Source organism: Xanthomonas sp. MUS 060, from assembly GCF_000963215.1.
In the GTDB taxonomy this organism is placed as follows: Bacteria; Pseudomonadota; Gammaproteobacteria; order Xanthomonadales; family Xanthomonadaceae; genus Xanthomonas_A.
On the sequence record NZ_JZIM01000002.1, the window covers coordinates 227,908 to 285,578 of the forward strand.

At 64.7% G+C, this 57,671-nt stretch carries 33 protein-coding genes and 4 pseudogenes (2 of these 37 only partly in view); 21 read left to right on the forward strand and 16 right to left on the reverse strand.

What is annotated here, in order from left to right:
- A protein-coding gene (recQ, locus tag XANALMUS060_RS04120) for a DNA helicase RecQ (protein WP_045737261.1) crosses the window boundary here: on the reverse strand, positions 1–552 show its beginning. The gene continues 1,257 nt to the left of window position 1, outside the view; 552 of the gene's 1,809 nt are visible here — the first part of the coding sequence; the start codon lies at positions 550–552; its stop codon lies beyond the left edge, outside the window.
- A gap of 224 nt (positions 553–776) precedes the next feature.
- On the reverse strand, positions 777–1,340 hold the full coding sequence (locus XANALMUS060_RS04125; RefSeq protein ID WP_045737262.1) for a Dps family protein: 564 nt from the start codon (positions 1,338–1,340) through the stop codon (positions 777–779).
- Between the two features lie 93 nt (positions 1,341–1,433).
- Here XANALMUS060_RS04125 and hrpA point away from each other — a divergent pair, with 93 nt between their 5' ends.
- On the forward strand, positions 1,434–5,561 hold the full coding sequence (hrpA, locus tag XANALMUS060_RS04130; RefSeq protein ID WP_045737373.1) for an ATP-dependent RNA helicase HrpA: 4,128 nt from the start codon (positions 1,434–1,436) through the stop codon (positions 5,559–5,561).
- A gap of 169 nt (positions 5,562–5,730) precedes the next feature.
- Here the strand turns inward: hrpA and XANALMUS060_RS04135 are convergent, their stop codons facing one another.
- The 6 genes from XANALMUS060_RS04135 to pqqB all read right to left on the reverse strand — a co-directional run bounded on the left by XANALMUS060_RS04135 (position 5,731) and on the right by pqqB (position 11,205).
- A complete protein-coding gene (locus XANALMUS060_RS04135; protein WP_045737263.1) occupies positions 5,731–7,509 on the reverse strand; it encodes a chloride channel protein in 1,779 nt (592 codons plus the stop codon).
- 11 nt (positions 7,510–7,520) lie between these two features.
- The gene (locus XANALMUS060_RS04140; RefSeq protein ID WP_045737264.1) at positions 7,521–8,033 is read right to left on the reverse strand and encodes a hypothetical protein; all 513 of its coding nucleotides are present in this window, start codon (positions 8,031–8,033) and stop codon (positions 7,521–7,523) included.
- Positions 8,034–8,132: 99 nt separating this feature from the next.
- Positions 8,133–9,257: a pyrroloquinoline quinone biosynthesis protein PqqE gene (gene pqqE / locus XANALMUS060_RS04145; RefSeq protein ID WP_045737265.1), complete on the reverse strand. Its 1,125-nt coding sequence runs from the start codon at positions 9,255–9,257 to the stop codon at positions 8,133–8,135.
- Positions 9,254–9,532 (reverse strand): pyrroloquinoline quinone biosynthesis peptide chaperone PqqD, encoded by a 279-nt coding sequence (pqqD, locus tag XANALMUS060_RS04150; RefSeq protein ID WP_045737266.1) that lies wholly within the window; start codon positions 9,530–9,532, stop codon positions 9,254–9,256. The genes pqqE and pqqD overlap by 4 nt, the downstream gene beginning before the upstream one ends.
- Positions 9,529–10,278 (reverse strand): pyrroloquinoline-quinone synthase PqqC, encoded by a 750-nt coding sequence (gene pqqC, locus XANALMUS060_RS04155; protein WP_045737267.1) that lies wholly within the window; start codon positions 10,276–10,278, stop codon positions 9,529–9,531. Before pqqC ends, pqqD begins: the two co-directional genes overlap by 4 nt.
- A gap of 27 nt (positions 10,279–10,305) precedes the next feature.
- The gene (pqqB, locus tag XANALMUS060_RS04160) at positions 10,306–11,205 is read right to left on the reverse strand and encodes a pyrroloquinoline quinone biosynthesis protein PqqB (RefSeq protein ID WP_045737268.1); all 900 of its coding nucleotides are present in this window, start codon (positions 11,203–11,205) and stop codon (positions 10,306–10,308) included.
- A 433-nt stretch (positions 11,206–11,638) separates the two neighbouring features.
- On the opposite strand from pqqB, the gene XANALMUS060_RS04170 reads away from it, so the two are divergent.
- Positions 11,639–13,795, forward strand: a complete 2,157-nt coding sequence (locus XANALMUS060_RS04170) for a bifunctional (p)ppGpp synthetase/guanosine-3',5'-bis(diphosphate) 3'-pyrophosphohydrolase (protein WP_045737269.1) — start codon at positions 11,639–11,641, stop codon at positions 13,793–13,795.
- Positions 13,796–13,967: 172 nt separating this feature from the next.
- Positions 13,968–15,434: a hypothetical protein gene (locus XANALMUS060_RS04175; protein ID WP_343122967.1), complete on the forward strand. Its 1,467-nt coding sequence runs from the start codon at positions 13,968–13,970 to the stop codon at positions 15,432–15,434.
- 19 nt (positions 15,435–15,453) lie between these two features.
- Here XANALMUS060_RS04175 and XANALMUS060_RS04180 read toward each other — a convergent pair whose 3' ends face one another.
- Complete coding sequence (locus XANALMUS060_RS04180; protein WP_045737271.1) at positions 15,454–17,550, reverse strand: glycosyltransferase; 2,097 nt, start codon at positions 17,548–17,550, stop codon at positions 15,454–15,456.
- Positions 17,551–17,643: 93 nt separating this feature from the next.
- Here XANALMUS060_RS04180 and mrcB point away from each other — a divergent pair, with 93 nt between their 5' ends.
- The 4 genes from mrcB to tsaB all read left to right on the forward strand — a co-directional run bounded on the left by mrcB (position 17,644) and on the right by tsaB (position 23,869).
- Entirely contained in the window at positions 17,644–20,100 is a 2,457-nt protein-coding gene (gene mrcB, locus XANALMUS060_RS04185; RefSeq protein ID WP_045737272.1) for a penicillin-binding protein 1B, read from the forward strand.
- 7 nt (positions 20,101–20,107) lie between these two features.
- Positions 20,108–20,635, forward strand: coding sequence for a hypothetical protein (locus XANALMUS060_RS04190; RefSeq protein WP_045728078.1), 528 nt, complete (start codon positions 20,108–20,110; stop codon positions 20,633–20,635).
- A gap of 289 nt (positions 20,636–20,924) precedes the next feature.
- Positions 20,925–22,940 (forward strand): ATP-dependent DNA helicase, encoded by a 2,016-nt coding sequence (locus XANALMUS060_RS04195; protein ID WP_045737273.1) that lies wholly within the window; start codon positions 20,925–20,927, stop codon positions 22,938–22,940.
- Positions 22,941–23,164: 224 nt separating this feature from the next.
- On the forward strand, positions 23,165–23,869 hold the full coding sequence (gene tsaB, locus XANALMUS060_RS04200; RefSeq protein ID WP_045737274.1) for a tRNA (adenosine(37)-N6)-threonylcarbamoyltransferase complex dimerization subunit type 1 TsaB: 705 nt from the start codon (positions 23,165–23,167) through the stop codon (positions 23,867–23,869).
- A 52-nt stretch (positions 23,870–23,921) separates the two neighbouring features.
- On the opposite strand, the gene XANALMUS060_RS04205 is transcribed toward tsaB, so the two are convergent.
- The 3 genes from XANALMUS060_RS04205 to gshB all read right to left on the reverse strand — a co-directional run bounded on the left by XANALMUS060_RS04205 (position 23,922) and on the right by gshB (position 29,051).
- Positions 23,922–26,912: a TonB-dependent receptor gene (locus XANALMUS060_RS04205; RefSeq protein ID WP_045737275.1), complete on the reverse strand. Its 2,991-nt coding sequence runs from the start codon at positions 26,910–26,912 to the stop codon at positions 23,922–23,924.
- A gap of 310 nt (positions 26,913–27,222) precedes the next feature.
- The gene (locus XANALMUS060_RS04210) at positions 27,223–28,104 is read right to left on the reverse strand and encodes an energy transducer TonB (RefSeq protein ID WP_045737276.1); all 882 of its coding nucleotides are present in this window, start codon (positions 28,102–28,104) and stop codon (positions 27,223–27,225) included.
- Positions 28,101–29,051 carry a glutathione synthase gene (gene gshB, locus XANALMUS060_RS04215; protein WP_045737277.1) on the reverse strand — a complete coding sequence of 317 codons (951 nt, stop codon included), beginning with the start codon at positions 29,049–29,051 and terminating at the stop codon, positions 28,101–28,103. The genes XANALMUS060_RS04210 and gshB overlap by 4 nt, the downstream gene beginning before the upstream one ends.
- A 242-nt stretch (positions 29,052–29,293) precedes the next feature.
- Here gshB and pilG point away from each other — a divergent pair, with 242 nt between their 5' ends.
- The 13 genes and pseudogenes from pilG to XANALMUS060_RS04270 all read left to right on the forward strand — a co-directional run bounded on the left by pilG (position 29,294) and on the right by XANALMUS060_RS04270 (position 50,609).
- Entirely contained in the window at positions 29,294–29,695 is a 402-nt protein-coding gene (gene pilG / locus XANALMUS060_RS04220) for a twitching motility response regulator PilG (protein WP_045737278.1), read from the forward strand.
- A 16-nt stretch (positions 29,696–29,711) separates the two neighbouring features.
- Entirely contained in the window at positions 29,712–30,074 is a 363-nt protein-coding gene (locus XANALMUS060_RS04225) for a response regulator (RefSeq protein WP_045737279.1), read from the forward strand.
- Position 30,075: 1 nt separating this feature from the next.
- On the forward strand, positions 30,076–30,606 hold the full coding sequence (locus tag XANALMUS060_RS04230; RefSeq protein WP_045737280.1) for a chemotaxis protein CheW: 531 nt from the start codon (positions 30,076–30,078) through the stop codon (positions 30,604–30,606).
- Between the two features lie 40 nt (positions 30,607–30,646).
- Positions 30,647–32,683 carry a methyl-accepting chemotaxis protein gene (locus tag XANALMUS060_RS04235; protein WP_045737281.1) on the forward strand — a complete coding sequence of 679 codons (2,037 nt, stop codon included), beginning with the start codon at positions 30,647–30,649 and terminating at the stop codon, positions 32,681–32,683.
- Positions 32,684–32,794: 111 nt separating this feature from the next.
- Entirely contained in the window at positions 32,795–39,493 is a 6,699-nt protein-coding gene (locus XANALMUS060_RS04240; protein ID WP_045737282.1) for an Hpt domain-containing protein, read from the forward strand.
- 46 nt (positions 39,494–39,539) lie between these two features.
- Positions 39,540–39,857: pseudogene (locus tag XANALMUS060_RS04245) on the forward strand (chemotaxis protein); the annotation flags it as partial.
- Between the two features lie 184 nt (positions 39,858–40,041).
- A pseudogene (locus tag XANALMUS060_RS04250) lies at positions 40,042–42,582 on the forward strand (response regulator); the annotation flags it as partial.
- Positions 42,583–42,628: 46 nt separating this feature from the next.
- A complete protein-coding gene (locus XANALMUS060_RS04255; protein WP_045737376.1) occupies positions 42,629–44,053 on the forward strand; it encodes a chemotaxis protein CheB in 1,425 nt (474 codons plus the stop codon).
- Positions 44,054–44,096: 43 nt separating this feature from the next.
- Positions 44,097–44,573 (forward strand): chemotaxis protein CheW, encoded by a 477-nt coding sequence (locus XANALMUS060_RS04260; protein ID WP_045737283.1) that lies wholly within the window; start codon positions 44,097–44,099, stop codon positions 44,571–44,573.
- Positions 44,574–45,407: 834 nt separating this feature from the next.
- On the forward strand, positions 45,408–49,286 hold the full coding sequence (locus tag XANALMUS060_RS18260) for an RHS repeat-associated core domain-containing protein (RefSeq protein ID WP_082064898.1): 3,879 nt from the start codon (positions 45,408–45,410) through the stop codon (positions 49,284–49,286).
- Positions 49,287–49,556: 270 nt separating this feature from the next.
- Positions 49,557–49,928, forward strand: coding sequence for a DUF6869 domain-containing protein (locus tag XANALMUS060_RS18265; protein ID WP_082064901.1), 372 nt, complete (start codon positions 49,557–49,559; stop codon positions 49,926–49,928).
- Positions 49,928–50,038 (forward strand): annotated as a pseudogene (locus XANALMUS060_RS19595) (IS3 family transposase); the annotation flags it as partial. The gene XANALMUS060_RS18265 and the pseudogene XANALMUS060_RS19595, both read left to right, overlap by 1 nt.
- 121 nt (positions 50,039–50,159) lie before the next feature.
- Entirely contained in the window at positions 50,160–50,609 is a 450-nt protein-coding gene (locus XANALMUS060_RS04270) for a nuclear transport factor 2 family protein (RefSeq protein ID WP_052688094.1), read from the forward strand.
- Between the two features lie 14 nt (positions 50,610–50,623).
- On the opposite strand, the gene XANALMUS060_RS04275 is transcribed toward XANALMUS060_RS04270, so the two are convergent.
- From XANALMUS060_RS04275 to XANALMUS060_RS04290, 4 genes are all read right to left on the reverse strand, one after another.
- Entirely contained in the window at positions 50,624–52,093 is a 1,470-nt protein-coding gene (locus XANALMUS060_RS04275; RefSeq protein ID WP_235430346.1) for a PepSY domain-containing protein, read from the reverse strand.
- The gene (locus XANALMUS060_RS04280; RefSeq protein WP_235430347.1) at positions 52,080–54,293 is read right to left on the reverse strand and encodes a TonB-dependent receptor; all 2,214 of its coding nucleotides are present in this window, start codon (positions 54,291–54,293) and stop codon (positions 52,080–52,082) included. Before XANALMUS060_RS04280 ends, XANALMUS060_RS04275 begins: the two co-directional genes overlap by 14 nt.
- A gap of 97 nt (positions 54,294–54,390) precedes the next feature.
- Positions 54,391–55,428: a hypothetical protein gene (locus tag XANALMUS060_RS04285; RefSeq protein ID WP_052688095.1), complete on the reverse strand. Its 1,038-nt coding sequence runs from the start codon at positions 55,426–55,428 to the stop codon at positions 54,391–54,393.
- Positions 55,425–56,390: a GTP-binding protein gene (locus tag XANALMUS060_RS04290; protein WP_045737284.1), complete on the reverse strand. Its 966-nt coding sequence runs from the start codon at positions 56,388–56,390 to the stop codon at positions 55,425–55,427. The genes XANALMUS060_RS04285 and XANALMUS060_RS04290 overlap by 4 nt, the downstream gene beginning before the upstream one ends.
- 1,152 nt (positions 56,391–57,542) lie before the next feature.
- Here XANALMUS060_RS04290 and XANALMUS060_RS04295 point away from each other — a divergent pair.
- Positions 57,543–57,671, forward strand: a pseudogene (locus tag XANALMUS060_RS04295) (polysaccharide deacetylase family protein) (its annotated part continues 492 nt past the right edge of the window); the annotation flags it as partial.

Here is a 57,671-nt window from a genome sequence, read left to right on the forward strand (position 1 = left end):
GATTTCGCGCTGGGTCGGCGGATCGGCGGTGGCGGTCAGGGCGATGCGTGGGGTGTGCGGCCAGCGCTCGTGCAGCACGGTGAGCTGGCGGTACTCCGGGCGAAAATCGTGGCCCCACTGCGACACGCAGTGCGCCTCGTCGATAGCGAACAGTGCGATGCGGCTGCGTTCGATCAACGATAAAAAGCGCGGTGTCAGCAGTCGTTCCGGTGCGACGTAGAGCAGGTCCAGTTCGCCGGCCAGCAAGGCGCGCTCGACGCGTTGCGCGGTCTCTGCGTCCAGGGTGGAGTTGAGGTATTCGGCGCGCACGCCGACCTGATGCAGCGCTTCGACCTGATCCTGCATCAACGCGATCAGCGGCGAGACCACGATGCCGGTACCCTCGCGCAGCAGCGAGGGGATCTGATAGCACAGCGACTTGCCACCGCCAGTGGGCATCAGCACCAGTGCATCGTGTCCGGCGGCGACGTGTTCGACGATGTCCTGTTGCAGGCCGCGAAACTGGTCGTAGCCGAAAACGCGGCTGAGCAAAGCGTGGGCGGGGGAAGGCATCTGTCTAGGATACCGCGTGGGTCAAGCGTGGCTGTTGGATGCAGGCGCTGCGTCGCGTCGTCGGGTCGCAGTGATCGGCCGTGGGTCAGTCATTGCGGGGTCAGCGCCGTCGCGATCAGCAGCGGCAACACCCCACGGTCGCCGGCAACCTCGGCGTCAAGCGAACGCAGCGTGGTGAATTCCTGCGCGGCCACGCCTGTCTGGCAGACGTGGCCGTGTGCGGTTTATTGCAGCAGCGAGCGCAGCATCCAGGCGTATTTTTCGTGGGTTTGCAGGCGTTGCGTCAGCATATCCACCGACGGGTCGTCGCCAGCGTTGTCGGCGGTCTTGAGCGCCTTGCGCGCGGTGCGGCATACCGCTTCGTTGCCGACCACCAGTTGGCGCACCATCTCGCGCCAGTCGGCGCTGTCGCTGAGTCCTGCTTCTTCCGGGATCGAGGTCAGCGCGGCGTACTCCTTGTACGAGCCCGGGGCGTTGAAGCCCAGCGCACGGATGCGTTCGGCGACGTTGTCCAGCGCCGCCCACTGCTCGGTGTACTGGGTCTCGAACATCAAGTGCAGCGAATTGAACATCGGCCCGGTCACATTCCAGTGGAAGTTGTGGGTCTTCAGGTACAGCGTGAAGGCATCGGCCATGAAATGCGACAGGCCCTCGGCGATCTTCTTGCGATCGCCGCCGCCGATCCCGATATCGATGTTGGGCGCCGATGGCGCCAGGGTTGCCAGCGGTTGGCCTGTCGTGGTCTTGGTCGAGTGCTTGATCTTGTCGGGGGTCTTGGGCTTGGCCATGGTGGGATCCTTATGAGGGTTACGGACGAGATGGCGTCACAATAGACAGACTAAAGCATGTGCGCTGATTCAACGTTCAATGGCATCGGATTGATGAACGCTATCGAAAAACATCCTCTGGCCGCACACCTGCGCGAGCGCCGTGCGGCGATCGACGGTGCGCTGACCCGCGACCGTGGCCGCCTGCTCGGCCTATGGTCGCGCTGGCAGGCCGCGCCTGGCAATGCCGCGCTGGAAACCGCGTTCGAACAGGCGCTGGATGTGTCGCGCACGCGCTGCGCTGCGCGGGCATCCGCGCAGCCGGCCATCGTGCTGGATCCGCAATTGCCAATCGCGCGCGAGGCAGAGCGGATCGTCGCGTTGATCCGCGCGCATCAGGTGGTGGTGATCGCTGGCGAGACTGGCTCGGGCAAAACCACGCAGTTGCCGAAGTTGTGTCTTCTGGCCGGTCGCGGTGCCGCCGGCATGATCGGCTGCACCCAGCCACGGCGCATCGCCGCGCGCGCGGTGGCCGCCCGGGTGGCCGAGGAATTGCACACCCCGGTGGGTGACATGGTTGGTTTCCAGGTGCGCTTCAATGATCGGATCGGCGAGCAGACCCGGATCAAGTTCATGACCGATGGCATCCTGCTGGCCGAGATCGCCAGCGACCGCTGGCTGTCCAACTACGACACGATCATCGTCGACGAGGCGCACGAGCGCAGCCTCAATATCGATTTCCTGCTCGGTTATCTGAAGCAATTGCTGCGCAAACGCCCGGAACTGAAAGTCATCGTCACCTCCGCCACGATCGACACCGCGCGTTTCGCCACGCACTTCGACGATGCGCCGGTGATCAGCGTGGAGGGCCGCACCTATCCGGTGGAGGTGCGCTATCGGCCGCTGCAAGGTGAAAGCGGCCAGGACGATAGCAGTGGCGATAACGCCGGCGAGCGCACGGTCAACGAGGCGATCGTGGCGGCGTTGGACGAAATCACTCGGTTGGACCCGCGCGGCGATGTGCTGGTATTTCTGCCCGGCGAACGCGAGATTCGCGATGCGCACCAGGTGCTGGAACGGCGCAAATATCGCGAAACCGAGGTATTGCCGTTGTACGCGCGGCTGTCGGCCAGCGATCAAGACCGAGTGTTCAATCCCGGCTCACGACGTCGCCTGGTGTTGACCACCAACGTGGCCGAGACTTCGCTGACCGTGCCGCGGATCCGCTACGTGGTCGATCCTGGCGATGCGCGGGTCAAGCGCTATAGTCCACGACAGAAGCTGGATCGGCTGCACATCGAACCAATCTCGCAAGCCAGCGCCAACCAGCGCAAGGGCCGTTGCGGACGCATCGCCCAGGGTATCTGCTACCGCCTGTACGCCGAGACCGATTTCCAGGCCCGGCCTGCGTTCACCGATCCGGAGATTCGCCGTTCCAGCCTGGCCGGGGTGATCCTGCGCATGCTGCAATTGGGGCTGGGGCGCATGGAAGATTTCCCGTTCCTGGAGCCGCCGGACGAACGCGCCGTCGCCGACGGCTGGCAGCAACTGGTGGAACTGGGTGCGGTCGGCGAACCCGACCGCCACGGCGCGCGCAAGCTCACCGAGATTGGCCGCAAGATGGCGCGGTTGCCGGTGGACGTGAAACTGGCGCGGATGCTGGTGGCCGCGCAGCAGCATGGTTGTCTGCGGCCGATGCTGGTGATCGCCGCGTTCCTGGGCATCCAGGACCCGCGCGAGCGACCGCCGGAAGCGCGCGAAGCGGCGGACAACGCGCATGCCAAATTCGCCGATGCGCGTTCGGAGTTCGTCGGCATCCTGCGTCTGTGGGAGGCTTACCGCCAAGCGCACGAGGAACTCACCCAGTCCAAACTGCGCGACTGGTGCGCACGGCATTTCCTCGGGTTCCTGCGCATGCGCGAGTGGCGCGAGTTGCATCGTCAGTTGCACCTGCTGTGCGCCGAGCTGGGCTGGAGCGAGGAAGCGGCGTCTGCGTCGCTGCAACCGTTGTTGGCCGCGGCTGCCGCGCCGTCACCGGCGCGCGATGCGGAAACCGCCGCGCGCATGAGCCGTGGACAACTGCACCGTGCCGCGCGGCTGGCGCGCGAGGGACGCGGCGCGGCGCAGGCGCTCGCATCCACGCTGAGCGACGCCCGCCTGGCCGCACCGATTGCAGATGCCGAGACGCCGCGCGCCAGCGAGCGCGTGCGCGCCGCAGCCTACCAGTCGCTGCATCGCGCATTGCTCGCCGGACTGCCGACCCAGGTCGGTCACCGCACCGAGAAAGGCGATTTTCTAGCGCCCCGGCAGCGGCGTTTCCTGCTGTTTCCCGGCTCGACGTTGGCGCGCAAACCGCCGCCTTGGGTGCTGCCGGCGACTCTGCTCGACACGCAGAAGATTTGGGGCCTGACCAATGCGGCGATCGAACCGGACTGGGTCATCGCCGAGGTGCCGCACCTGCTGGCGCGCAAGCATTTCGATCCGCACTGGTCGCGTGCGCAAGGTCAGGTGCTGGCCTCCGAGCAGATCAGCCTGTTCGGGCTGGTGCTGGCACCGAAGAAGCCGGTGCACTACGGCCGCATCGATCCGTCGGCTGCGCACGAGTTGTTCGTGCGTCAGGCACTGGTGCCGGGCGAGATCAATACCCGTGCAAGTTTCGTCGTGGATAATCAAAAGGTGTTGGCGCAGGCGCACGAAGAGGAAGCCAAGCTGCGGCGTGCCGGCATCGTGGCCGACGAGGATTGGCAGGCGCGTTGGTATCTGGACCGGATTCCGGTCGAAATTCATTCCGCCACGGGACTGGATACCTGGTGGAGCGCGTTGTCGCCCGAACAGCGGCGCGCGCTGCACTGGTCCTTGGTCGATTTGTTGCCGGGTGAGGGCAGCGAAGCCGACCGCTATCCCAAGTATTTCGCCCTGGGCGATGCGCGGTTGGCGCTGCATTACCGTTTCGAGCCGGGCGCTGCCGACGATGGCGTGACGTTGGAGGTGCCGGTGCATCTGCTCAACGCGCTGGACCCGGCACGGCTATCCTGGCTGGCGCCGGGCTTCGTCGCCGACAAAGCCGCTGCGCTGATTCGCAGCTTGCCCAAGGCGCTGCGACGCAATTATGTTCCCGCACCGGATTTTGCGCGGGCCTTCCACGAGGCGTTCGCGCAGCCCAGTGCCGATGACCTGCGCGGTGAACTGGCGCGGTTTCTGCAGCGCGCGACAGGCGTGCCGCTGAGCCCCCTGGACTTTGACGAAAGCGCGCTGGAACCGCATCTGCGCATGAATCTGCGCTTGCGCGACGAGGCCGGCAAGGTGTTGGCTGAATCGCGCGATCTGGATGCGTTGCGGCTGCGCTTCGGCGACCTTGCCGGTCGCGCCTTCGCGGCGCGTGCCGGTCGCGAAATGGCAGCGACTGGGCTGCGCGAGTTTCCGCTTGCGCCGATCCCGCCGCAGGTGCCGGGCGAAGCTGGCGTGCCGGCCTATCCGGCCCTGGTGGACGAGGGCGATAGCGTGGCCTTGCGTATTTTCGCCGACCGCGCCCAGGCCGAGGCGATGCACCCGCGCGGCGTGCGGCGGTTGCTGGAAATCGCCCTGAACGACAAGCTCAAACAGGCGCGCAAGCAATTGCCGGTGTCGCCCAAGACCGGCTTGCTGTACGCGGCCATCGAATCGCAGGAACGGCTGCGTGGGGATCTGGTGGATGCGGCGTTGAACGCACTGTTGGAGCAGGGGCTGGACACGATTCGCGATGCCGACAGGTTCGCCCAGCGTCGCGACGCCGTCGCCAAGCAGCTATTTGGCGAAGCGATGGAACGGCTGAAGCTGGCCGAGGCGATCATGAGCGCGGCAGCGGAATTGAAACCGCAGTTGGAGTCGCCGCTGATGGGCTGGGCCAGCGGCAACCTGGACGACATGCGGGGGCAACTGGCGGCACTGATGCCACCGGGGTTCCTGCGCGAGACGCCCGCTCACGCGCTGGCGCAATTTCCACGCTATCTGCGTGCGATGCTGCTGCGCGCCGAACGTGCCAAGCGCGATCCGGCGCGCGACCAGGCGCGGATGCTGGAACTCAAGCCCTTCGTCGATGCCCTGGCGGAAGCGGTTGCAGTGGGGCAGCGTGACGATCCGCAGTGGCAGGCGCTGCGCTGGGATCTGGAAGAATTGCGGGTCTCCGTGTTTGCGCAGGAGCTGGGCGCCAAGTCCGGTATTTCGGCCAAGAAGCTGGCGCAGCGCGTGGCGGCCTTGCGCTGAGGCGGGTGATTGCCGCGCCATGCTTTTGTTGGCTGTGCTTAGAGTGGCTCACAAAACCTCGCCAGCCGCTGCCGGACGGGGGCGGGCAGCCTGCAGGAACCGCGGCGAGGGGCGCCGAGTACTGTCCACCTCCGTCCGGCGGCGAGGCAGTCGCCTTTGTCAGTGACGCTTACTCGTCGTCCACCCGCTCGCCCATCAGTTCGCGCTGGCGCTTGTCCAGTTCTTCGGCGTAGCGTTTGCGCACGAAGCTTTCGCTCAGCACGCCCAGCACTTTGCCTTGTTCGTCGACCACCGCCAGTTCGTCGCTCTGGGTCAGGTCGAACTGACGCATCGCGGTGACCACGTCGGTGTCGAGGCGCAGGGCGACGTCGCGGTTGCCGGCATAGTCGACGATCGCCGCCTCGGCGTTCGCGCCGTCGGCATAGACGGCGGCCAGGGTCACCAGTCCGGCGTAGTGGCCGTCCTCGTTCTCCAGTATGACCCGGGTTACCGATCCTAGCGGGAAGCGGCGGCGGAACTGCGCCACTGTGGTGGTGGCGGCGAACGGGTGCACGTCCTTGCGCATCATGCGTCCGGCGTTCAAATGCTTCACCCAGCCCACGTCGCGCGCGCTCTTGATCGTCTCCCCGCGCAGGTGCAGGCGCCAGGTGGAGAACGAGTAACCGAAGATTTGCCGCACGATGGTATTGGCGACCAAAACCGCGACCATCACCGCGCTGGCCAGGACGAAATCATGCGTCCCTTCCAGGACCAGCATGGCCATCGTCATCGGCGCGCCGACCACCGCAGCGGCCATGGCGGCCATGCCCGCCAGCGAGGCGGCGGTACCGTCGACCAGCGCCATGCCGCTGCCCAGGTTCAACACCCCAGCGTACAAACCGCCGATCAGCGATCCAATGAACAGCGAGGCGAAGAACAGGCCGCCACGGAAACCGAAACCGAGCGAGATGCCCGATCCCAGACATTTGAGCAGCAACAGCACGCCCAACCAGCGTAGCGAGGTCGGGCTGGTCAGATCCAAATGCAGGGCCCCATGGCCGGACGACAACACCTGTGGGGTGATCATCGCCAATGGGATCAGCAGCGTGCCACCGACCATCGGCCGCGCCCAGCGCGGCAGCCGGCTACGGTTGATCGTTTGCTCGATCGCGGCGATCAGGCGCATCACCGCCACCGCCAGCAGCGCGCACAGCACGCCCAACAGTGCATAGAGCGCATAGTCGCTGGCCTCCAGCGCCGCTGCCGCCGAGGCTGGCAACAGGTACGGCTGTGTTCCGCTGGCCTGGGCCACGAATACCGCGCCAAGCGAGGCCACCGCCACCGGCGCCAGCGCCGATGGGGAGTACGCGCCGATCACGATCTCGAACGCATAGAACGCGCCTGCCAGCGGTGCGCCGAATGCTGCGGCGATGGCCGCACCGGCCCCGGCACCGACCAGGGTACGGATGTCGGCGCGGCGCAGGCGCAGGATGCGGCCAAGGTGCGAGCCGGAGCCGGCGCCCATCTGCGTGTATGCCGCTTCCAGGCCGACCGATGCGCCACAGCCGTTGGACAGCAGTGTTTGCGCGGAGACGATCAGGTTGTCGCGCATCGACATGCGTCCGCCGTACAGTGCGTTGGCCTCCACGGCGTCGATCAACTGACGTTTGCGCGCGCGCGCGGCCATCCCCAACAGGCCGACGACCAGCCCGCCCAGCGGCAGCACCAGCAACTGGCTCGTGCTCAGTTCCGGCACCGCACTGAGCCGCGCATCGGCATCCAGGCCGTACAGCCATGCCTGCGCGCTGTGGGCCAGGCTGCTCTGTAGCAGGGTCAGCAGGCCAGCGATCAGCCCGACCAGCAGCGCGAGTGCGATGAACCACACGTCGCTGGCGCGTATCCGCCGACGCAGTGCATCGGTCAGGCTGTGCGAGGCGTGAGCCAAGCCTGGCACGGAGGGCAGGTGCACGGTACGCGTTCCTATTTTATCCGGCGGACTTTGGCGCGGGTGTTGTAACTATCGATTTGCAGATACCACACGCCCATGATGCCCGGGAGGATTTTCACCTTTGGCGCGCTGCGGCGCACGCCGGGCAGGCTGGCCGGTTCGGTCTGCTCCCACTCCTGCCCGTTGGCCAGTAGGTAATGACGCCCTTTGGCGAAGCCAGTGAATTCGCCGACCAGGGTGCTTTCGATGGGGTCTTTGCTGCCGAAATCGAAAAAACCGCGATTGTTGGAAATCACGTCGCGGCGGCCTTCTTCCTTGGCGTTTTCTAGCGCAACGGCGGTTTCCTGGGCGACCTTGCCTTGCAACCAAGCGTTCAGTGCGGCCAATTCCTGTGGCGAAAGTTTGTCCAGGCCGGCGGCCTTGAACGCCTGCGGCGACATCTGCGTTTGCAGGTCGTCGGAGACGTGTTGCTGAGCACACGCTGGGGCGGCGGACACGGCGAGCGCCGCGCACAGGATCAGAGGAGTGAGGCGCGCGAGGGACATGGCGGAAATCCAGCGGTGGAATGCGCCGTAGTGTATTCGCAAGTCATGATGCGGGCGCTAGCGCGGCCGATAGCGGCCTGGTTGAGATTGGGTCTGCGCTCAGTCGCCGATGGGCGTAGCGGTGGCGGATGTGCTGCGCGGCGGGCGCCGGTAGACGAAAGCCGGCGCTGGCGCGCTTGCTTCGCGTTGCGTCAATGCTTGCAGGTGCGCATGTTCTGGCGCGCGCTCGCAGACCGGGTCCAAGGTGGCGGCGTTGCCGCTCAGCGCCAGCGCCTGGCAACGGCAGCCGCCCCAGTCGATCTCGCGCTTCGGACAGTCCTGGCACACCCGCGGCATCCAGGCGCTGCCGCGGAAGCGCACGAACGCCTCGCCGTCTTCCCAGATCGCCGCCAGCGGCCGCGTGCGCAGGTTCTCGAACACCATGTCCGGCAGGGTCTCGGCGGCGTGACAGGGCAGCACGTCGCCGCGCGGGGAAATGTTGACGAAGCGTTGGCCCCAGCCGCCCATGCACGCCTTGGGTCGGTGGGCGTAATAGTCGGGACTGACGAAATCGATGTGCAGGCGATCTTGCAACTGTTCGCGCGCGGCATTCACCACGGCCACGGTGGTCTCGATCTGCGCGCGGCTTGGCAGCAGCGCCGCGCGGTTGCGCAGGCCCCAGCCGTAGTATTGGGTGTGCGCCACTTCCAGGCGTTCGGCATCCAGTTCCAGCGCCAGGGCGATCATCGCCGGCACTCGCTCGGCATTGTGGCGGTGGATCACCGCATTGATCGTCAGCGGCAGGCCGAGTGTGCGGACCGCGCCGGCGAACGCGCGCTTCTTCGCCAGGCTGTCGCGATAGCCCGCGATGCGATCGGCACCAGCGGCATCGGCGTCCTGGATACTCAGTTGCACGTGTTCCAGCCCGGCCTCGGCCAACTGCGTCAGTATCGGCGCGCCGCCGGCCACGCCGGAGGTGATCAGGTTACTGTACAGGCCCAGTGCGCGCGCATGCGCGACCAATTCGGGCAGGTCCTTGCGCAACATCGGTTCGCCGCCGGAGAAGTGTGCTTGCAGCACGCCCATCGCGGCGGCCTGCTCCAGCGCCGAGCGCCAGCCGGTGGTCTCCATTTCCTCACGCAGGCTCGCCAGTGCGATTGGATTGGAGCAATACGGGCAGGCCAGTGGGCAGCGATGGGTCAGCTCCAGCAGGATCGACAGCGGCGGCGGCACTCGGGCATTCATAGGCGCAGCAGACGCTTGTCGTGCAACTGTTGGATCAGTTCGCACACATCGCGCTCGACTTCGTCCGCGTCGGCGTCGAACGCGTCGGCCAGTTCGGCGGCGATTGCCGCCAGCGGGCGTTCGCCATCGCAGCGCGACACGATCGCATGGGCGAGCTCATCCAACTCGATCACCCGCTCCGGTGCCAGTAGCACCCATTGCGTACGGATCTTGTCGTGCTGCAGGCGCACTCCGGGGGCGAGCCGTGGCTGGCTGTTCGGCATTGCCGTGTTCATGCCACCGCCTGTGTCCGCACTGCCGGGGCGAAGGCGTCCGGCCAGGCGATGCCGGGCTGCACGTAGGCCAAGTGCAGGGCATCCAGTTGCGACCACAGCACGCCGCACTTGAAGCGCAGCGCCTCCTTGACCATGTGTTGTTTCTCTGGCGTATCGGCGTTGCGCTTGACGTAGTCCAGGGCGAAGTCGGAATCGCGCGGCGCTTCGTGCAGCCGATGCTCGAAGTACGCCAGCGCCTCGCGCGAGACGAAATCGTAGTGTTGCAGCATGCCGGCGACGCGCCGACCGATGATGCCCGGCGCGAACAGTTCGGTCAGCGAGGAGGCGATGGCCTCCAGCAGGCTCTTTTCGCGCACGAAATGCAGATACGCTTGCACGGCGAAGCGGGTGCCGGGCAGCAGCGCGCGTCCGGATTGGACCAGATCGCGGTCCAGGCCAAGTGCATCGGTCAGGTACAACCAGCGGGCGATGCCGCCTTCGCCCTCGGTACTGCCGTCGTGGTCGACGATGCGCTGACGCCAGATCCGCCGCAACGCCGGGTCGTCCATCCGCGCCAGAATCGCTGCGTCCTTGAGTGGAATGCAGCGCTGGTATTCGTAGCGGTTGAGTGCCCAGGCCTGGACCTGGCCGCGATCCAGTCGCCCGCTGTGCAGCAGTGCGTGGAACGGGTGTTGGTCGTGGTACAGGCGCGCGCCGATTGCACGTAGCTCCGCCTCGAGTTGGTCGGGACTCAGCAATGTGCTCATGGATTTACGTTTCCAGACAGTGCATGGTCATAGGGCGATCTCCATGCCATCGTGGGCCACTTCCCAACCGTGCGCGGCCACCGTGGCACGCTCGGCCGAGCCGGCATCGAGGATCGGGTTGGTGGTGTTGATGTGGATGAAGATCTTGCGCGTCACGTCCAGGTCGGCGAACGCACGCAAGGTGCCAGCCTCGCCGTCGATGCTCAGATGGCCCATGCGCTGGCCGGTCTTGGCGCTGACGCCGAGTTGCACAAGTTCGTCGTCGCGCCAAAGGGTGCCGTCGAAGAACACCAGTTCCGCGCCGCGCAGATGTGCGCGCAGCGCGTCGGTCATCCTCGCGCAACCGGGAATGTAATGCAGGCGGTGGCGGCCATCGTCGATGGTCAGGCCCAGGGTTTCCTCTGCCGAACCGGCTAGATCGCCGTTGTGGCGGCATTCCATGAACAGTGGAACCTTGCCCGGCACCGCGAACGGCGTCACCTGCAGGCCCAGTAATGACAGTGGCGTGTTCAACGCGAAGGCGTGGCGTTGCACGTAGGCCGGATGCAGTGCGTCGAACACAGGATTCTGCGCGAGCAGATCCAGCACGCGTCCGCTGGCGTAGAGGTCGAAACGCTGGCTTTCGCGCATCGACAACAAGCCCGCGATGTGGTCGATCTCGCCACTGGTCAGCAGGACCGCCTCAATCGGCGAATGGCGCAGATCGCGCTGCGGCCACAGCGCCGGTGTGGCCAGCACTTGCTGGCGGAAATCGGGCGAAGCATTGATCAACAGCCAGCGCTGACGGTCGGTGCTGACCGCGATGCTGGCCTGGGTACGGCGTAGGGCACCGGCATGTTGCTGCCACGCGCGTTGACTTGCCGGCGTGTGGCAGTTCCATTGCGGATGCCCTCCACCTGCCGCCGATCCCAATACGATGAGGTGCATCCGGTCTCCGTGTCTGGCGCTTGGCCGGTCGCGCTCGGTGTCGGGAAGGGAGGGTGCGCGGGCTCAGAGCTCGCCGGAGGCGTAGCAGTTGATTTCCGCGCCGACACAGATCTCGCGAATCACCGGCTTGTTCCACTTTTTCATGGCAGAGTTCCTATTGGGTTGGTCGGGGAGGCGTAGCCGGTCAGAGCGTGTGCACGAGTAGATGCTGATGCGCTCATTGAAGGCGGCGACGCCGTTCCGAGGATAGGCTTCCCTCGCTGCCTGGCATGTAAAATTTTCGTGAGAATGGCTCAAGTCGCAAGCCGGTCACAGTGAGATTGCGGTACGTATAGGCTGCGGATGTGGGCGCGCGCTTGGCAGGGTGCAATTGTGAGAACACGGACAAGCGCGCTAGTGTAGATAGCATCGTCTGCTCATCTCCCGCCCGGCCTTGAATCACTCACCTCACACCGGTCTGGACGCATTGCTGCAGCGCCCGGCTGCGGCGACCTTGGCGCCCGCCTTGCGCCAGGCGTTGCTGCAAGCCTGGCAGGCGCATTCCGAGCCGCTGCCGCGACTGCCCTGGCCGGTGCTGGCCGATACCCTGGATGCGTTGGCGTTGCTCTCGGCGGACGAGGCGGCGTTGTTGGCCGCGCTCTTGTTCGACGTGCCGGCGCTGCGCGGGCAATTGCCGCACTTGCCGGTCGCACCGACGGCGCGTGCGCAGGCGGTGGCCGGTCTGCTGGACGCCCAGGATGCTGCCGACCAGGTTTGGGCGTTGCACGCCGGACGCGAGGCGGGACGCAACAGCGAGGGACTGCGTCGGCTGCTGCTGTCGATCGTGCAGGACTTGCGCGTGGTACCGATCCTGCTGGCGCGGCAGTTGGCGCAGATGCGTGTGGCCGACAAGGCGGGCGAAGAGCAGCGTCGCGCGCTGGCGCAACTGACCCGCGATATCCATGCGCCGCTGGCCAACCGGCTGGGCATCTGGCAACTGAAATGGGAGCTGGAGGATCTTGCATTCCGCTACTTGGAATCGGACACCTACCGGCGTATCGCACGCGAGGTGGACGAAAGTCGGCTGGCGCGCGAACGCTATATCGAAGCGGTCAAGAAGGCCTTGTCCAAGGCGCTCGCCGCGCAGGGGCTGCGCGCGGAGATCAGCGGCCGGCCCAAGCACATTTACAGCATCTGGCGGAAGATGCAGAAGAAGCGCCTGGCTTTCGATCAACTCTACGACCTGCGCGCGGTGCGGGTGATGGTCGACGATGTCGCCGCCTGCTACGCGGCGCTGGGTGTGGTGCATGCGCTGTGGGCGCCGGTGCCCAGCGAGTTCGACGACTACATCGCCCGGCCCAAGGCCAACGATTATCGTTCGCTGCACACAGCCGTGGTCGGCCCGGAAGGGCGCACGATCGAGGTGCAGATCCGTACCCACGAGATGCATGCGCAAGCCGAACTGGGCGTCGCCGCGCACTGGAAATACAAAGAGGGCGGCAAGGGCGCGGAAAAGGCGTTCGACCGCAAAATCACCTGGATGCGGCAGTTGCTGGAGCAATCGCAGGACGGCGAGCAGGGCGGGCTGGCCGGCGCACTCGATGCCGAGCTGGTCGAGGACCGGGTCTACGCGCTGACCCCGATGGGCGAAGTGATCGATCTTCCACAGGGCGCGACCCCGCTGGATTTCGCCTATCACGTGCACACCATGGTCGGGCATCGCTGCCGTGGCGCCAAGGTCAATGCTCGCATCGTGCCGTTGACCCACAAGCTGCGCAGCGGCGACCGGGTCGAGATATTGACCGGCAAGGAGGCCGAGCCGCGTCGTGACTGGTTGTTGCCGGCGCATGGCTACCTGGCCAGCGGGCGTTCGCGCGATAAGGTGCGCGCCTGGTTCCATAAGCTTGATCGTGCGCGCAACGTGCAGGCCGGCAAGGAGTTGCTGGAGCGCGAACTCAAGCGCCTTGGGCTGCAACATGCCGATCTGCTGCCGGCGGCCAAGAAATTCCATGCCGATAGCGTGGAGGAGCTTTATATCCAGGTGGCGTTGGGCGATGTCGGCCCCAGCCAGGTCGGGCGCGCCCTGCACGAGGCCGAGCGCGCGGCGGCGCAACCGTCTGCGCCGGCCTTGCCAAGGCCGACCGCGCGACGCACTGATTTGGGCAAGTCCAAGTTCACGGTGCAAGGCGTGGGCAATCTGTTGGTGCAACTGGCGCGCTGTTGCCAGCCGGTGGCCGGCGAGCCGATCGTTGGCTATTTGACCAGGACCCGTGGCGTCACCGTGCATCGCAGCGATTGCGCCGCGTTCGCGCGCTTGGCCGCCAGCCATCCGCAGCGGGTGTTGCCGGTGGAATGGGGGCAAGCCGGCGGTGGTTACGAGGTCGATGTGCTGGTGCGGGCAGTGGATCGGCGCTGGCTGCTCAAGGACATCGCCAATCTGATCGCGCAAGAAGAGGCGCACGTGCTGGAGATCAACAGCGACAACCTGCGCGACAGCGGACGCGCGCAAGTGCGTTTGCGGCTGAAGGTCGGCGATTACGGGCAATTGTCTACTCTGCTCGGTAAGCTCGACGCACTGCCAGGCGTGCACGAGGCGCGGCGGCTTGGCTGAGCGCTTGGCGTCATGGGTCAGTCAGCGTCGATTCCGCTTGTCTCGTCGACGCGGCCGCTGCGTGGGTGCAGCGGCATGTATTCGGCATTGCTCATCAATGCAGCGCTAAGCTTGTGCGGTGAATATGTCGCCAGATCAGCGCAGAGAGGGATCCCCACGCAGGTGGCGCTCGGTGCCGCTGTGGCGTGATCGCCGCGTCTGGCGTTTGGCGCTGGCGTTGCTGCTGTTGGCGGCTGCGGCGTTGGTGGTGTTCCGGCGCCCGCTCGCCGACCTGATCTGGCCGGAGACGCGGATCCAGCAATTGCTCGACCAGGGCCGTGCCGCACTGCACGCGGGTCGGCTGACAGCGCCCGATGGCAGTGGTGCGCGCGAACGCTTCGAGGCCGCGCTGGCGCTGGACAGCGACCGCATGCAGGCGCGCAACGGGTTGGCCGCGACGGGACAAGCGGCCTTGGGCCAGGCGCGCGCGGCGTTGGCGACTGGCCGTTATGCGCAGGCGCGCACGGCGCTGGCGCTGGCGCGCGAACTGCAAGTGCCACGCGCCGATGCCGATCGCATCGCGGCGGCATTGCATGCACGCGAAGCCGCGCATGCCGGAATCGCGCATCTGTTGCAACAGGCGGCACAAGCGCGCCGCGATGGCCGCCTGGACGACGGGCCGGATGCGGCTCTGCCGTTGTACCAACGCGTGCTGGCGTTCGCGCCCGAGCGTACCGACGCCCTGGAGGGGCGCGAGGATGCGCTGTCGGAACTGTTGCAGCGTGCCCGTGACGCGTTGGCGCGTGGCGATCTGGCCGCCGCCGCGGCAATGGTGGAGCACGTCCGTGCTTACGATCCCGGCCACGTGGAGCTGCCGGAGACGGAGGCGGCGTTGAGCCAGGCGCTGGACACCCTGCAACGCGACGCCGAACAAGCGCTGCGCAGGCAACGTCTGGATGCGGCGGCACGCGCCTTCGCGCGCTGGCGTGCGGCGGTGCCGGATGCCGCTGGGGCGCGCGATGGGATCGAGCGGGTCGCCGCGGCCTATGCGGCGCAGGCCACCCATGCCGCTGCCGATTTTCGTTTCGCCGAGGCCGAGCGCGCCCTGCGCAAGGGCGAAGCGCTGGTGCAGGACAATCCTGCGCTGATCGATGCGCGGCAAGCGTTGCGGCGGGCGTTGCAGACGCAGGCCACGCGCTTGTCCTCGACCGAACGCAATCGTCGCCTGCAACGCGTGCTGGCCGATCTGCAGGCGGCGCAGGCGCGGGGCGATTGGCTGACACCGCCGGGAGCCAGTGCCTACGACACCTTGCGGGCGGCGCAGCTGCTGGCGCCGCGCGATGCGCGGGTGCGTGCGGCCGAGCAACGGGTGTCGGTGATGTTGCGGCAGTGCTTCGACGATGCCTTGCGCGGTAATCGTGTGCTGGCGGCGAGTGCGTGCTACGACGCCTGGCGCACGTTGGCGCCCAATGGCGCGGGCGTGGCGACGGCGCGGCGGCGTCTGGCGCAGCGCTGGCTCGCGCTCGGCGATGAACGTCTCAGCAGCGGCGATGCTGCATTCGCCTACGAGGCACTGCGGCACGCCCGTGCGATCGATCCGGACACGCCGGAACTGGTTGCGTTCCAGCGGCGGCTACGCAGCGTGTTTCCACAGCGCTAGTGCCAGCCTTGCTGATTCCTCAGTCGAGAAACACCTCGCGCACCGTCTCGCGCGCGGCATCCAGCGAGAAATGCGTGGCGATATTGCGCAGGCCATTGTCGGCCAGCGTCTGCCACAGCGTTGCATCGGTGTAGAGCTGTGCGATGGCGTCGGCGAAGTGCGCCGCGTCGTCGGCGATCAGGACATCCTGCCCATTGCGCAGATGCATGCCCTCCACGGCGCAGGTAGTGGCGACCACCGGCTGGCCGTGGGCCATGCTCAGATTGATCTTGCCCTTGACGCCGGCACCGAAGCGCAGCGGTGCCACCGCGATGCGCATGCCGTCCATGTAGGCGGCGATGTCCGGCACGTGACCGAGCAGTTCCACACCCGCGCTGGCCTTGCCGAGGCTGCGCAGATCCTCTGGGATGTCCGCGCCGATGCAGTGAAAACGTACTTGTGGCAGGCGCGCCCGCAACAGCGGAAACACGTCCTGCAGAAACCAACGCACCGCATCCACGTTGGGCGCGTGGCGGAAGCCGCCGACGAACACCAGGTCGCGGCGCTGCGCCCATGGCAGGCCGGGGCCGGCGACGTCGTGCAGGTTGGAGATCAGCGCGGTCCGGACCTGTGGCGCTTCGCGTTGCAACTGTTCGCGTTCGACGGCACTGACCAGGATAGTGACGTCCACCTGCGCCATCACTTCCAGCTCGCGCGCGCGGGTGCGTTCGGCCTCGCGCAGCAAGCGCGCATCGCCGTTCAGTTCGGCGCCGCGGCGCTCGCGTAGGTAATGCAGGTCCACGGTGTCGAACAGCCGTCGCGCTTGCGGCGCGAAGCGGCGCAGCAGCGGCAAGCAGGCGTGCGCGAGGTGATGGCGCACCAGCAGTACGCTATGGAAACGGGGGCCGTGTTGCTGCAGGAAAGCCGTCATGTTTTTCAGGTACGGCGCGTACCACACTTCGACACCGAGCCGTTGCAGCGCTTCGCTGTAGCGGCTGGCATAGGTGCGGCTGCTGGGGACGAAGACCACGTGCGCGCCGTGTTGCAACAACAGGCGGATCAGATTGAGTTGGCGCAACGAGGCCGAATCGCGATCCGGCTGTGGCAGTGCCTCGTCGACGATCAGCACCTGGCGTTGGTGTCGGTGCAGCCGCGCCGGCGTCGGCAGTTCGCCGGGGGAGAGTTGCCGTTGCAGCGCTGCGGCCCACTTGGCGGCGAAGATCGCGCGGTTGCGCACCTGGTAGGCTTTGATGCCCGTGTTGGTGTCGGTGCCGTTGCTGGTGCCCTCGTCGTGCACGACCCGGCTTGCCGGTTGCAGCAGGGTGCGGCGTCCGCTGGCACGGACCGCGAAGGCGAGGTCGGTGTCTTCGTAATACGCCGGCATGTAGCGGGTGTCGAAGCCGCCGAGTTCCATGAACAACGTGCGCTCGATCGCCAGTGCCGCGCCGCTGCCGTAATCGACCTCGCGCAGATAGGCGTAGCGTGGGTCGTCCGGGGATTCGAAGCGGCCATAGCTCCAGGCGCTGCCGTCGGCGAACACGACACCGCCGGCATCCTGCAGACGCCCATCGGGATACAGCAATTGTGCGCTGACCAGGCCAGCTTGCGGGACCTGCGCGAAGGTTTCCAGCAGCGCATCCAGCCAACCCGGTTGTGGCACCGTGTCGTTGTTGAGGAACACCAGATAGCGTCCCTGGGCGTGGGCCGCACCGTCGTTGCAGGTGGCGATGAAGCCGCCGTTGCGTTCGCGCACGTGGTAGCGCAGCCCGGGCAACTGGACCAGCCATTGCGCGGTCTCGTCGCCGCTGCCGTCGTCGACGACCAGAATCTCGCAGGGCACGCTGGGCGGATGTGCGGCCAGTGCGCGCAGGCAGGCGAGAGTATGCGCCACGTGGTTGTAGACCGGGATGACAATGCTCGCCACCGGTGTCGGGCTGTATGGCAGCGCGAACGGTGCGAATGGCGCTGGTATCACCGTGTACAGCGCGCGATGCGCTGGCGGCAGGGGGTGCGCATGCACGCGCAGCCGCTGCAAGGTGCTGCGCCAGCCACGTGTGCGCAGGCTTGTCAGGCCGCGCCGCAACAGCCCGCTCAGGCGGTTCAGGGCGTAGCGTGCGTTCGCCCAGGACATCGACATCCGTTACTACTCCAAACTAAACGAAGAGGCCATCGTGCCGCGCGACCTGCTGGGCTGCGCTAGACTCGGCGGAATTTACATTCTCGCATCCCCGTGCCACGACGCTACGACGACCACGATACCGACGCTCAGCACGACGATCACGATAGCCCTGCGGCGCTCTGGCGTCGGCGCTTGCTCACCTGGGGGCTGGCCGCTGTCGCATTGGCGCTGGGGTTCCTGATCCCCTATACGGCGTATCTGAACAAGCAGGTCACGCAACGCTTCGGTGAACTGCGCTGGCAGATTCCCACCCGGGTCTATGCGCGCCCGCTGGTGCTGACCCCGGATGCGGCGATGGATGCGCAAACCCTGAAGACCGAACTGGATGCGGCCAGCTATCGTCCCGATGCCGGCGCCACCCGTCCGGGCACCTATCAGCAGGACGGGGTGCGCTTCTTGATCGCCAGTCGCGGCTATATCGATGTCGATGGCCGGGTGCCGCCACGGCGGATGGAGGTCGCGCTGGCCGGTGGTCGCGTGACGCTGCTACGCGATCTGCAGACGCGTGCCTCGCTCAACGCCGCGCGCCTGGATCCGGCGCGCATCGCCACCTTGTACGGGCAGAAACAGGAAGAACGGCGTTTGGTGCGGGTGGAGGAAGTGCCCGAGTTGCTGGTCACCGGTTTGCAGGCGGTGGAAGACCGCGATTTCAACTCTCACCACGGCATCGATCTCAGCAGCATGGTGCGTGCGGCCTGGGTCATGGTGCGTTCCGGCGGCAAGAGTCGGCAGGGGGCCAGTACTTTGACCCAGCAGCTCGCGCGCAGTGGTCTGCTCGGCATCGGCAAGGAACAGACGCTCGCCCGTAAGTTCAACGAGATCCTGTACGCGCTGATCATCGAAGCACGCTACGACAAGCGCACCATTCTGGAGGCCTATCTGAACCAGGTGTACCTGGGCCAGCGCGGTAACCAGGCGGTGCATGGCGTGGCCTCTGGCGCGGAATTCTGGTTCGGTCGCGAACTGGATGCGTTGACCCCGGAGCAAATGGCCTTGCTGATCGGCCTGGTCAAGGGGCCGTCCTATTACGATCCGCGACGCGCTCCCGAGCGTGCGCTGGACCGGCGCAATTTCGTCCTCGGCAAGCTGCGCGAAAGCGAGCTGATCGACGAGCCCACCTATCGCCGCGCCTTGCTCGCGCCGTTGGGGGTGCCGGCCAATCCAGGGCTGGTCGCGGCCAACCGCTTCTCGGCCTATGTCGACCTGGTGCGCCGTCAATTGGCCCGCGATTACCCTGAAAGCGCATTGCAGGGTGCCGGGCTCAGCGTGCTGACCGGTATGGCGCCATCGGCGCAGGCCGATGCCGAGGGTGCGATCATGCGTACCCTCACCGCGTTGGAGACCAACAAGAAACGCCCGCCGTTGCAGGCAGGGTTGGTGCTGACCGACACCCACAATGGCGAGGTGCTGGCGGTCGTGGGCAGTCGCGAGGTGGCGCAGCCGGGCTTCAATCGCGCGATCGAGGCGCAACGCCAGATCGGTTCGTTGATCAAGCCGTTCGTGTATCTGTTGGCGCTGGCGCAGCCGAACCGGTACTCCCTGGCCAGTTGGGTCGACGATGCGCCGGTGACGGTCGAACTGGGCCGTGGCAAGCGCTGGACTCCGGGCAACTCCGACGGTCGCAGTCATGGGACGGTGCGCCTGATCGATGCGCTGGCGCATTCGTACAACCAGGCCACCGTGCGGGTCGGCATGCAGGTCGGGCCGGAGCGGGTGGCGCAACTGGTGCATGTGCTCGCCGGCATCGAGGCCGAACCCAATCCCTCGCTGATTCTCGGCGCGACCGACCAGAGCCCGTATGCGATGGCGCAGCTCTACCAGTTCCTGGCCTCCGGTGGTGAAATCCAGCCCTTGCATGCGGTGCGTGGCGTGCTCGATCCACAGGGCAAGCTGCTCAATCGTTACGACAAGAACCCGGCACCGGCGCAGGAGGGTGATTCCATCGCCGCCAATCTGGTCGGCGTGGGCTTGCAGCAGGTGGTCAGCACGGGTACGGCGCGGCAGTTGCTGAGCGACGGACTGGGCAAGCTGTCCCCGGCCGGCAAGACCGGTACCAGTAACGACGGTGTGGACAGTTGGTACGCCGGTTACACCGGCGATCACCTGGCGGTGATCTGGGTCGGCAACGATCAGAACAAGCAGACCGGCCTGTACGGTGCAACCGGTGCGATGCGGGTGTGGTCGGAGATTTTCACCCGCCTACCGAGCGCGCCGTTGCAAGTGCAGGGCAAGGGGATGGATTGGCAATGGATGGACCCGGTGGGGTACAACAGCACCGATCCCGGTTGTCCCGGCGTGCGTCGGTTCCCGTTCGTGGTCGGTTTCGCACCCGCTTACGCGCCATGCACGCCAGCGCAGGCACTCCCCGAACCCGACGCGCCGGCGTCCGCGTCCACGTCCACGTCCACTGAGAGCGAACATCCCAGTGGCGGCTGGCGTCACTGGTTCGGCTTGGACAAAAAGAAAGACCCGCCCGCCCAAGCGGCTTCCACGCCGCCCTCGCATTGATTCCTGGATGCCGCTCATGACCCGACAGATTCCCGCCATCGCCGTCCTCAGCCTGCTGCTGGCCTCTTGCGCCAGTGAGCCGCCCCCGCCGCCGCCAGCGCCGGTGGACACCACCACTCCGGCGCAGCGCATCGCCGCGATCGACGCCAGCGGTGGCGTCGACGACACCGAACTGAACGTGCAACCGCTGCGTGATCCCGCCGTGCAGGATTTGCGCGATAGCGCCAAGCGCAAGCGCGCCGCTGGCGATCTCGCCGGTGCCGCGGCGGCGCTGGATCAAGCGCTGAAGTTGGTGTCCGACGATCCGGCGTTGCTACAGGATCGTGCTGAAGTGGCGTTGCTGCAGAAGGACAACGCGCAGGCGGAGGCTTTCGCCAAGCGCGCCATCGATCTGGGCTCGCAAACCGGCCCGTTGTGCCGTCGGCACTGGGCGACCATCGAGCAAGCGCGTCTGGCGCTTGGGCAGAAGGAAAATGCGGCCTCGGCGCATACGCAGATCGCCGCATGCACGGTGCCGGGGATCAAGCGCTATTGAGTCCGGGACGCAGGCGCGGGATACCCCGTGCCTGCCGAATTATCTGAGCTCTGGTTTGCGTTGCAGGTGCAATGTGCGTCGCGATCATCGTGCTTCTGCAGAGATCCTCGATCGCGGCCAGGCTGTTGCACAACGCGGCAGCGGTGTCTGCGACCGAGGTGTCTGTATCGAGTCCGCAGGGGGTCTCTGCGCATACGCCGCCACATGCTTGGTTTCCTTGCGTGACAGCGATAGGGCTGCCGATCGCCTGCTGTGGTTCCGAGTTCCCTCCCGCTCCTGCCGGTGATCCATGTCGCTCGCCCATGCCAGCACCCAAGCGCTCAGCGAAGGCGGCGCACTTGCCCGTCAGTTGGAGGCATTCGTGCCGCGCGCGGCGCAACTGCGGCTCACGGCGGCGATCGCCGACGCATTCGCGCAACGCGATGTGCTGCTCGCCGAGGCCGGCACCGGCACCGGCAAGACCTATGCGTATCTGGTCCCGGCGTTGCTGTCGGGACTGAAGACCATCGTCTCCACCGGCACCCGCGCGCTGCAGGATCAGCTCTATCATCGCGATCTGCCGCGGGTGCGCGCGGCGCTGGGCGTTGGCTTGAACAGCGCGCTGCTGAAGGGGCGCGCCAATTATCTGTGCAAGTATCGTTTGCAGCAGGCCAAGGGCGAGCCGCGCTTCACCGCACGCGAGCAGATCGCGCAGTTCCAGCGCATCGTCGCCTGGAGCGGGCGCACCCGCTTCGGCGACATCGCCGAACTGGAGGCGTTGCCCGACGATTCGCCGCTGCTGCCGATGGTCACCTCGACCATGGACAATTGTCTGGGCACCGAATGCCCATTCTGGGGCGAGTGCTTCGTGGTGCAGGCACGACAACGCGCGCAGGCGGCCGACCTGGTCGTGGTCAACCACCATTTGTTGCTGGCCGACCTGGCGCTGAAACAGGAAGGCTTCGGCGAAATCCTGCCCGGCGCGCAGGCGTTCGTCATTGACGAGGCGCATCAGTTGCCGGAACTGGCGGCGAACTTTTTTGGCGAGGGTTTCGGCATGCGCCCGTTGCAGGAATTGCTGCGCGATTGCCTGGACGAGAGCCGCCATGTCGCGGGCGCATTTGCCAGCGTGCAGGCACCGCTGCAGGCGCTGGAACAGACGCTACGCACGCTGCGTGCGGCGATGGAGGGATTGCCCGCACGCGGTACCCAGTGGCGCTTGTTGGCCAAACCGCAGGTGCGCGATGGGTTCGATACGTTGCTGGCGGATCTGACGCGATTGCACGAGGCGTTGGCCGTCTTGCGCGAGGCATCGCCCGGCTTCGATGCGTGCGCGGCGCGCGCGCAGGAGATGCGCACGCGGTTGGGCCGCTGGCTCGGCGACGAAGCGCCGATTCCCGATTTCGATGCGCCGCCGGAGCCGCCGTCCAACGATGTGCTGTGGTACGAATTGACCACGCGCGGGTTCCGCTGCCAACGCACGCCGTTGGACGTCTCCGCGCCGCTGCGCGCGCATCGCGAGGCTTCGCATGCGGCGTGGGTATTCACCTCGGCGACGCTGGCGGTGAAGGGCGACTTCGCGCACATCGCCACTCGCCTGGGCTTGCGCGATCCGATGACCTTGCTGCAACCCAGTCCATTCGACTGGGCACGGCAGGCGCTGTGTTATCTGCCGGCGTTGCCGGACCCCAGTGCGCGTGGCTTCGGGACGGCGCTGATCGCCGCGCTGCTGCCGGTGCTGGAAGCGTCGCAGGGGCGCGCGTTTTTGCTGTTCGCTTCGCACCGTGCATTGCGCGAGGCGGCCGAGGCGTTGCGCGATGGTCCCTGGCCGCTGTTCGTGCAGGGCGAAGCGCCGCGTGCGACCCTGTTGCAACGTTTTCGCGCCTCGGGCAATGGTGTGCTGCTCGGCTCGGCCAGTTTCCGCGAGGGCGTGGACGTGGTGGGCGAGGCGCTGAGCGTGGTGGTGATCGACAAGCTGCCGTTCGCCGCGCCGGATGATCCGGTGTTCGAAGCACGCCTGGACGCGATCCGGCGCGAGGGTGGCAACCCGTTCCGCGACGAGCAATTGCCGCAGGCGGTGATCGCGCTCAAGCAAGGCGTGGGTCGCCTGATTCGCAGCGAAACCGATCGCGGTGTATTGGTGCTGTGCGATCCGCGGCTCTTGTCCAAGTCCTATGGCCGCACCTTTCTGGAGTCGCTGCCGCCGTTCGCCAGAACACGTGACGTGGAAGAGGTAAGAGCATTCTTCGCGCAACCGGCGATGCCATCGGAGTTCGGAGGCGCGATAGCGTATATGGACGCGCATGACGCGCAGGATGTTCCATGAGCGTGCGGCGGATGTTCTGTTGCGCTGGCAGTGGTGATGCACAGTGGCAAGGCACGGCGATTTTCTGCGAAATGGCGGGTGTTCTTCGCTTGCGTCGTCCGAGCGTGTGTGTATTGTCCAGAGCGGGCGGCCGTTTTGCGTTGCGTGTCGCGGCTTCCTCGTCTCGATACAATCGGTATCCCTAGCGCTTTTCCCCGGTCGCGCGGCCTGAGTTCCGGCATCCCATGAACATCCTCGCTTTCGAAACCTCCACCGAAGCCTGTTCTGTTGCGGTCCACGTTGGCGGCCGCGTGCTGGAACGCTTTGAGCTGGCGCCACGGCGGCATGCCGAGCTGGCGCTGCCGTGGGCTGAGCAGTTGCTGGCCGAGGCGGGTATTGGTCGCCGCCAACTCGATGCGGTTGCGTTCGGACGCGGTCCCGGTGCGTTCACCGGCGTGCGTCTGGCGATTGCGTTGGCGCAAGGCATCGCTCTGGCGCTGGAGCTGCCGGTGCTGCCGGTGTCCACGTTGCAGGCGTTGGCGTTGCGTGCGCCGACGGCGGCACCACGGGTGCTGGCGACGATCGATGCACGCATGGGCGAGGTCTACACCGCCACGTATGCGCGACAGGCCGATGGCACGCTGCAGGCGTCCACCCGCGAGCAGGTGTTGCATCCCGACGCGTTCGTATTGCCGGAGTCGGATGCGGCCTGGAGTGCGGTCGGCACGGGGTTGGCGGCGGTCGAGGCGACCTTGCTGCGGCGCTTCGGCGCGCACTGGCATAGCGCCGACGCGCAGGCGTTGCCACATGCCGCGGACGTGTTGACCCTGGCATTGGCTGCGCAGGCGCGCGGCGAGGCGGTCGCGCCGGAACAGGTCGAACCGGCGTACTTGCGCGACAACGTCGCGCTGACCCTGGCCGAGCAGCAGGCGCAGCGCGCCGCGCGGTGAGTCTCATCGCAGCGCAGCGCGCCTGCTTTGCCGCGTTCGGCTGTCGCGGCGCTCAATAGTCGTAACTGACGCTCAGGCGTATCGTGCGTGGATCCTGACGCACCAGCGCCGCGCCGTACAAGGGATCTCGCTGGCCGGGATCGGTTTCCGAATACGGGTATCTCCACAGTGGCGTTTGGCTGTTGAAAACGTTGAATACGTCCAGTGCGAAGGACAGTTTGTGGTCGGCGGCCGCTGGTCGCCAAGACACGCCCAGATCCAGTTGGGTCAACCATGGCAGGCGTCCCTGGCTGCCTGGGGGCGCTGGCTTGCCTTGGTAATAGTGGTAGGCGATGCCGTAACCGGACGGGTCGCTCTGTTGTGGACCGTAGGAGCCGAGCGCACTGAACGGCGTACCCGACAGTAGCTTGAGGTTGCTCGACACCAGCCACTCGGGGGTGAGTTGGTAGTAGCCGTAGAACTTGAACTGATGGGTGTGATCGTTGCTTTGCGGGCCGTTGCTGTGCTCCATCAAGGGCGCGAAATCCCAGGCTTGGGTCGTCGATGCCGCAGTCTGGCCAATGTTGGAGAGCAGTTGGCCCTCGCTGGTGCCGTAGCTACGCGACCAGGTGTAATCGATGCGGCCATACCAGCGTTGGTCGAAGGGATGTTCCAACGACAGATTGAGCGCGTAGTAGTTGCGTTTGAACGCAGGAAAGCCGAATTGCGCCTTGCTCAGCGGCACACTGACGCGATTTCCCGACGTGTCGATCAGGGTAAAGGTGTTGCTCCTGCCTGGATTGATCAACCAGCAACTGACCGGGTTGCTGTCCAATGTCACCTGATGCCCTTGCGCGGCGGCGGCGGCGAACACGGTGGCGCTATCGCAATAGTCGTCCACGCCGCTACGCAGGATGCGGTAGGTGGCTTTGGCACCGTAGACCCAGGCATCGCCCCAGGCTTTGTTGAAGCCGAGAATGAACTCGTCCTGGTAGGACGGCGCGATGCCCTGGGTGGCGACTGTCTTTGGATCGGGCAGGATGCCGTAGTTGTTGTTGGCCGAAACCGCGCCGGAGATCTGGGTCAGGCCGGTCGGGTCGCCATGCGCGTCGATGCCGCTGTAGGTGTAGTACGTCGAAGTTGCCAGGGTCGCGCCGGCGGCGTTGAATGCCGGGTTGAGCGGGAGCGCCAGATAGTAGCGGCCGGCGTTGGCGTACACCTTGAAACGCGCATCGCCGGCGACATCCCAACTCAATCCCAGGCGCGGTGCCCACTGTCCGCTGGTCTGTTTGATGTAGGGGGCGCCGTCGCGGTTGTCGTTGGTGAACTGGTCCAGCCGCAGGCCAAGACTGAGCAGCAGGCGGTCGTTGGCCTGCCAGTTGTCCTCGATGTACTGCGCGCGCTGCGCCGAGCGGACCGAGGCCAAGGAACTGTAGACATAGCGACGCACGTAGTAGCCATCCTGGCCGTTGGGATAGCCGCCGGTGGCGGGTACGCCCAGTCCGGTATTGATCGGCAATTGCGGATTGGACTGGCCGTAGACCCAGTAGTAGCCGTTGCCCGAAGCCACCGAGCCGCGGTTGAGGGCGCGTGCGTTCTGGTTGTCGATGCCGGCGGTGAGGGTATGCGCGCCGATGGCGTAGTTCAGTTCCAGGCGCAGGTTGTCGGTGCGATTGCCCCGGCGTGGGTCGATCAGCAGCGCGGTGGTCTGTGCGTTGGTGATCGGCGTGCCGCCGGTGTAGGCGGGATTTTGGAACGAAGCGCCGGAGATGTAGGTCAGGCTGCCGTCATAGGTCGGGTTGCCGGTGTAATCGTCGCTGCGCTGTTTGCCGTACTGCGCGCTGAAGGTCAAACGGTCGGTGAGGTAGTTGGTGTATTTGGTGGTCCATAGCTCGCCACCGGTCTTGGTGGTATCGGCGCTGCCGCGCAGTGTGCCGATGTCATCGCCGTTGTAGCCGTAGTACCTGCCGCGAGTGATGTAACGGCTGGAGGCGCCGGTGATCTCCAGCAATTGGTGCTCGCTGATGTTCCAGTCGAGCTTGGCGTACCAACTGGGCTTGCGGTAGCGATAGTCGTAGTAAGACGGATTGGGATCGCGTGCGCCATAGAATTGGCCGCCGTTTTGCTGCTGTAGTTCGTAGGATCCGAAGAAAAACAGTTTGTCTTGGATCAGGGGGCCGCCCGCGTACACGCTTTGGGTGAAGCGTGTGCTTTTGTTCTCGCTGTCCGGCCGGTACAAGGCGCCATTGCCGGGGAAGGTCGCGTCGCGCTGCGCGCTACGCAGCGCGTTCGGTTCCCAGCTCGCCTGGCCGCCGAAATGCCAGGTGTTGCTGCCGCGTTTGCCGACCGCGTTGATCACGCCGCCATCGGAGCGGCCATATTTGGCGCTGTAGCCGCCGGTGTACACCTCCAGTTGTTCGATGCTGCCGTAGGGCAGGGTGAGTCCGCCCAGTCCCCGCAGCGGATCGGTGGTGTTGAAGCCGTTGATGTAGTACGCGTTCTCCGCCGCGGAGGAGCCGCCGAAGCTCAGCAGTTGCGCGCCGTTTGGACCGATGTAGTTTCCGTTGCCGCTGTTGCCGGCCACGCCGGGCGCCAGTTGCGCGATTGCTTCGGCGGAATGTCCCAGCGGCAAGCGCTGCAGTTGTTCGGCGTTGATCACGGTGCGCGAATCGACGCTGCCGGTCTCGATCGTCGCGGCGGCGCGGTCCACCTTGACGTTGACGCCGGCCAGGCGGGTGACGGCGGTGAAGGATACATCGGTGACCGTGCCGACGGTCAGGCTCACACCCTCGCGGTGGTCGAGGACACTGCCGTCGGCGGCTTCGGCCAGAACGGTGTAAGTGCCCAAGGGAAGTTGGCCGATGCTGTAATGGCCGTGCGCATCGACGTCCACTTCGCGACTGAGGCCGCTGTCGTTGCGAACCAGGATGCGCTGCGCGTTGGCGGGGGCCTGACCGGCGAGCGCACCGGTGGTGGACTGGGCCCGCGCCAGCGGTGCGCTCAGGGTGGCGCTCAGCGCCAGGGCGAGCAGGGCGGGTCGACGCAGGAGCGGAAGCGTTTTCATCAGGGCATTGGGCTCGGAGGGCGGGGACGGTGATGTGTTTGCCAAGTGCCGCTCCACTCGTCTGTCGGGTAGGGCGGTGCACGCGGTTACGTTCTCGCCCTATTAACGTTAAGACAAGGCCTGTTCAGAAATGCCGGGTGGTGATGTCGATGGTACGAATGGTTATCTCGGGTGCGCCATGAATAGCCGCGCAGCGCCGCGTAGTTGCGGCGCAAGCGCGCAGCGCCGGCCAATGAGGGGGGCGCGAAACATCGGCCGTTTGGCGGTGGTGAGTCCCGCGCGACTTCGACGCATCGCGCAGGGGTGTCGCTCAGCGGTCGTCGCGCAGGCCGCCATCGGGCAGAAACACCCAGGTGCGGGTGACCTGCAGAATGTCGACGTTGTCTTGGGTGTGTGGCAGTGGTGGGTATGGCTGCGCCAGTCGCACGATCCGCAGCGCGGCGGCATCGAGCATCGGCACGCCGCTGGAACGCAGGATACGGCTGCTTTCCACGCTTCCGTCGCGGCGCACGCCGACGCTGATCACCACCTGGCCGCCCAACTGGCGGCGGCGGACGTCGTCGGGATAGTTGAGGTTGCCGACGTGTTCGGCACGATCGACCCAAGCGCGCAGGTAATTGGCGTAGGCGTACTCGCGGGTGCTGGCGGACACGAATTTGCGGTTTGGGCGCTTGGCGTACTGCTCCGAGCGCAGATGGACTTCGGCGGCCAGTCGTGCCATCTCCGCGTCGCGCTGTTCGCGCTGCGCGTCCACCGGGCGCAGCGGGTCGTCGGTTAGCGGTCGTGTCTGCGCCAGCGGCAGTGGCTCCTCGCCACGGACGCTGCTGACGACGCGCGGTGTCGGTTCTGGGGCTGCGGCTGCGGTCTGGGCGCGCAGCACCTGCGGTGCCACCCCGTCCTGTCGCTGTGGCACCACGCCTGGCTGGCTCTCGCGTGGACGCTGCGGCGTGGGGTGGTCGCCGCCGCCCTGTTGGTTGGCCTGGGCGAGGAAGTCGGCCTGCTTCGGGGTCAGCGGGGTACTGGTTTGGCTGAAGATCACGTCCAGCGTGGGCACCAGTGGGGCGTCGTCGTCGATTGCAAAGCCGATGCCGAGGATCAGCAGGCCATGCACGATCAACGACAGCACCAACGTGGCGCCGAGCCGTTCGCGCTCGCCGATGCGCGGCGCAGGCATCGCGGTCCCCGCCGTCATCGCGCCGGGTGGGCCTCGATGGCGTCGAACAGCAGTCCGGCGATGTTGAGCCCGTATTGCGCGTCCAGTTCGCGCACGCAGGTGGGGCTGGTGACGTTGACTTCGGTGAGGTAGTCGCCGATCACATCCAGGCCGACGAAGCGCATGCCGCGTCGCTTCATCTCCGGGCCGACCTGTGCGGCGATCCAACGGTCGCGCTCGCTGAGCGGACGGCCTTCGCCACGGCCGCCGGCGGCGAGGTTGCCGCGGAACTCGTCGCCTTGCGGGATCCGCGCCAGGCAGTAATCCACCGGCACCCCGTCCACCAGCAGGATGCGCTTGTCGCCTGCACTGATGGCCGGGATGAAGCGCTGCGCCAGCGCCAAGGTGCGCCCGCCGTCGGTGAGCGTTTCCAGGATCACGTTAAGATTGGGATCGCCGTTGCCGCTGCGGAAGATCGAACGTCCGCCCATTCCGTCCAGCGGTTTCAGCACCGCCTGGTCGTGTTCGAGGACGAAGGCTTTCAGCGCCGCCGCGTCGCGGCTGACCAAGGTTGGCGGGCAGCATTGCGGAAACAGCAGCGCTGCCAGCTTCTCGTTGAAATCACGCAGGCCCTGCGGATCGTTGACCACTTGCGCCCCGGCGCGCTGCGCCACGCTCAGTACGTGGGTGTCGTAGAGGAACTCCGCATCGAACGGTGGATCCTTGCGCATCAAGACGACCTGTCCGGGGCCGAACGTCAGGTCGGTGAACGCGTCCAGCGCGAACCAGCCGGCCTTGTCCTCGCGCACCCGCAGCGGCGCGGCCTGGGCCAGGGCGTGGCCGTCGCGCAGGCTCAGACCGCCGGGGCGCACGTAGTGCAGACGATGGCCACGGCGCTGCGCTTCCAGCAGCATCGCGAACGTCGTGTCTTTGGCAATTTTGATGCTGGCGATGGGGTCCATCACCACGATGACATCGAACGGCATGGCCGGCACTCGGGAGAATCAACAGATAATGGTAGCGGGTCGGTAGCGATGCCGCGCAACGGTCACTGCGCGGGTCAGCATGCTGTCACACTGCATCCGTCAAAGTGTGACGTGGTTAGCGCTGGGAATTGCTTTAATGCAGACCTGTGATGGCAACCTTGACAGTCATAGCCGGTCCTGTGAAACATGGTGTTTCGCAGCGATGTCCGATTCGATGCAGCATCGCGTTTAGGGGTAAGTAAATGAGTGAAAACACGACTGCGGGGCGGGCGCTCGCAGGACTTCGGGTCATGGTCATCGACGATTCGAAAACGATTCGTCGTACCGCCGAGACGTTGCTGAAGCGCGAAGGCTGCGAAGTCGTCACCGCGACGGACGGTTTCGAGGCACTGGCCAAGATCGCCGATCAGCAGCCGCAGATCATTTTCGTGGACATCATGATGCCGCGCCTGGACGGGTATCAGACATGTGCGCTGATCAAGGGCAACGCGTTGTTCAAGGCGACCCCGGTGATCATGTTGTCTTCCAAGGATGGTCTGTTCGACAAGGCGCGCGGTCGCATTGTCGGATCCGAGCAGTACCTCACCAAACCCTTTACGCGTGAAGAGCTGCTGGGCGCGATACGTACTTACGTCAACGCCTAACCAGGGGAAAGGAAGCATGGCTCGAATCTTGTTGATCGAAGACTCGCCGACCGACCGGGCGGTTTTCACGCAGTGGTTGCACAGGGCCGGTTACGAGGTGTTGGCCGTCGACAACGCTGAGGATGGGCTTGCACTCGCTCGCGAGCAGTTGCCGAATTTGATCCTCATGGACGTGGTGTTGCCAGGCATGAGCGGCTTTCAGGCGACCCGCGCATTGTCGCGCGACGAGGCAACCCGGCATATCCCGGTGTTGATCATCAGCACCAAGAGCATGGAGACCGATAAGGTCTGGGGCATGCGCCAAGGTGCCACCGACTATATCGTCAAGCCGCCGCGGGAAGATGAAATTATCGCGCGCATCAATCAGTTGGTCGGCTGACGTGCGCTCTCCATTCGATATCCTCGAAGCATACGAGCGACGCAGCTTGGCTCACGCGGTGCAGATGCCCGCGTTGGCGTTCGACGAGAACCTCTGGCGCGGTGTCGGCTTTCGCGTTGGCAAGCGCCATTTGGTATCGGATTTCCGCGAAGTGGTGGAGATCGTGCGGATGCCGCCGGTCACTCCGGTGCCTGGCGCGCAGCCGTGGCTGCTGGGCGTTGGCAACTTGCGCGGCAACCTGTTCCCGGTGATCGATCTGAAACAGTTCTTGCAAGGTGAGCGCACCGCGCTGCAAGAGGGGCAGCGCGTCCTGATCATGCGTCAAAGTGGCGGCGATGTCGCTCTGACCATCGACGAACTATTCGGTCAGCGCAGTTTTACCGCCGCGCAGGCCATGGAGCCGGGCGATCTGGCGCAGGGGCGTTATGCGCATTTCATCGACCGCGCTTTCCGCAGCGACGCCCAGGACTGGGGCGTGTTCTCGCTGTCGCTGTTATCGCGCACCCCCGAATTCCGTCAAGCCGCCGCCTGAGCGTGTGGCCTGCTTTCGCATCGAAGATTGAGGTCACATCATGAGTAGTGCTTCGGACGCCCGCAAGGCCAGCAAGTTTGGCAGCGTAGGCACGAGTTCCTGGCTTGGATTGCTGGCGTTGTCGCTGATCGTGTTCGGCGCCAATACCGGTGTCGCCACCTGGCAGGGCAATCGTCTGGCCGGCGCCAGCACCGGCGCGGCCGATTTGCAGGTGTTGTCGCAGCAGCTCGCCAACCAGAGCCGCGAGGCGGTGTCCGGCAACGCCGAGACCTACACGCAATTCAAGCAGACCAAGCTGCGGGTCGAGCACACCGTCGCCGAGCTCAATGCACGCTATGCTCAGGAGGCGGGGGTGGCGGGGCCGTTGCAGACGCTTGACCGCACTTGGGCGCCGTTGGCCAAGAACGCACAGCAGGTGGTGGACAGCGAGCCGGCCGTGCTGGCCTTGGCCGGCAATGCCGAACGCTTCGTCTCCAGCGTGCCGCAGCTACAGGCGCAATTGAACGAAGTGGTGCGCGCGATGACCGTCGGCGGCGCGCCCGCCGCGCAGATCTACAACACACTGCAGCAGGTGGTGGTGGCTGGCACCATGGCCCGTCGTGTCACCGAAATGCGTGCCGGTGGCCCCAGCGCGGTCGCTGCGGGCGACGCGCTGGCACGTGACGCGTTGGTCTTCGGCCAGATGCTCGATGGCTTGCACAACGGCAACCAGGAATTGGGCATTGTCCCGGTGCGCAATGCCACAGCCCTGTCTGCCTTGGAGCAATCGCAGACACAGTGGATGGGAATGAAAAAGGATCTGGACGCGTTGCTGGCCAGTTCGCGGAGCTTGTTCGCGGCACAGGCCGCAGCCGACGCGCTGATCGATGGCTCGAACAAAATGCTCGACGACAGCAAGAAGCTGTTCGACGCTTTTTCCGCATTCGGCTCCATCCGCGACACGCGTCTGTTTCCGAATTTCTGGTTGGGCGTGATCTCCGGCCTGTTTGCATTGCTGTCGATCGTCGGCTTCGTCTGGACCAGCGTGCGTAGTCGCAGCCGCGAGCAGGAAATCCGTTATCAGACCCAGGTCGAATACAACAGCCGCAACCAGCAAGCGATCATGCGCTTGCTCGATGAGATCAGCTCCCTCGGCGAAGGCGACCTGACGGTCAAAGCGTCGGTGACCGAAGACATGACCGGCGCCATCGCCGACGCGATCAACTACGCCGTCGATGAGTTGCGGCATCTGGTCACCACGATCAACGACACCTCGGCCAACGTGGCTCTGTCCGCCGAGGAAACCCAGGCCACCGCGCGGCAACTGGCCGAGGCCGCAGGTCGCCAGGCCGAGCAGATCGGCTCGGCATCCGTGCGCATCAACGAAATCGCCTCCAGCATCGAGCAAGTCTCCCGCAACTCCAGCGAATCGGCCGAGGTTGCGCAACGCTCGGTGGTGATCGCCGCCGAGGGTGCTGGTGTGGTCCGCGAGACCATCCAGGGCATGGACCAGATTCGCGATCAGATCCAGGAAACCTCAAAACGCATCAAGCGCCTGGGTGAATCCACTCAGGAAATCGGCTCCATCGTCGAACTCATCAACGACATTTCGGAACAAACCAATATCCTGGCGCTCAATGCCGCTGTGCAGGCGGCTTCCGCCGGTGAGGCCGGGCGCGGTTTCGCTCTGGTCGCCGACGAAGTGCAGCGGCTTGCCGAACGCACTTCCGGTGCGACTCGCCGGATCGAGGGCCTGGTGCAGACCATTCAGGCCGATACCAATGAAGCGGTCAGTTCGATGGAGCAGACCACTTCCGAAGTGGTGTCTGGCGCGCGTCTGGCCGAGGACGCCGGCACCGCACTGACCGAGATCGAGCGCGTGTCCAACGCGCTCAACACCCTCATCAAGAACATCTCCATCGCCGCCCATCAGCAATCGGCGGCGGCGATCGACATCACCCAGACGATGGACGTGATTCGTCGCATCACCGGACAGACCTCGCAAGGCGCCGGACAGACCGTCGAATCGATCGGCCGGCTGGCGCAGTTGGCCGCCGATCTGCGGCGCTCCGTCGCCGACTTCAAACTGCCGGCGTGAGCGGATCGGCCTCGGGTGGAAGGAAACGCACATGACGTACCGTGAACAACTCCCGCACATCGTCTCCGTCCTGCTGGGACTGCGTGCATGCCGTGTTGCGGAGACGCCGCGATGAGTGCGCTGCGCGAGGCCATGAGTCATGCCGCGCTGGGCTGGGTCAAGCCGGAACTGGACGAAATCCTGCGCCAGGTGCGTGGCGAAATCGAAGCATTCGTCGAGGAGCCCGCCGACACCGGGCGCATGGGTTTCTGCGCCGGCTACCTGCACCAAGTGCAGGGGACCTTGCGCATGGTCGAACTGTACGCCTCGGCGATGGTGGCCGAGGAGTTGGAGTTGCTGGCGGTCGCGGTGCGGAACGGCCAGACGCTCGACCGCGACGAGGCATGCGCCACGCTGATGCGCGGTACTGTGCTGCTGCCGGATTATCTGGAGCGTCTGCAGGACGGGCACCGCGACATTCCGATCGTGCTGTTGCCGCTGCTCAACGAAATCCGCGCCTTGCGCGGCGAAAGCGGCTTGGGCGAAAGCGCGTTACTGGCGTTGTCTCCGGATGCCGCTGCGGCCTCCCAGGCCGAACTGGATCATGCCCGTGGCAGCATCAGCGGTCGTAACCGCGAGTTGCTCGACACGGTTGGGACTGCGGTCAAGGAAGAACTGTTGCGGGTCAAGGATGCGCTCGATCTACACCTGCGCACGGGCGCCGATGTTGCCGCTTTGCAGACTCAGGTCGCCGAACTCGCCAGCGTCGCCGATACCCTTGGAGTGATGGGGCTGGAGGTGGCGCGCAGCGTGGTCGTGCAGCAACGCGATGCGCTGCGCAGCATCGTCGACGGCGAGCGCCAGGCCGATGAAGCCCTATTACTGGATATCGCCGGCGCGCTGCTGTACGTGGACGCCTCGCTCGATGATCAAGTGGCCTACCTGGGCGCCAGCATCGACATTCAAGACGATGCCAGCGCGGCAGAGGCGCGGCGCACGCTGGAAGCGTTGGCGCAAGAGGCGATGGCCAATTTCGCCAACGCCCGCGAGCATGTCGTCGCATTCATCGAAACCAATTGGGACCATGAGCGCCTGGTCGAAGTGCCGCGCCTGCTCGTCGAGGTTGCCGGCGCCTTGCGCATGCTGCAACTCCCGCGACCGGCCGATTACCTGGAGGGCGTGCGTCGCTACGTTGCCACTGAACTGATCCAGAAGCGCCGCGTGCCCAGTGGCCGCCAACTCGACACCCTGGCCGACGCCATGGCCAGTCTGGAGTACTACCTGGAGGCGCTGCGCGCGCGTCGCCCTGGGCGCGAGGAGATTCTCGACATCGCCCACAGCAGTCTGGAAGCGCTGCGCTACTGGCCGTTACCCAGTGTCGTGTCGACGCCGCAAGGTGAATCGACGCCGTCGCCCGAGCAAAATCGGGCCGAGGCGGTCGCGCCGCCGTCGATCTCTGCCTGGGATCTGGCTCCGGTCGTGGAAACGCCGGGGCCGCAGATGCCCTCGTCGCGACCGCAGTGGACGTTGGACGCGGGCAATGCCCAGGTCGATGTCGACAGCGACATCGATGGCGTATCCGAGCTGGTCGAGGGCGTCACGCTCATGATGACGCCTGCCGACAGCGGCGATGACAGCGCGCAGGCGCTAAGCTTCGATCCGGTTGCCGCCGAGCAGGAAGCGTGGACCGGCACGTCCGAGCCGCTGCACATTGACCTCGACACACTGGAGCTGGAGCAGGCGAGCTTCCGCCCGCAGGCCACTGCTTCGGAGGCAACGGCGGATGCGTTATCGCTGCCGCCTGTGGTTGGTTTCGATCCGGTGGCGGCTGAATATGCCGAGTCTCCCGTGTACACGCCCGATGCCGATCTGGGCGAGCAGGATGATCCGAGTCTTGTCATCGTCGAGATGCCTGCCGCCATGTCGGTGGCGACCGATCCATCCGAGGACACGCTGACGATCGAACTGGACGATGCGCTGGCTTTCGCCGACGTGCCGATGGCTGCGACCGACACGGCGTATGTACTCGATTGGCACGAGACGTCGCAGCCACCAGCAATTGAGCTGGATGCCGAGGCGCAGCGTATTTTCGGTGACCATGCGCATGCCGACGATGCGGTGTCCGTGCCGCCGGACACGATGGTGCTCGACGAGGATGCGTCCGATCAGGTGGCCGCTGCGGCTCTCGCCGGGACTGACATCGCTCCCGCGCCGTCCGATCGCGTTCCCGCCATCGCATTGGCAACGCGCGATATCGATGCGGTTCCGCCAGCCGCCACGGCCGCCGAGGCGGGCCGTGCATGCCAGCACGCGTTCACCGAGGCCGTGACGACCGTCGATGCCGGTTTCATTCAAGGCGATGACGCTATCGACGACGACATCCGCGCTGTCTTCCTCGAAGAATTCGATGAAGAACTGGTCAATCTCGGCAAGCTCCTGCCGGCTTGGCGTGCTGCGCCAGGCCACACGGACAACCTACGGCCGATCCGTCGTGTGTTCCACACCTTGAAGGGCAGTGGCCGCTTGGTTGGCGCCTGCGTGCTCGCTGAGTTCAGTTGGAAGATCGAGAGCATGCTCAACCGCGTGCTCGACGGCGCCCGTCCGGCCAGCCCGGCGGTCGTGGCGATGGTCGAGCAGGCCTACGCCGTGTTACCGAAATTCAACGAGGCGTTGCGTGGCGATGGCGTCCTCCACGTCGAACTCGACGCGTTGCAGGCGGTTGCCGAGCGGATTGCCGCTGGCGAGGAGGCGTATTACGTCGCCGCGTCGCCAGTTCTGGCCGACGCACCGCGCGTGGGCACGCCGGCGTCCGTGGACAGCGTGCTGCTCGAAATCCTCGAGGCCGAAGTCACAGCCCATCTGGAAACGATCCACGCCTGGTTGCAGGAGGCACCGCAGCCGGCGACCGAAGCGCTGCTGCGTGCGGTGCACACCATGAGCGGCGCGTTCGCGATGACCGATGTGCCGGAAATCACCGCTGTCACCGGTCCGGCCGAAAGCTACGTCAAGCGTGCGTTGGCGGCCGGTGTCGTGATCGATGCCGAGGGCGTGCGTGCGCTTGCCGATGTCGGCGATGCCATTGCCGCCACCATCGAGGAACTACAGGCGCCATCGCCGCTGATTCCACGTTTCACCGAATTGGCGCAGCGCCTGCAAGCATTGGTGGACACATTGCCGCAGGTGCAGTGGCCGACCATCGCTTATCACGAAGACGAAGACGCACCGTCCGCGCAGCATGAGTCTGATCTGGATGCGCAGTTGTTGCCGGCGGTGGAACTCACTTCTGCCGACGATCTTTCGGCGTTCCTGGACGATACCGCGCACCTGCCCGATACCGCGCATGTGGCCGATACGCTGGCGCACGATCTTCGTGGTATCGCGGAAACCGACGCTGCGCCGAGCGTGCAGTTGCCGCACACGCTTGACGTCGAACATGCACACGCCAGCCAGCCGGAACAGGACGCGCATGTCGCATCGTCGATGCCGCAGACTGACGATGTATCCGCTGCTGAGGTGATGACGGGAGCGCGCGAGGAGGACATGTCGCCGGTAGCGACCTTCCCCGACATCGCCGCGCTGCGGGCCGATCACGCGCCCGACGAACCGATGGTGTCGGTGCAGGACGAGTTGCCCCACGAACCGGCCGTGGCGCTGCCGTTGACTGCCGAATCTGTCCCGGCTGCGGATCCGCCACCGTCGTTGGAGTCGCCCGCCTCGCAGGACAGTGTCGCAAGCGCAACGCGCGCGGCGGACGAAGACGAGCCAGGTGACGATCAGCGCCAGGAACACGAGGTGCCTGCGCCGAGCGCAGCGCATGCTGTGGAAGTGCATTGCATCGACACGCACGACGCCACGCAGTTGCCTGTGCCGCATCCGCACGCGACCAACTTCCCCGATGTCTCGGTATCGTCGATGACAGGCCAGACCGGCGATGCCATGTGGCACCTCCACGATGCGCCGCGCGGCAGCGATACCGAGAGCGGCGCCCTGGAGACTGATGCGGAAACCCGCACGTCCAATGCCGTTGATACCGCCGATGCGGCTGATGCGGTCGATGCCGACATGGCCATCGAGCAAGCCTCCGCTGCGCATCATGTCGCCATGGCAGAGGCCGGCGAGGCGTCCACGAGGGAGGTGGAGACAGGGGCGTCCATGCCGACCGTCACTGCGGTCGGCGGCGATGACGCAAGCAGTGCCGCAGTCATGCAGGACGATGCAATGGCGACACTGAGCGCCGATCCTGATTCGGTTGAGGCCATGCAGGCCGAGGCTACGTTCGTGGCTGAATCAGATGCCGATGCAGCATCGTGCCAAGATCAAACGAATGTATCGCTCGCCGCCGTTGCGCAGATGGATACGGCGATGGAAAACGCTGCAGCCGCAGACACGCCGCAGCCGCAGCCGGGACGATCCGCTGTCGCAGTGGCCGAGCTATCGGCTGCCGATCTCGGTCCGCTGGATTTCAGTGGCCTGGATCGCGAGCTGGTCGATATCTTTGTCGAAGAGGGCAAGGATCTGCTCGATCACTGCGACCGCCTGGTCGCCGAGCTGCGGGTTGCGCCGCAGGATCGCGATCTGCTGGGCGGCCTGCAGCGCGATCTGCACACGCTCAAAGGCGGTGCGCGCATGGCCGGCATCAACGCCATCGGCGACCTCGGACACGGGATCGAATCGCTGCTGGAGGCGGTCGCCGCCAACCGCACCGAACTTGATCGTGACGACGTGCATTCACTCGAACGCGGCTTCGACCGCTTGCACCAGTTGCTGACACTCACCGGCAATCACCGTGCGGTGGCCAAGCCAGTGGATCTGATCGGCGCGTTCGCCGCGCGCACCCGCGCGGATGGCGTGGTGCCTGCGTCCGAGGCGGACGATCCCGTCGCCGAAGCCGACCATGCCGCCGAGCCGGTCGTTTCCAACCTCGGCCAAGCGTGGCCGGCCAGCGTGGCACAGGCGCCGTTGTCCGCGCCGTTGCCGCTGGAGGACGCGCTGGAAACCGCGGCGATGATCGCGCGGCCGATGCAGGAGCAGGTGCGTGTAAGCGCCGATCTGCTGGATCGGCTGGTCAACCAGGCTGGCGAAGTGGCGATCTACCGGTCGCGGCTGGAGCAGCAGCTCGGCGCGTTCCGTGGCGCGATGGGCGAACTGGAGCGCACCAACGCGCGTCTGCGCGATCAGTTGCGGCGTCTGGATCTGGAAACCGAGGCGCAGATCGTCGCCCGTTACCAGCGGGAACAGGATCAGACCCAGCAGAATTTCGACCCGCTGGAACTGGATCGCTTCTCCACCCTGCAACAACTCAGCCGTGCGCTCAACGAATCGGCCGCCGACCTCGGTGGCTTGCAAGGCGTCCTCGACGACCTGGCGCGGCAGTACGACAGCCTGCTGCAGCAGCAGTCGCGCGTCAGCTCGGAATTGCAGGATGGCCTGATGCGTGCGCGCATGGTGCCGTTCGACGGGCTGGTGCCACGCCTGCGTCGCGTGGTGCGTCAGGCCGCCAGCGAAACCGGCAAGCACGTGCATCTGAGCCTGGATGGCGCCCACGGCGAACTCGATCGCAACGTGCTCGATCGCATGGTCGCGCCGCTGGAGCATATGTTGCGCAACTCGGTCGCCCATGGCCTGGAGACGCCCGAACACCGCCTTGCCGCTGGCAAGCCCGAGGAAGGCAAGATCACCATCCGCTTGCGCCGCGAAGGCTCGGAAATCGTGCTGGAAGTGGCCGACGATGGCACCGGACTCGACCGCGAGGCGATTCGTCGGCGTGCCGAACAACGCGGCTTGATCGCCGCCGAAGCCGCGCTGACCGAGGCGCAACTGGATGCGCTGATCTTTGCGCCTGGATTCAGCACCTACGATCAAGTCAGCCAGTTGGCCGGCCGTGGCGTGGGCATGGATGTGGTGCGCAACGAGGTGCGTCAGCTCGGCGGCTCGGTCGACATCCATTCGGTTCGCGGTGAGGGTGTCACGTTCACTCTGCGCCTGCCGCAGACATTGGCGGTGACCCAGGCGGTGTTCGTGCAGATCGGCGATACCACCTTCGCCGTGCCGGTGGCCTCGGTCAGCGGCATCGGCCGTATCGGTCGCGAACGCTTCGAGGCGGCCAATGGTGGCTACCGTTACAGCGGCGAGGAATACACCCTGTACGACCTCGGTTCGTTACTCGGGCAGGAACCTGCGCGCGCCGAAGGCCAGGCGCAGGTGCCGCTGCTGCTGGTGCGCGCGGGCGACTTGCGCGCGGCGGTGGCGATCGACCAAGTGCTGGGCAACCGCGAAATCGTGGTCAAGCCGGTGGGCCTGCAGATTGCGTCGGTCCCCGGCATCTACGGCGCCACCATCGCTGGCGACGGCCGTGTGGTGGTGATCCTGGACATCGCCCCGCTGGTGCGACGCTACCTGGCGCAGCCGTTGTGGCCGTCGGTGCAAGCGGTGCCGACGCCCCAGCGCCACATGCCGCTGGTGATGGTGGTGGACGATTCGCTGACCATGCGCAAAGTCACAGGGCGCGTGCTGGAGCGGCACAACTTCGACGTGGTCTCCGCACGCGATGGTGTCGAGGCGCTGGAGTGCATGCAGGAGCGGGTTCCGGATCTGATGCTGCTGGATATCGAAATGCCGCGGATGGACGGCTACGAACTCGCTGCCGCGATGCGTGCCGACCCGCGCTACGCCGCTATCCCCATCGTGATGATCACCTCGCGCAGTGGCGACAAGCACCGCCAGCGCGCCTTCGAACTCGGCGTGCAGCGCTATCTCGGCAAGCCTTACCAAGAGTTGGATTTGATGCGTAACGTTTACGATTTACTGGGGATCGCCCGTGTTCGCGACTGACGGCGACGCCACCGCGCCGCCGGTTGCGTTGCTGGCGCGTCCGGGGATGGCGCGCGAACGCCTGCGTGAGGCGCTGCATCTGGCAGGCGCGGCGATTGTGCTGGAGGACGCTCCCGAGGCAGTCGATGCACAGACGCTGGCCGACGCCGCGCCCGCGGTCGTGTTGATCGCGCTGGAGCCGGCCATCGAGCAGGCGTTGGAGCGACTGGACACCGCGCTGGAGCGGCCAGGCATCACCGTGATTTTCGATGAGGCCGATTTGGCCGCGCGTCGCGAAGGCTGGGAAGCCCAGCGTTGGGTACGACATCTGGCGGCCAAACTGCACGGCCACCAGGACGTGCTGCCGCCAGGGGGCGAGAGTGACAGCGACCTGCCGCCCGCGTTGCAAGTGCCCGCGGCGGCGATTTCGGCGCAAGCGCTCGATCGCGCGTCGATCCAGGTGCATCTCGAAGAATCCGCCAGCCCTGCGCAGGTGCCCGACGTTGCATCGATCCATGTGCATCTCGAAGAAGCGGCCAGTTTCCGAGGCTACGTTCGTGGCTGAATCAGATGCCGATGCAGCATCGTGCCAAGATCAAACGAATGTATCGCTCGCCGCCGTTGCGCAGATGGATACGGCGATGGAAAACGCTGCAGCCGCAGACACGCCGCAGCCGCAGCCGGGACGATCCGCTGTCGCAGTGGCCGAGCTATCGGCTGCCGATCTCGGTCCGCTGGATTTCAGTGGCCTGGATCGCGAGCTGGTCGATATCTTTGTCGAAGAGGGCAAGGATCTGCTCGATCACTGCGACCGCCTGGTCGCCGAGCTGCGGGTTGCGCCGCAGGATCGCGATCTGCTGGGCGGCCTGCAGCGCGATCTGCACACGCTCAAAGGCGGTGCGCGCATGGCCGGCATCAACGCCATCGGCGACCTCGGACACGGGATCGAATCGCTGCTGGAGGCGGTCGCCGCCAACCGCACCGAACTTGATCGTGACGACGTGCATTCACTCGAACGCGGCTTCGACCGCTTGCACCAGTTGCTGACACTCACCGGCAATCACCGTGCGGTGGCCAAGCCAGTGGATCTGATCGGCGCGTTCGCCGCGCGCACCCGCGCGGATGGCGTGGTGCCTGCGTCCGAGGCGGACGATCCCGTCGCCGAAGCCGACCATGCCGCCGAGCCGGTCGTTTCCAACCTCGGCCAAGCGTGGCCGGCCAGCGTGGCACAGGCGCCGTTGTCCGCGCCGTTGCCGCTGGAGGACGCGCTGGAAACCGCGGCGATGATCGCGCGGCCGATGCAGGAGCAGGTGCGTGTAAGCGCCGATCTGCTGGATCGGCTGGTCAACCAGGCTGGCGAAGTGGCGATCTACCGGTCGCGGCTGGAGCAGCAGCTCGGCGCGTTCCGTGGCGCGATGGGCGAACTGGAGCGCACCAACGCGCGTCTGCGCGATCAGTTGCGGCGTCTGGATCTGGAAACCGAGGCGCAGATCGTCGCCCGTTACCAGCGGGAACAGGATCAGACCCAGCAGAATTTCGACCCGCTGGAACTGGATCGCTTCTCCACCCTGCAACAACTCAGCCGTGCGCTCAACGAATCGGCCGCCGACCTCGGTGGCTTGCAAGGCGTCCTCGACGACCTGGCGCGGCAGTACGACAGCCTGCTGCAGCAGCAGTCGCGCGTCAGCTCGGAATTGCAGGATGGCCTGATGCGTGCGCGCATGGTGCCGTTCGACGGGCTGGTGCCACGCCTGCGTCGCGTGGTGCGTCAGGCCGCCAGCGAAACCGGCAAGCACGTGCATCTGAGCCTGGATGGCGCCCACGGCGAACTCGATCGCAACGTGCTCGATCGCATGGTCGCGCCGCTGGAGCATATGTTGCGCAACTCGGTCGCCCATGGCCTGGAGACGCCCGAACACCGCCTTGCCGCTGGCAAGCCCGAGGAAGGCAAGATCACCATCCGCTTGCGCCGCGAAGGCTCGGAAATCGTGCTGGAAGTGGCCGACGATGGCACCGGACTCGACCGCGAGGCGATTCGTCGGCGTGCCGAACAACGCGGCTTGATCGCCGCCGAAGCCGCGCTGACCGAGGCGCAACTGGATGCGCTGATCTTTGCGCCTGGATTCAGCACCTACGATCAAGTCAGCCAGTTGGCCGGCCGTGGCGTGGGCATGGATGTGGTGCGCAACGAGGTGCGTCAGCTCGGCGGCTCGGTCGACATCCATTCGGTTCGCGGTGAGGGTGTCACGTTCACTCTGCGCCTGCCGCAGACATTGGCGGTGACCCAGGCGGTGTTCGTGCAGATCGGCGATACCACCTTCGCCGTGCCGGTGGCCTCGGTCAGCGGCATCGGCCGTATCGGTCGCGAACGCTTCGAGGCGGCCAATGGTGGCTACCGTTACAGCGGCGAGGAATACACCCTGTACGACCTCGGTTCGTTACTCGGGCAGGAACCTGCGCGCGCCGAAGGCCAGGCGCAGGTGCCGCTGCTGCTGGTGCGCGCGGGCGACTTGCGCGCGGCGGTGGCGATCGACCAAGTGCTGGGCAACCGCGAAATCGTGGTCAAGCCGGTGGGCCTGCAGATTGCGTCGGTCCCCGGCATCTACGGCGCCACCATCGCTGGCGACGGCCGTGTGGTGGTGATCCTGGACATCGCCCCGCTGGTGCGACGCTACCTGGCGCAGCCGTTGTGGCCGTCGGTGCAAGCGGTGCCGACGCCCCAGCGCCACATGCCGCTGGTGATGGTGGTGGACGATTCGCTGACCATGCGCAAAGTCACAGGGCGCGTGCTGGAGCGGCACAACTTCGACGTGGTCTCCGCACGCGATGGTGTCGAGGCGCTGGAGTGCATGCAGGAGCGGGTTCCGGATCTGATGCTGCTGGATATCGAAATGCCGCGGATGGACGGCTACGAACTCGCTGCCGCGATGCGTGCCGACCCGCGCTACGCCGCTATCCCCATCGTGATGATCACCTCGCGCAGTGGCGACAAGCACCGCCAGCGCGCCTTCGAACTCGGCGTGCAGCGCTATCTCGGCAAGCCTTACCAAGAGTTGGATTTGATGCGTAACGTTTACGATTTACTGGGGATCGCCCGTGTTCGCGACTGACGGCGACGCCACCGCGCCGCCGGTTGCGTTGCTGGCGCGTCCGGGGATGGCGCGCGAACGCCTGCGTGAGGCGCTGCATCTGGCAGGCGCGGCGATTGTGCTGGAGGACGCTCCCGAGGCAGTCGATGCACAGACGCTGGCCGACGCCGCGCCCGCGGTCGTGTTGATCGCGCTGGAGCCGGCCATCGAGCAGGCGTTGGAGCGACTGGACACCGCGCTGGAGCGGCCAGGCATCACCGTGATTTTCGATGAGGCCGATTTGGCCGCGCGTCGCGAAGGCTGGGAAGCCCAGCGTTGGGTACGACATCTGGCGGCCAAACTGCACGGCCACCAGGACGTGCTGCCGCCAGGGGGCGAGAGTGACAGCGACCTGCCGCCCGCGTTGCAAGTGCCCGCGGCGGCGATTTCGGCGCAAGCGCTCGATCGCGCGTCGATCCAGGTGCATCTCGAAGAATCCGCCAGCCCTGCGCAGGTGCCCGACGTTGCATCGATCCATGTGCATCTCGAAGAAGCGGCCAGTTTTGCCGAGGCCATCCCAGGCGATGCCCTGTATACCTGGAAGCCGCCGCGTGATGTCGCACCGGGCTTTGAAGACCTGTCGTTCGCGCCCCACACCGAACCGGTCGCCGATCCTATCCCCACGCCACCGCTGATTCGCACGGCGCCATCCATCCCCGTCGCGCCGTCGCCGTCGCCGTCGGCCAGTGCATCGTGGTCCTTGGTCGACCACGACACCCCGCCGGTGACGCCGCCACCGCGCCCACCCGCGGAGCGGATCGCGATCTCGACCGAAGGGCTATCGCTGGTTGCGCTGGAAACGGAGGCGGGTGCCACGACAGCCAACGCTGGCGCTGTCACTCCGACTCCCACTAGTGCTTCAACTAGCACTGGCACCGAGACTCCCACTGGTACTGCGACTCCCGCTGCGGATGTGGCGACTGCCGCGCCGGGGGCTGTCCTGGTGATGGCGGGCATTGGCGGTCCCGACGCGATTCGTCGCCTGCTTGCGGCGTTGCCATCGCATTTCCCGCTGCCGCTGCTGGTGCAATTGCGCCTGGATGGCGGCCGCTACGCCAACCTGGTCAAGCAGATCGCCCGTGTGTCCGCACTGCCGGTGCTACTGGCCGAAGCCGACCAAGCAGTATGCGCCGGTCATGTTTACATCCTGCCGGACGACATTGGCGTGCGCAGTGCCGACGCTGCCGGTCTGCGTTTCGTGGCGCAGGCCGCTGGCGTCAGCGTTGTCGATGGTCTGCCCGCCGCGCATAGCGCCGTGCTGCTGCTCAGCGGTAGCGACCCGCAACAGGTCGATGCCGTGTTGGCGCTGGCCGAGCAAGGCGCCTGGGTGGCCGGGCAGTCGGGCGAGGGCTGCTACGACCCCACCGCTGCCGCGCAGTTGATCCTTCGCGGCCATCCCGGCGGCGAGCCGGTACAACTTGCCCAGGCCCTGTGTGCGCAGTGGGGCGGCTGAGCCGCGCCCGCGCATTTTTCCCGGTTCCAGGACGACCTACTTCATGAGCAGCTACGCCAGCAACGACGAAATCCGCGGTGTCCTCATCCAGGTGGGCAGCGAGCGCCTGCTGATGCCCAACGCCACCATCGCCGAAGTGATGTCGCGCGCCTCGGTGCAACCGTTGGCCGACGCCCCGCCATGGTTACTTGGTCAGATTGTCTGGCACGGCTGGAATGTTCCGCTGCTGTCCTTCGCCCACCTGACCGGCCTCGGTGGCGAAGCGGTGGCGGCCAATAACAAGGTTGTCGTTCTCAAGGCCCTGGGCGGTAATCCGAATCTGCCGTATTTCGCCCTGCCCACCGAATCTTTCCCGCAATTGATTTCCGTCCCACGCGACGGCCTGCTCGCCGACGCCTCCGAAGAAACCCTGCCTCCCGGCGTACACATGCGCGTGCTGCTCGGCGAACAAAGTGCGTTGTTACCGGATTTGGATGCGATCGAGTGGATGGTGGGGGAGCGGTTTTTGAAGCGAGTGTAGTTCAGTAGTCCTGTATGCTAGGTGCTTCTGAATGCGCTGACTGGCATGTGATGCATAAAGTGATCAGTTGCGTCAGTGATCCTCTCAATCGTGGTTGGTCCTGGTTACGTTCGTAAAGCATTATTCAAGGAAATTTTCTAATGGAACTAGATTATGCGTAAGTCTGGATTTATTTTAATTCTTGTTGCTGCCAGTATGCTGTATGGCCTGCCCTTATTAAGCAGGGCGCAGGCGGCAGGTCAATACTGTTATAACTCTTGTTTCGGCTCGCTCGATGAGGCAGAAGCTGAAATGCGGGCGGCGCTGCCGTATGGAGATTTTCTTGTTCGGGATAAGACAATTATAACGGATGGTAATTCGTCAGTGCCCTCCTATCAAATTAATTATAAGGTCAGGCGTCAGCCGCCTTCTTACATCAGTCCGCCTGCATTTTTGATTGGGGGGAATGGTCCCACTAGCACCAAGCAAGCGATTTGTACTGCTAATGCTGATCCAGTCCTGAAGGATTATTGCGCGGATGAGTCCGAGATGATTCGGGGATGGGTTGATTATAACAAGTCCGATTGCATGATATCTGATGAGCGGATAGATGGTGCATACGGGGAGCCTTTTGTTCAGAGTTTTCCTTACGTTAGCGGTCTTGGGATGTTGACTTTTGATTTGCCTGGTTTTAAGTGGTTTAGGTATAATATTTCATGCCCTGGATGGAGCGATCCAACTCCTTCTCCCCGCGAAGCGACGCTTGTAAAGACAAGGGTTTATTCTTGTCAGGCCGGGTTGAAGCCAGTTAGTGCGTTCAATTCTGTTTATAATTTTGGCGCAAATCCAGATGTAATGGCCGAATATCCCTACCTTTGTGGAAATGGAGATACACCCAGCATCTATGCAAAAGGAATCGACCAAACCAAGTCGTGCGCGGCCAATGCCAACCCCTGTCTTCCGGCCACTGGCGACAAATTCAGGCGAGAGGATGACCTGACGTTTGCGGGCAGGCCCTTCCAGCGCTTCTACCATTCGCGTCAGCAGCTTCAGGCCGGCATGGGCCTGGCGCCAGGCTGGAGTCACTCGTTCTCGGATCTTTTGGGCTATGACCGCACCTACATGGTGACCCATGAAGGCTTTTTTGAACAGTTCCAGAAAGTCGGGGACGGTGCGTACAGAGGACGTCGCAATGCGGCGGAGATGATGTTGCGCTCAGATGATGGCGTCTGGACATTGGTGACGGCCGATGGCGAGCGGCGCAGCTATAACGCGAATGGGCGTCTTGTCGCGCTTCAATCCAGTGTGTCGCCGGCCTTCGACATTCACTTTGTCTATGCGGGTGACAAGTTGATTAAGGCGGTTGATGGATTGGGACATTCCCTCAGTTTCAATTATAAAAATGATGTGCTGGATCGGGTTTCGCTGGATGACGGAAGCTATGTCCAATATGGCTACGATGACGCGCAGAACCTCACCAGCGTCACGCGTTCCGATGGAAGTGTGCGCGTCTATCGATACGGGGAATCTGGTCTGGTACCCGTTGGTCGCGCGCATTTATTGACCGGCATCGAAGAAGATGGGGTCCGCTATGCGACATTCGGCTATGCCGACGATGGACGCGTGGCGTCCAGTCGTCTTCATGCCAATGCAGCAGACGTGGAAACCACCTCCATCGTGTATGCCGGCACGACCAGTGCTCAGGTGCAGCAGCCGAACGGGGCAAGCTACACGTATCAATTCGGGGAGGGTCTTTTCCGCCAGATCGAAGCCATCAGCGGTCCCGATGGCACCATGACTATGCGCTTCGATGCGGGGCGTCCCATCGCCTCCACGGATCGATTGGGCAATTCCACGCAATTCACGTATCAAGATTCCCTGACCGACCAGGGGACCTCGTCGAGTACTACGACTATTGGTGTCGGTACCTCTGCGATGCGCGCGCAGACGATCACCCGCGATTCGGAAAATCATGTGGTGGGGCAGGAATCGCACGACAGTAGCCGAACCGTGTCTTTGTCCCGCGTGTTCTACAGTGCAGGGCGCGTGGCTTTCCGCTGCCAGTATGACCCCTCCGATTCGAATGCGCTGGCATACGTGTGTGGTTCTCAAACGAGCGCACCGGTTGCGGTTCGGCAGGTGGCGTATACCTATTGCACCGACAGCGATGTCGCGGATGGATCAAGCAACTGCCCGAGACTGGGCCTGCCCAAGGTGATCGACGGCCCCAACACCGACCTAGACGACACCACCCACTACACCTACTACCCCAGCGACGACAGCGCCTGCGCCGCATCGCCGACCACCTGCGCGCACCGCAAGGGCGACCTGTGGAAACTCACCAACGCCCTGGGCCAGACCACCGAATACCTGGCCTACGACGGCGCAGGCCGCGTGCTGTCGGTGAAGGATGCCAACGGCGTGGTCACCGACTCCACCTACCACCCGCGCGGCTGGCTCACCGCCAGCAAGGTGCGCGGCAGTGATGACAGTACCGAGCGCGACGACCGCATCACCCGTATCGACTACTGGCCGACCGGGCTGGTCAAGCAAATCACCCAGCCCGATGGCGCGTTCACCGCCTTCACCTACGACGCGGCGCATCGCCTCACCGATATCGCAGATAACGCCGGCAACACAGTCCACTACACCCTGGACAACGCCGGCAACCGGCTCAAGGAAGACACTCAGGACGCGTCGGGCACGCTCAAGCGCACGCTCTCGCGCGTGTACAACCAACTCGGCCAATTGACCACGCAAGCCACCGCGCAGGGCAATGCAACCGGCTTCAGCTACGACGCCAATGGCAACACCACGCAGGTGACCGACGCGCTCGGCAACATCACCCAGAACGACTACGATCCACTTAATCGCTTGGCGCACACGTTGCAGGATGTCGGCGGCATCGCCGCGCAAACCGCGTTCGCCTACGACGCGCTGGACCACGTCACCCAGGTCACCGACCCCAAGGGCCTGTCCACCACCTATGCCTACGACGGCCTGGGCGAACTGACCACGCTCACCAGTCCGGACACCGGCACTACCACTTACACCTACGACAGCGCCGGCAACCGCGCCACGCAGACCGACGCACGCGGGGTGACCGTCAATTACAGCCACGACGCCTTGAACCGACTGACCAGCGTGGCCTATCCCGATGCGAGCTTGAACGTCAGCTACCGCTACGACCTCAGCCCCAGCACCTGTGCCAGCGGTGAGACCAATGCGGTCGGCCGGCTGTCGCACATGCAAGACGCCAGCGGCAGCACCGATTATTGCTACGACCGTTTCGGTAATCTGGTGCGCAAAGTGCAGACCACCAACGGCAACGTATTCGTGCTGCGCTACGCCTACACCCCGGGCGGGCAATTAAGCCAGTTGACCTATCCCGATGGCGCGGTGGTCGATTACGTGCGCAACACGCAAGGCCAGACCACCGAAGTCGGCGTGACCCCGATGGGCGGCACGCGGCAGGTGTTGTTGAACAACGCCAGCTACTACCCGTTCGGCCCGGTGGCGGGCTGGACCTACGGCAACGGTCGCCCGATGCAGCGCGTGCTGGATCAGGACTACCACCCGCAGGCGATCACCGACACGCGCACAGATGGCTTGGCGGTGGGCTTCGCCTTCGACCCGGTGGGCAACCTCAGCGCGCTGACTGCGCCGGGCAACACAGCGCCGGTGGTGGGCCTGGACTACGACGCCCTGGGCCGACTGAGCGCATTCAAGGACGGCCCGACCGGTACGGTGATCGACGGCTACAGCTACGACGCCACCGGCAACCGACTCAGCGCGCAGGTCAACGGCGTGACCCAGCATTACGCCTATCTGTCCGACAGCCATCGTCTGGCGAGCGTGGATGACGCCACGCGCAGTTACGATGCGGCGGGGAATACCACGAGCATCGGCGGCGCCGCGCAGGCGTTCGTGTACGACGACAGCGCACGGATGCGCCAGGCCAAGCACAACGGCGCGGTGGCGATGGAATATCGCTATAACGGTCGAGGCGAACAAGTGCAGCGTTTCCTGGGCACGACCAGCACCTACACGCTGTACGACGAAGCCGGCCACTGGCTGGGCGACTACGACAGCAACGGCGCGGTGGTGCAACAAGCGATCTGGCTGGACGACTTGCCGGTGGGTGTGTTGGCAGGCGGCGGCATGTTGAACTACATCCAGCCAGACCACCTGGGCAGCCCACGTGCGGTGATCGACCCGGTACGCGACGTGGCGATCTGGCGCTGGGACCTCAAGGGCGAAGCGTTCGGCAACACCGCCCCGGATCAGGACCCGGATCAAGACGGCACCGCGTTCGTGCTCAACCTGCGCTTCCCAGGGCAGCGGTATGATGCGGCCAGTGGGCTCAATCAAAATTACTTCCGCGATTACGAGCCGGGTACTGGCCGGTATGTGCAGAGTGATCCGATTGGGTTGGGTGGTGGAATCAATGCTTATGCCTACGTCGAATCCAATCCACTACTGTTCAACGATTTATTCGGTCTAGCCAAAGATCAATCCTGTATTGCAGGCTACACTGTCGGTGGAGCGCTCTGTGGCGGTGCGATTGGTAGTTACGGTGGTGGATTATTCGGTGGCGTGGGCGGTGGATTGGTGTGTAGCCCTTCCGGACCAGGGGCAGTTGCTTGTGCTGCTGGCGGTGCTGCTGGTGGCAGCACTTTGGGTGGCGCTGCTGGTTCAGTGGTTGGCGGGGTTTTGGGAAATCTTGCTGGGTAAGCGATGTGCCCTGATAATGATCAAGGTTGCGAAAAGGCAAAAGCAGATGCAAGTGGAGCTTATTTCAAGTTGGTGACAAAAAGAATTCCCCAGTTCCAGAGTGGCGGAACTCATGGGCGTGATGTTGGTCATCTAGATGCAATCATCCAGTTACAAGCTCGTTTGCGTGATGCGTTGCGAAGAGTGCGGCTGTATTGCAATCCATTGCCTGCAGAGTACGGCGAGTGGGAACGAGTTGCTAATTTGAACGGACCGGGTTTTTGAGGGCTTATGGACGCTGTTGAAATTCAAAGTTGGGCCGCTGCGTACATCGAAGCCCAGAAGCGCCGCGTGGCTGATGCCAACGATCCACGCTGGTGGGCGGTAGACAGATTCTTTGAGTTGATGGATTCCATGCCAGAAATATGTTGGCAGGCACTCGTTGAAATTAGCCGACTTAACCCGCCAGAAGAAATTATCGAGATTGCGGGTGCTGGGCCACTTGAGGATTTGATTGAGCGACATGGAGACCGATTCATCGATCGAATAGAAGCTGAGGCTAGGGAGAATCCTGTGTTTAGGAGAATGCTTAATTCGGTTTGGGAAAGCGGTAGTAGCGAGATTTGGTCGAGAGTTGTTCAAGCTAAATCGAGCGACACATAGCCATCAAGCGTCTCGTGATCGTCGATGACGCCACACATGAGGCGGTGGCGATCAAAGTCGAGTGTGCGATCTCCTGCAATTGCGTGACGCGCGTATTGGATCTCTTGGCGTCGCAGGGCAACGCTTGCAAGATGGCACCATGGGCTAACATGGCCTCAGCTCTCGATTGTTATAAAATGACAATCGCCGCCACGGCGATACGCCCATCGTCCCCACAACTCAGGACTCCCCATGACCGCCGATGCTGGGCCTGTCGATCACCGTTCCGCTGTTGTCGAGCGCACCGCCACGTATTGCTTGACCGAGGCGGGCAAGGTGCTGAGCTGCTGGGCCGAGACAGTGGGCCGCCGCGACATCGATGCGTTGCTTGCCTTGTACGCGCCCGACGCCATTCTGGTGCCAACGCTGTCCGACGATATCCGTGGCCGTGACGAGGATCGTCGGACGTACTTTGCGTCCTTCCTGGCGGCCGATGGGATCAGTTGCGGTATCTCCGTGCAGAATAAGCGGGTTAGCGCCAGGCTCGGTACGGTGGTGATCGGTGGGCTTTACATCTTCGTGTTCGAGCGCAACGGAGTCAGCGAGCCGGTCAATGCGCGTTTCTTGTTCACCTTCGAAGAAATCGAGGGACGCTGGCTCATCACCGGTCACCATTCCTCGCGCTGTTCCGAGGGCGTTTAGTCAATCCCGGCGCATCAGCGTGCGTGCCGTTGCCGCGCGGTCGCACGCAGCCGTTTCGCTGCCAGGATCGTCCCGGTCAGGCTCAGGCACCAGCCGGTGGTCAGCAGCAGCAGTTGCACGGCGATGCGTAGACGCGGGTATTCGACCAGCCCCGGCACGCGCGTCGTGTGCAGGGCGAAGTACAGCCAGGCATAGGCTTGGCGGCTGGTATCCAGTAGCAGCAAGGGGTGGCCCGAGTGCGCGTCGATGTACAGCTCGGCGTGTTGCGGTGTTGCCAGACTGATGCGCAAGGCATCCGCCGCAATGGCATCGGCCTGGCGATACAGCGCGTCGTCGCGTGGTCTGGGCGTTGTCGCTACCGACCAGGCATGTTGAGCTGCGCTGCGGATGGCGCGTGCGCGCTCCGGCGATGACAGCAGGTGTGCATCGCCGGTATCGGCCTGGATGCCGAGCGTGGCGGTTGCGGTGTTGCCGCCATATCCACTCGCCCAGGCCTGGCCGCCGACGACATGGAAGTCGATTTCGCTGCTGCCATCCAACGCCCGTAGCGTAGCCGGCGTGACCTTGGTCAGCGCTGTGCGCAGGTCGGTCATCGCATAGCGTTGCAGCGCCTGCGCCGAGGGCTGGCCGCGCGAGAACAGCCGGCCATGATCCATCGACAGCCAACCGCTGAAGATCCAGGCAAGCACGATGACCGCACCCACCAAGCCCAGTCCATGATGCCACTTCAACATGCCGCGGTAGGGCGACCAGCCGCCAGCGTTGCGGTGGCGATAGTGCCAACTGCGGTACAGGCCCAGTGCGGTGCCGGTCAGTGCGCCGACCAGCGCGATCATGCCCAGCCACCACACGCTGCGATCCCACGCGCCGAAGTCGTGCCGCAACACCGTGAAGTACACCCAGTGCGGGATGGAGCCCAACCAATTCCAACGACGCTCGACAGCATGCGTGCGCTGCATGACCTCGCCAGTGCGTGCGGAGACGTACAGCGTCGTGTCTTGCGGGTCGTCCATGTCGACGCGATAGAACGGCCGCCAGGGATCGAAGCGTTGATGCACGATCCATTGGTCGGTTTCCAGTGGGCCGGTTAACCGACGCACTGGCGCATTGTCGAAGCGTGCCGCCACGATCTGGGCTTGCGCGGCGCTCAACAAGCCCAGCGGGGCGCCGCTGCGTGCATCGATGCTACGTTGTTGCGCGTCCTGTGCAATGACATAGCGCGGCTGCCCGGCGACGGACAGCAAGCGCAAGTCCGCATCGCGGTGGCTGTGCGCCAGGGCCATCGCTGGCGCGATGCGGACCTGTGCTAGCGCCAGCGGCTCGCTGTGCGACCAACGCGCCGTGTCCGCCAGCGATGGAAATGGCACGAACAGCATCACCATTCCACTGCTGAACCAGACCATGAAGGACAGGCACAGCAGCACGCCCAGCCAGCGGTGCAGCCAGGACAGTTTTGCCCAGAGCCGCCGACTAGAATGCGGCACGCACGTTCAACGCATAGCTGCGGGGTTGGCCCAGCATCACTTGCTGCGGGTAGGAGACATCGGCCCACTGCACGTAGGGTGTGTCGAACAGGTTGTCGACATGCAGGCTCAGCGTCACCGAGGGCGTCAGTCGGTACGTGGCGTAGGCGTCGGTGAGCAGGTAGTGCTCCAACTGCAGTGTGTTGGCGAGGTTGCCCGCGCGTTCGCCCACGCGATGCAGGTCCAGCCCGAGTTCCAGTGGCAGGCCGCCAACATTGTCCACGTGAGTGCCGACGTTGAAGACGGTGCGCGGCACGTTGGGCGGATGGTTGCCGGAGACGTCGCGTCCGTTGTTGTCGATGAAGTTGTGATAGCGGGCATCGGTGTAGGCCAGATTGGTGTCCACGGCCCAGTGCGCGCCGAGCCGTGCCGTCAGCGACAGTTCCACGCCACGCGAAGTTTGCGCGCCGACGTTGTTCAGCGTGTCCTGCCCGGTCAAGGTGAGGATGTTGTCGCGGCGGATGTCGTACACGGCCAGGGTGGCGCTGGCGCGTTGCTCGCTGCTGGCGGCCTTGATGCCGGCTTCGTACTGGCGTGCGTGGCTGAGTCCGAAGTCCTCGCCGGCATTGACCAGAAAGATATTGGACCCAGGCGGATCGCTGCCGGTGGTGTAGGACAGGTACGGTGTCAGCGACGGGCTCAGTGCATACACCAGCCCGATGCGCGCGTTGTTGGGGCGATAGCGGCGAGTGAAGCTGCTCGCGGCCTGGAACTGACCATTGGCATCGAAGTTGCGCCGCTCCAGGTCCAGGATTTCCCAGCGCCCGCCCAGCACCAGTTTCAGGCGTTTATCCACGTCCAACGCATCTTCCATGAACAGTGCGGTGTTGTTCCATGTGGTGGGGCTGCGCCGTGGTTGGAGGCTGCCGAACACGCCGGTTGGCCCGGGCAGTGTGGGATCGACGCTGTCTCCGTCGGGGAAGCCGCGTTCGCGCACGAAGCGCAGTTGGTTGTGATCCAACCCGACCACCAATCGGTTGGGCAGTTGGCCCAGTGGTTGGTCGAACGTCACGCTGGTCTGGCTGCCCCACAGATGCTGTTGGTGGAAGACGAAGAAGCGATCGCGGTCGATCTGTCCACTGGCGGGGTTGTAGGCGTAGTTCTCCGCGTCGATCCAGCGCCGCGATGCGTCGAATGCAAATAACAAGCTGCGCACGGTGACGTGTTCGCTCGGCGACCAGACCAGCATGGCCTGCGGCCAGAGCTGCCGCGAGGAAATCTGCGCATCGGTGACGTTGTAGTTGTGGTCGCGCAATGCCGCATCCACCACCCTGCCGTCGGCGCTGTGCAAAATGCCGCGCAGCGGTGCGTGGGCGACAGCGGCCGGGACGAGTGGTGTGCCGAAATAGGTGCTCGGATGATCGTTGGCGTAATCGACTGTCAGTTGCAGGCCGAGGTTGTCGCGTGGCCGCCACAGCACGGCCGAACTGGCGTTGAAGACGTTCGAGCCAGTGGCGTGTACGAAGCCGTCGGAGGACAGCCGGCTGATATCGGTCCGGTAGGCGAGCACGTCGTTGAGTTTTCCGCCGCTGCCCAGGCCGAATTCGCGACCACCGAAACTCGATGCGCCGGCAAGCAGGTCGTTGCTGATTGGGTCAAAGCGCGGTTGTTTGTCGATCACGTTGACGACGCCGCCGATCGCGCCTTGCCCATAGAGCACCGACGCGGGGCCTTTGAGCACGTCCACCGATTGCAAATTGAACGTGTTCTGCGGGCGCGTGACCATGCCGGATGGCCCCAGATACAAGCCGTTGTGCAGCATGGTGATCTGTGCGCCGGTAAAGCCGCGCATCGATAGGTCGGACAGATTACCCGGCGAACCACCTGCGGTAATACCGGGTAGCGCCAACACTGCGCGTTCGACGCTCTGCACGCCGCGTGTTTGCATGGTGTCGCCATTGATCGTATCGAGCGTGGCGGGCGTCTGTGCGGGCGGCAAGCCGAGTCGGCCGGCGGTCGGCAGAAATGGAGCGGTGTCCTGGCTTACGGCACGGACATTGACCTCGTCCAGGGTCTGCAGCTTCGCGCTTGAGTCCTCTGCCGCCATCGCGATCGAAGGCAGCAGCGCGAGCATCACGGCGAGCGCGAGATGCTGCAGTGGCATGGCGATGGAGCGGGCGGCGAGCGGAGAAGCGGCAACGGCAAGGAGGCGGTCAGTCATGCGGAGGGAGGCGAGCGGATGAGGTGGGGGCGGTTGCGCATTGCGATGATGCGCCGTTGGCTGGCGGCAGTCGCACGCGCAGACGAGGGTGTTGGACTTATGGCAGCAGCAGCGGCATCCACAGCGCCTGGCCGTCCTCGTGTACGACGAGCAACCAATGCGGTTCCGGCAGGATCGCAAGCAGCGCGACCGCTGCGTTCCCCGGGAGGCGCAACATATGCCAACGCTCCGGTGTGGCGGGGTCGCCGAACAGGACGCTGCCATCGGTTCTGCCGGCCAGGATGCGCGGTTGATCGGGGAGCGTGCATAGCGCGCTGACCAGCTCTTGCTGCGGGGAATCGAACAAGGTCAGCGGAGCGCGCTGCATCGGGCCGTTGATGCCGTCGAATGGCCACAGGATGGCCGCCGTCGCGCCACTGCTGGCGAGCCACGGTTTGGTCCCGACCCAGCACCACTGCCGCACTTTGGTCGCATAGCCGGCGATGTGCAGTTGCAATGCATCGCCCACGCGCCAGCCGTGCAGTGCGGTTTCCTGCATGCTGCTGACGACGAAGCGGCCGTCTGGCGACCAGGTGACGCCGAGATGGCTGCCACGACACGCCAGCGGTGTGGCTGTCCAGTCACCGGGGGCGGGTGTCCAGACCGTGGCGCCTCCGTAGTGCGTGACCGCTAATCGCTGCCCAGTGGGATCGAAGGCAATGCCGCCGACGCTGGAGGGATGCTCCATGACCTGCGTACTGCCGTCCGTCCGCCATAGGTGCACCTGACGACCGACGGCGCAGGCATAGTGGCCGTCGGCACTGGCGGCGACGTGCTCCACCCATCGTCCGGGGAAACGCGCCAGCACCTGCACGTCGGTGGCGTCCAGATGCGCGAACACGCCATCGTCGCCGCCGCTGAGCACGCCGCCTGTGGCATCGGCCGCCAGTGTCAGGATCGCCCCATCGTGGAGTTGCACACGGTCTGGCGCTTGCTCCCTGGCGAAGCGGCGGACACTGCCATCGCCCCAGGCGGTGACCAATCGCGTGCCGCACATCACCGTGGCCACTGGCACCGCGTCGACCTGCATGGTGAAGCCGGTAGCCGATTGCGTTGGGATGGACGCGGAGGTGGATGGCTGCGACGGCATCTTCATGCCGTCGCGCAGGCGCTGAATCCCTCTCGCAATTGCATGCGTTCGAGGTTCCTGCCGATGAACACCAGTTTCGACACGCGCGGCTTCCCTGCCGGCCAGGCATCGAGGAAATTGCCGTCGGTCAGCATGTGTACGCCCTGGATCACGTAGCGACGCGACTCGCCGGCCAGCTCCAGAATGCCCTTGCAGCGCAATATGTCGGTGCCGTGCGTGCGCAGCAGGTCGCCGAACCACAGTTCGAATCGCAACGGATCCAGCGGGGCGTGCAATTGCAGCGACACCGAATGGATGTCTTCCTCGTGCTCATGCGCGTGGTCTTCGTCGAGGAAGTCCGGTTCGATCTCCAGGACGCGTTCCAGCGTAAACGCATTCAAACCCAGGACCGCATCCAGCGGCACATCGCTGCGCTGACTGTGATGGATGCGCGCGTAAGGATTGATGCTGCGGATGCGTGCTTGCACCGTTTCCAGGTCCGCCGCCTGGACCAGATCGATCTTGTTGAGCAGGATCACGTCGGCGAAGGCGATCTGCTCGGCGGCCTCGTGCGCTTCGTCCAGATGCGTGGCCAAGTTGACCGCATCGACCACGGTGACGATTGCGTCCAGTCGAGTTTTAGCGGCGACTTCCGGATCGACGTAGAACGTCTGTGCCACCGGCGCGGGATCGGCCAATCCGGTGGTTTCGATCAAGATGCCATCGAAATCGCGCCGCTTCATCAAGCCATCGAGAATGCGGATCAAATCGCCGCGCACGGTGCAGCAGATGCAGCCATTGTTCATCTCGAAGATTTCTTCGTCGGCATCGACCACAAGCTCGTTGTCGATGCCGGTCTCGCCGAATTCATTGACGATCACCGCATAGCGGTGTCCGTGCGATTCGGTGAGGATGCGGTTCAACAGCGTGGTCTTGCCGGCGCCGAGGAAGCCGGTCAGAACGGTGACGGGGATTTGTGCGGCAGTCATGGGGAGTTCCTTGGGGGAGCGCTTGTCTGAAAGTGCATGGAGCGAGAGCGATGTGGTGAATGCGTCGGACGCCGCAACGGGGGGCGCAGATGCGGGTGTGCCAGCGCTGCTCGTGATGGCGGTGGTCGGCAACCTGTCTGCCAGGGGTGTGGTGAGTGCGTTGTCGCCTCACATCTGGACATCGGCACTGCGAGCGCCGATGTCGGTAGCGGTTGCAAGTGCAAAGAGCAACGTGACGGTACGCCGTGCGCTGCGCGATACACGGGCACTGACGGTGTATCCACGTGCGTGCACTGCCACATGTTGGGGGGGAGGAAGGCGCTTGTGGGACTTGAGATGGACATTTATGTTATAAAATAACATAACGCATGCAGGACTTCCTCGATCGCGCTGGCTCAACTCTGCGGTCGGCGCGGCTTGCTATGTCGAGTCCAGCGCTGTGAGGCCCCCAGCGGGTCGAGCGCGAAGCCGCGCGTAGATTCAATGACTTCCTACCGCCATCACGCCGAGCGTTGTGGTGATCGAGTCAGTGCCAAGCTTCAAAGATGCCTCGCTCAGGGGGCTGTGCCGGTTAGAGTGGCGAACAAAACGTCGCCAGTCGCTGTCGAGTGTGTGCGGACAGCTGGCAAGAACTGCCGTGTACGGCGGTACATGAGGATTTCGAGCACTGCCCGTGCCCGTTCGCCGGCGATGCAGCCGTTTTGTTGGCGACTCTTGGTGGCCGAATGCAAGGTTTAACCCGATAGGCTTGCCTGTTTTCGTGGCGTTGAAGATGCTGGTCAGGCGCGCGCCACATTCGCTACGAGCGCTGGTGTGCGCTGGGTCAATGCGGTGCTAGGCCATCTTGATGACAGCAGCGCAGGGGTGCCACGCCATCAATCGAGTCAAATACATAAGGCGCGTTTTGGCTCAAGGCGTCTGCCGTTTCAATTGCCGATTCCGCTAGTCCAAGGTGCGGTCGCAAACTCTCACGATCATGATGGCTCACAAACCTTTCCAATAGCTTGTGCGCCAGCAACGGCTGCAGGAAGCGGATGCAGAGGATTTATATTCAAGATAATGACGATTTTCGACTTGTGTTCATGTTTGGATTCGTATTATGACAATTGTGTTTAAAATTTCTTCATAAAGCAATGAAGAAAAAAATTCACCTCACTTTCGATCGATGATGGTCCTCATGCGAGCAATACCCCAAGGGTGCTCGACATTCTTTCCTCACATGGCATCATCGCGACTTTCTTCGTCCTTGGTGAACGCCTTGCCGCTTGTGGCATGCTCACC

Excerpts from the sequence above, each read along its gene's own strand:
- XANALMUS060_RS04125 (WP_045737262.1), bottom strand. The coding sequence starts at position 1,340 with ATGGCCAAGCCCAAGACCCCCGACAAGATCAAGCACTCGACCAAGACC.
- hrpA (WP_045737373.1), top strand. The coding sequence starts at position 1,434 with ATGAACGCTATCGAAAAACATCCTCTGGCCGCACACCTGCGCGAGCGC.
- XANALMUS060_RS04140 (WP_045737264.1), bottom strand. The coding sequence starts at position 8,033 with ATGTCCCTCGCGCGCCTCACTCCTCTGATCCTGTGCGCGGCGCTCGCC.
- pqqE (WP_045737265.1), bottom strand. The coding sequence starts at position 9,257 with ATGAATGCCCGAGTGCCGCCGCCGCTGTCGATCCTGCTGGAGCTGACC.
- pqqD (WP_045737266.1), bottom strand. The coding sequence starts at position 9,532 with ATGAACACGGCAATGCCGAACAGCCAGCCACGGCTCGCCCCCGGAGTG.
- pqqC (WP_045737267.1), bottom strand. The coding sequence starts at position 10,278 with ATGAGCACATTGCTGAGTCCCGACCAACTCGAGGCGGAGCTACGTGCA.
- pqqB (WP_045737268.1), bottom strand. The coding sequence starts at position 11,205 with ATGCACCTCATCGTATTGGGATCGGCGGCAGGTGGAGGGCATCCGCAA.
- XANALMUS060_RS04180 (WP_045737271.1), bottom strand. The coding sequence starts at position 17,550 with ATGTCGATGTCCTGGGCGAACGCACGCTACGCCCTGAACCGCCTGAGC.
- XANALMUS060_RS04190 (WP_045728078.1), top strand. The coding sequence starts at position 20,108 with ATGCCGCTCATGACCCGACAGATTCCCGCCATCGCCGTCCTCAGCCTG.
- XANALMUS060_RS04195 (WP_045737273.1), top strand. The coding sequence starts at position 20,925 with ATGTCGCTCGCCCATGCCAGCACCCAAGCGCTCAGCGAAGGCGGCGCA.
- tsaB (WP_045737274.1), top strand. The coding sequence starts at position 23,165 with ATGAACATCCTCGCTTTCGAAACCTCCACCGAAGCCTGTTCTGTTGCG.
- XANALMUS060_RS04205 (WP_045737275.1), bottom strand. The coding sequence starts at position 26,912 with ATGAAAACGCTTCCGCTCCTGCGTCGACCCGCCCTGCTCGCCCTGGCG.
- XANALMUS060_RS04210 (WP_045737276.1), bottom strand. The coding sequence starts at position 28,104 with ATGACGGCGGGGACCGCGATGCCTGCGCCGCGCATCGGCGAGCGCGAA.
- gshB (WP_045737277.1), bottom strand. The coding sequence starts at position 29,051 with ATGCCGTTCGATGTCATCGTGGTGATGGACCCCATCGCCAGCATCAAA.
- pilG (WP_045737278.1), top strand. The coding sequence starts at position 29,294 with ATGAGTGAAAACACGACTGCGGGGCGGGCGCTCGCAGGACTTCGGGTC.
- XANALMUS060_RS04225 (WP_045737279.1), top strand. The coding sequence starts at position 29,712 with ATGGCTCGAATCTTGTTGATCGAAGACTCGCCGACCGACCGGGCGGTT.
- XANALMUS060_RS04235 (WP_045737281.1), top strand. The coding sequence starts at position 30,647 with ATGAGTAGTGCTTCGGACGCCCGCAAGGCCAGCAAGTTTGGCAGCGTA.
- XANALMUS060_RS04240 (WP_045737282.1), top strand. The coding sequence starts at position 32,795 with ATGAGTGCGCTGCGCGAGGCCATGAGTCATGCCGCGCTGGGCTGGGTC.
- XANALMUS060_RS04255 (WP_045737376.1), top strand. The coding sequence starts at position 42,629 with ATGGCGCGCGAACGCCTGCGTGAGGCGCTGCATCTGGCAGGCGCGGCG.
- XANALMUS060_RS04260 (WP_045737283.1), top strand. The coding sequence starts at position 44,097 with ATGAGCAGCTACGCCAGCAACGACGAAATCCGCGGTGTCCTCATCCAG.
- XANALMUS060_RS18260 (WP_082064898.1), top strand. The coding sequence starts at position 45,408 with ATGGCCGAATATCCCTACCTTTGTGGAAATGGAGATACACCCAGCATC.
- XANALMUS060_RS18265 (WP_082064901.1), top strand. The coding sequence starts at position 49,557 with ATGGACGCTGTTGAAATTCAAAGTTGGGCCGCTGCGTACATCGAAGCC.
- XANALMUS060_RS04270 (WP_052688094.1), top strand. The coding sequence starts at position 50,160 with ATGACCGCCGATGCTGGGCCTGTCGATCACCGTTCCGCTGTTGTCGAG.
- XANALMUS060_RS04280 (WP_235430347.1), bottom strand. The coding sequence starts at position 54,293 with ATGACTGACCGCCTCCTTGCCGTTGCCGCTTCTCCGCTCGCCGCCCGC.
- XANALMUS060_RS04285 (WP_052688095.1), bottom strand. The coding sequence starts at position 55,428 with ATGAAGATGCCGTCGCAGCCATCCACCTCCGCGTCCATCCCAACGCAA.
- XANALMUS060_RS04290 (WP_045737284.1), bottom strand. The coding sequence starts at position 56,390 with ATGACTGCCGCACAAATCCCCGTCACCGTTCTGACCGGCTTCCTCGGC.